Here is a 46,083-nt window from a genome sequence, read left to right as displayed (position 1 = left end):
ATCAGTCCAGGGCATCGGATCTCCGTCAGTCTTCGCAAACCGACGTGAATCACAACCCTATGATATCGCTCAACTCATTTCGGGTCCGGCTCTAAACTGCTGGCATGCTGCGGAGCATGAGTCTGTGGCAATGTGGAAAATCTACGGCTCGCCGGGGGCTGGCGTTGCGGTTGTAACCAACGGCGGCAGACTGGAGGCCGCACTTTCGTCCAACCCAGAAAGCCTTTATCTCGGCGCGATAAGATACGTGGCACCAGGAACGATCGAATTTGGAAACCCGAACAGTTTTGATACGATTTTGGTTAAGCGCGCAAGCTATGCGTATGAAAAAGAAGTGCGACTAGTTTACTGGGATACAAACAACATGCATGATTCGTTGGAGAGCGCTTCATGGAATGAAACCACAATGCGCTTCGATGGCATTGTCGAAAAAGATGATCCGCCGGTTGCCGGTCGCTCATTTGATTGCGACGTTGACGTTCTCATCAAGAGAGTAGTCGTTTCTCCGTTTGCTCCGCCGTGGTACCTTCCGATGATCGAGCGCCTCCGCGAGCAGTTGAACCTGCACTTCCCGATTACGGCTTCGCGGCTCCTTGCCGCTCCTCCGATTGCTTAGGCCGCGCCTCTAGTCGACGGGACCTCCGTTTCTGCAGCATAGACGACGCGCGGCGGCTCCCTTGTTCCACTCCTAACCCCCATCCCGCTGCAACGGCCGGATCGCCCCGCGCCGGGGCGTCCCGTCCGCCTGCGCGGGCAGGGGCATCCTCTGGCAGGTGCCGCGCGGCACCCAGATCCAGGCGTTGCCCTGGTAATCGACCGTGGAGGCCGCGGTGTCGCCGCCCATGCCGATGCCGTCGTTCTGGCCCGCGAGGGCGACGCCGAAGCATTTCTCCTCCGGAACGTCCTGCCCGCCGGTCGCCGGTTCCCCGGCCTCCTGCGCCGCCGCCGCGCCGGCGGTCAGTGCCCAGATGAGAAGGATGTGCCCGATGCGCATGCCGCGCCTCCCGTTTCACCGTTTCGCACGACTATCCGGCCGGGGGCCGCCGATGTGCAAGGGGCAGTCTCCCCGCGCGGCCCGATCGCGCCTATATCCCCGGGGCCGGATGAGGGAGGAAGGTACATGGAGATGCGGGGCTCGCGCCTGATCGGCGCCGCGCCGGAGCGGGTCTGGGCGGCGCTGATCGATCCCGAGGTGCTCCGCGCGAGCATTCCCGGCTGCGAGGCGATGGAGGGCGACGTGGAGCGCGGCTTCGAGGCGCGCGTCCACCAGCGCATCGGCCCCGTGGGCGCGAGTTTCGACGGAAGGGTCGAGCTCGAGGACGTGACGCCGGGCGAGCGCTACCGGCTGGTCTGCCACGGCAAGGGCGCGAACGCGGGGCGCGCGCGCGGCGGGGCGGATGTGACGCTGAGCGCGACGCCCGAGGGGGCGACGCTGCTCGACTACGAGGTCACCGCGCATGTCGAGGGGCGGCTCGCCCATCTCGGCGCGCGGCTGCTCGACACCTTCGCGAAGAAGATGGCGGACCGGTTCTTCGAGAATTTCCAGCGCGTCGTCGAGGGGCGGCCGGAGCCGGAGCCGCGCCGGGGCTGGCTTGGCCGGGTGCTCGGCGGCGGAGGGTGAGCCTCAGCCGCGCGGCCCGAGGAGGATCACCGCGGCGCCGATGAGGACGATCACCGCGCCCGCGAGGTCGGAGCGGTCGGGCCGGATCCCCTCGACGCGCCAAAGCCAGAGGAGCGAGGCGGTGACATAGACCCCGCCATAGGCGGCGTAGGCCCGGCCGGCGGCGGCGCTCGCGACGAGGGTCAGCGCGAAGGCGAAGAGCGCGAGCGAGGCCATTCCCGGCAGCAGCCAGAGCGCGCTCCGCCCGAGCCGCGCCCAGGCCCAGAAGGCGAAGCAGCCGCCGATCTCGGCGAGGGCGGCGAGGGAATAGATCGCGAAGCTCCGCATGCTCAAATCTCCGATGGCCGATCGTGAGACCGGCATGTCCTGAGGCCGGCATGTCTTGAGACCGGCTTGGCCCCCGGCTAGCATGCGCGCCGCAACGAGAAGCGGCGCCCCGCCCGGTGGTTGTCCGCCCCTTATCCGAGGAGAACGGTTCCTTGACACTCGCGCCTGTCACCCGCCGCGACGCGCTCGCCGCGGCGCTCGCCTCCGGCGCCTTCTTCCTGCTGCCCAGGATCGCGGCGGCGCAAGGCGTGTCGCAGCTCGCCACCGGCCCGGCCGAGCCCTTCTCCTTCGACATCCTGCGCGAGATGGCGCGCGATCTCGCGAAGCGGCCCTATGTCGCACCCGAGGTGCCCGACGCCCGGATCCTCGAATCGATCGACTACGACCTGCACCAGCAGATCGTCTACCGGCCCGAGGACACGCTCTTCGCCAATGACCCGGATGCGTCCAAGGTCCGTTTCTTCCATCCCGGCCGCTACTTCAAGGAGCCGGTCAGGATGTACGTGGTCGACGGCGGCCAGGCGCGGGAGATCCCGTTCTCGACCAAGCTCTTCGAGATGCCGGAGGACCACCCGGCGCGGCTTCTCGGCGCGGGCACCGGCTTCGCCGGCTTCCGGGTGATGGACCCGGAGCAGAAGGACGACTGGATGGCCTTCCTCGGCGCCTCCTACTGGCGCACCTCCGGCTATGTCGGCCAGTTCGGCATGTCGGTGCGCGGCCTCGCGATCGACGCGGGCGCGGCGACGCCGGAGGAATTCCCGCGCTTCTCGCGCTTCTGGCTCGAGAAGGCGCCGAACGGCGGCCTCGTCACCTACGCGCTGATGGAGAGCCCGCGGGTGACCGGCGCCTATCGCATCGTCTCCCACCGCGATCAGGGCGTGTTCCAGGACGTGGACGCGAACATCTTCCTGCGCGGCGACATCGACCGGCTCGGCATCGCGCCGCTGACCTCGATGTTCTGGTTCGGCAAGAACAACGACTATCTCGCGCCCGACTGGCGCCCGGAGGTGCATGACAGCGACGGGCTCGAGATCCTGACCGGCGCGGGCGAGCGGATCTGGCGCCCGCTCAACAACCCGCCCTATGCGATGACGAACAGCTTCGGCGCCGACGGGGTGAAGGGCTTCGGCCTCGCCCAGCGCGAGCGCGACTTCCGCCAGTACGAGGACGACGGCGTCTTCTACGAGAAGCGCGCGAGCGTCTGGGTCGAGCCCAAGGGCGACTGGGGCGCGGGCGCGGTGATGCTGGTCGAGCTCTCGACCAACGACGAGATCCACGACAACATCGGCGCCTTCTGGCGCCCGGCCCAGCCCGCGACGGCCGGGACCGAGTTCGACATCGCCTACAAGCTCAACTGGGTCGAATCGAGCCCGACGCCACCGGTCGCGCAATTCACCGCGACCCGGATCGGCGCGGGCGGCGTGCCGGGCCAGCCGCGCCCCGCGAACACGGTCAAGTTCGTCTGCGACCTCGACGGCCGGGGCTTCCAGGGCCTCGACCGGACGAGCGGGGTGGAGGCCGAGGTCCAGGCGAGCCGGGGCGTGGTCGGCCTGACCGTCGCCTATCCGATCGCGACGCGGGAGGGCTGGCGGGTGATGTTCGACCTCGACATCGGCCCGGAGGACGAGACCGACGCGCCGATCGACCTCCGGATGTACGTCCACCTCAAGGGCCAGGCGCTGAGCGAGACCTGGCTCTACCAGGTCTTCCCGAGCCAGATGCGCGAGCTCCTCGCCGCCCACGCCTGAGCGGGGCGGCGCGCGACGGCGGGTGTGCCGGCGGCGAGGGTCGCTGCCGGCCATGAGCCCATTGCGCCATTTTTCAACATTGCAACGCGACATTCGCGTGGCTGTTTCGGGAGCGGCCGCGTACCTCGTCGCTCTACAAGGCGCGCCCGAACCGGCGCGGGCCACAGCAGAGCTCTTGCGAAAAGTCGGGCGGAAGCCACGCGGTCCTACTGTGGGATATTCCAGTACCGAATGGGGTTTTGCAGGTGCTTCATGTCTGGATGAACCACCCGCTTACCGTTCGAGCCGATCAGACGCTTCCAAATCTCGGTGGGTGCCGGATGACCTTCGAATTCATACCGTCCGGTTGGGAGTGCCTTCCACCTTTCGGCGACATATGCCGCTTGCGTGATCCCCCGCCACACGGCGATGATAAAATCGGCCTGACGGGCGCGGTCCGGACTTAGGCGCCAGCTTGTGCGGACTTGATCATAGACGTTTTCCCACCCTTTGTCGCTCTCGACGGCGTTGATGTTGATGAGCAGCAATTTCAGGTCCGCGCAGTCTCCAAGTTCCGGAAGGTCGTATTTGGCTTGAATCTGACTGGCGTGCATGCTGCCACGATCGCCGCTGCTGTGGCCCCCTTGGACGTTGGAGAGGCCTGGGTAGGCATCGATCAAAGCCGCCTCGACCTCAAACGCGGTTTTCTCGTCCATCCCATGACGATGAATGACGTGGATTACCTCAAGTCCGAAACCTGCTTCGGCCTGACGACGAATATCTTTGATTCTCTTCAACTTCGCCGAGACCTCGTCCTCGCCTGTCCATTCAAGATCCTCCTTTCCGAGTGATCCCCCCGCGTGCTGAAAGACGCGGTTTCCTTTCCCCTTTCCAACGTAGAAGGTCTCTCCGTTCCGCGGGTCGATCAACCGGTAAACGTAAAAGCCGACTTTCTCGATTACCGCGGACGAGAACTGCATTGAACTCACACCATTGCCTCCTCGATCATCGTGCTGCGCGGCACCCACCCGCGTCTCTTTTCAATGCATGAGACGTTGTCCCCTACACAACAGATCGCATCAAGTTCCTTGCCCGCCGCCGCAGTCTCGAACGGCTAAAAAGCAGACCGTCTGCCGCGGCGCAGATGGCTGCGGAGCTGGCCGCGCCGCGGCGAAGGGTCGCTTCCAGTGCGAAGCAGAGATATTCGCGCCCCCGCGACCGACTCCTACCCCCGCGCCTTCGGATGCGCCCGCTCGTAGACCTCCATCAGCCGCGCCTGGTCGACGCCGGTATAGACCTGGGTCGTGGCGAGCGAGGCGTGGCCGAGCAGTTCCTGGATCGCGCGGAGATCGCCGCCCGCCTCCAGCAGATGCGTCGCGAAGGAATGGCGCAGCGCGTGCGGGCTCGCGGTCGCCGGCAGACCGAGCGCGGTGCGCGCCGTCTGCATCGCCTTCTGCACCAGACGCGGGTTGAGCGGCCCGCCCTTCGCGCCGAGAAAGAGCGGCGCCTCGGGGCCGGGGGCGTAGGGCAGGAGCGCGCGGTAGTCCTCCACCGCGCGCGCCGCGACCGGCAGCACCGGCACCAGCCGCTCGCGCCCGCCCTTGCCGGTGATCCGGAGCGTCTCGCCGAGCGGCGCGTCCGACTGGCGCAGCCCCAGCGCCTCGGAAATGCGCAACCCCGCGCCGTAGAGCAGCGTCAGCACTGCGAGATCGCGCGCCGCGATCCAGGGCTCCTCCGCCTGGGCCTCGACCGCGGCCAGCAGCGCGCGCGCGGCGTCCGGCGAGACCGGGCGGGGCAGGCGCTGCTTCGTCCGCGGTCCCCGCGTCGCGGAGACCGCCGGCGCCGGCGCGCCGCGCGCCTCGGCGAGCCAGGAATGGAAGCTCTTCACCGCCGAGAGCGCCCGGGCGAGCGAGCGCGCCGAGAGGCCGCGGGCGCGTTCCGCCGCCATCCAGGCGCGCAGGTCCGGCACCGCGACCCGCGCCAAGGCCTCCGCCCCCATCGGGCCGCCCTCGTGCAGCGCGAGAAAGCCGAGATAGCCCGAGACGTCGCGGCGATAGGCGGTGATCGTGCGCGGGCTCGCGCCGCGCACCGCGCTCAGCTGCGCGAGCCAGTCCCCGAGCAGCGCCACCGCGCCCTCCGACGGCGCGGGCCGGTCGGGGGCCTTCACCACCGGCGCGGTCACGACAGCCAGCGCCGCATCACCCGCTCGAAGACGCCGGCTAGGAAGCCCAGCAGGTCGGTGCCCTGATCGGGGTGGAACCGGTGCCCGTCCGCCGCGCCGAGCGCGAGCAGCCCGCCGAGATTGCCCTGGCCGAGATCGAGCTTCAGCAGCGCCTCGGAGCGGACCTCGCCCGCGCGCGCGCCATAGATCGCGTTCTCCTCCGGCCGGGCGTGGCGCAGCGTCACGCGCCGCGCGCCGAGACCCCGGCCCTGGCGCACATAGGCGTCCACGCCGCCACGCGGCAGCGCCACCATCACGTCGCGCAGCGGCCCCTCCGGTCCGAGGCTCGACCCCGCCGGCGCCGCCGGCGCCTCGAGCCCGAGCCGGATCACCTCGACGCCGAGGATCATCGCGACGTCGTGGGTCAGCACGCGCAGCAGCCCCTCGAAATCCGCGGGCTCCAGCAGCGCGAGACAGGCGCGATGCACCTGGTTCGTGCCCGCGACATTCTCGTAGGCCGCCGCCAGCACCTCGCGATGCGTGTCCTCGAGCCGGTCCAGCCGATCCTCCAGCCGCTCCACCAGCACGCCGCGCAGATCGACCACGTTGCGCCCCTGCGTCCGCCGGTCGGCGGCGAGCAGCGCGCGCATCACCTGGTCGTCTTCGAGCACGAGCGCGGGATCCGCGAGGATCCGGTCGCGCAGGAGGCTCGCCGCCTCCTCCGAGACCGCGCTCACCGCGCGGGCCCGGCGATCGCCGCGCGGGGCGCGGGTTGAGAAGGCTGGGCACGGCGAAGCGCCGCGCGGTCGGATGCTCCCATGGGACTGCTCTCTCGATTGCCGGCCCTTCGGCCCTTGTGATTTGCCGCGATGATAGACCAAGACTGGCCGGCGATGGAACATCTCAATCCCACTCGACCCGACCTGCCCGGCGACCCCGCCGCGCCGCCGGAATTCCCGGCGGGCACGCCCGTCGCGGTGCTGACGGCGGAGGGGCTCGACCGCTTCCTCGACTACCGCGCGCCCGGGGGCGGCGTCTCGGTGGGCGATTTCGTCGCCGCGCCGCTCGGGCCGCGCCGGGTGCTGGGCGTGGTCTGGGGGCCGGGGCGGGGCGGCTTCCCGCCGGAGAAGCTCCGCGACATCGCCCGCCGGCTCGACGTGACGCCGATGCGCGGACAGATGCGCGAATTCCTGACGCGGGCCGCCGATTACACGCTGACCCCGCTCACGCTGATGCTGCGCCTCGCGAGCCGGGCGCCCGGGCTCGGCGAGCCGCCGGCCTCGCGCCCGCTCCTGCGGCTGACCGAGGACGTGCCCGAACGGATGACGGAGGCGCGCGCGCGCGTGCTCGCGGCCTTCGCGGAATACGGCAACCTCGGCTTCGCGCCGGGCGAACTCGCGGCGCTCGCCGGGGTCTCGCATGGCGTCGTCGCCGGGCTCGAGAAGGCGGGCGTGATCCGGCGCGAGATCGTGACGCGCGACCCGCCCTTTCCCCGGCTCGATCCCGAGGCGCCGGCGCGCGCGCTCTCGCCCGCCCAGGCCGCCGCCGCCGCGACGCTGCGCGCGCGCGTCGCCTCGGGCGCCTATTCGACGACGCTGCTGAAGGGCGTGACCGGCTCGGGCAAGACCGAGGCCTATCTCGAGGCCGTCGCCGAGGCGCTCGCCGCCGGGCGCCAGGCGCTGGTGCTCCTGCCCGAGATCGCGCTCTCGGTCGAATTCCTCGACCGGGTGGAGGCGCGCTTCGGCGCGCGCCCCGTGGAGTGGCATTCCGGCGTCACCCAGGCGAACCGCCGCCGGGGCTGGACGGCGGTGGCGGAGGGGCGGGCGCAGCTCGTCGTCGGCGCGCGCTCGGCGCTGTTCCTGCCCTTCGCCGATCTCGGCCTGATCGTCGTCGACGAGGAGCACGACGGTTCCTACAAGCAGGAGGAGGGCGTGATCTACCACGCCCGCGACATGGCGGTGCTGCGCGCCTCGATCGAGAAGGCGGCGGTGGTCCTCGCCTCCGCCACGCCCTCGCTCGAGACCTGGGCGAACGCGGAGGCGGGCAAATACGCGCGCCTCGAGCTTCCCGAACGGTTCGGCGTCGCCCGGCTGCCGGAGATGGCGGCGGTCGACCTGCGCGAGGCGGCGCCCGGTCCGGGGCGCTTCATCTCCGAACCGCTGGCGCGCGCGGTCTCCGACCGCCTCGCCGCCGGCGAGCAGGTGCTCCTCTTCCTCAACCGCCGGGGCTACGCGCCGCTCACCATCTGCCGCGCCTGCGGCCATCAGGTCGGCTGCGACAATTGCGACGCGCGCATGGTCGAGCACCGCTTCCGGGGCCGCCTCGTCTGCCACCAGTGCGGCGCGACCCGGCCGATCCCGACCCGCTGCCCCGCCTGCGAGGTCGAGGGCAAGATGACCGCGCTCGGCCCCGGCGTCGAGCGCGTCGCCGAGGAGGCCGAGGCGCTCTGGCCCGGGGCGCGCCGCGCGATCCTCTCCTCCGACCTCGCGCAGGGGGCGGCGGAACTGAAGGCCCGGATCGACGAGATCGCCGCCGGCGGCGCGGATCTGGTGATCGGCACGCAGCTGGTCTCGAAGGGGCACAACTTCCCGCATCTGACGCTGGTCGGCGTGATCGACGCCGATCTCGGCCTGCAGGGCGGCGACCTGCGCGCCGCGGAGAAGACCTTCCAGCTGATCCGCCAGGTCGCCGGCCGCGCCGGGCGGGCGGAGCGGCCGGGGCTCGCGCTCATCCAGACGCATCTGCCGGATCATCCGGCGATCCGGGCGATCCTCGAGAACGACGACGAGGGCTTCTGGCGCGCCGAGGCCGAGCAGCGCCGCTTCGCCGGCGCGCCGCCCTACGGGCGGATGGCGGGCATCATCGTCACCGGAACCGACGAGACCCGCGCCTGGGAGACCGCCCGCGCGCTCGGCCGCGCCGTCGACGGGCTGCGCGCGCTCGGCGCCGAGGTCTACGGACCCGCGCCCGCGCCGATCGCCCGGATCCGCGGCCGCTGGCGCGCGCGCCTGCTCGTAAAGGCGCCGAAGGGGGTAGCGATCCAGTCCGCGATCCACGCCTGGATCGCCGCCGTCGCGGTTCCGGCCAATGTCCGCGTCACCGTCGACATCGACCCGCAGAGCTTCTTCTGATCGGGCGGCGGATACTCGCATTCGGCCGCAATTCCGCCGCCCGCACACTTGACACGTGCGCGCGCTTCGCCTGACATGCCTCCGGCGGCCGTCTCGGGATGACCGAATCCCGCCCGCGGAAGCCGGCGCCGGGACGATGCTCCCCGGCGGTTTCCCGCGTCAGCGCAGACGAGACGATCCGCGGAGCCGAGGTGACCGATCTTCGAAGAGATGCCCTGTCCCTCGTCGGGGTGACCCTCGGGATCGGGGCGATCGTCCTGCTGGTGCGCTTCCTCGGGTTCGGCCATGGCCCGGTCGCGGGCGCCACGCCGGCCGCGGGGCTCGCCCTCGCCGCCGGGCTGCGCCACGGCGGCGCGGGGGCCCTGGCGGTGGCCGCGGGCTTCCTCCTCGCGCAGACGCTGATCGGCCTGCCGCCCGCGTCCGCGCTGACCATCGCGCTCGCGCACGGGCTGGCCGCGTGGATCGCGGGCGCCGCGCTCCGGCGGGTCCGGCCGCGCCGGCCGGGCCGGTCGCATACCGGCGATCTCTTCGTCCTGCTCGGCGGCGCCGGGATCTTCGTCCTCGTCACCGGGCTGGTCATCGCCGCCTCCGCCGGGCTCGGCTTCGTCCCGCTCGACCGTCCGGCCCCCTTCCTCGCGGTCATCGGGCTCTTCCTCCCGCTCGGCATCGTCACCGCCTTCCCGGTGATCTCCCACGCGGGCGAATGGCGCGCGGTGGCGGAGGATCCCTGGCCCGCCATCCGGATGGCGCTGGTGGGGGCGCTGCTCGTCGCCGTTCTCGCCCTCGTCCTGCGCGAAACGGACCCGGGCTTCACCGCCGGGACCGCGCTCGTGCTCTCGATGCCCTTCTGCCTCTGGGTCGCGATCCAGCCGCGCACGCTCGACGGCGCGCTGGTCGGGCTGCTCGCCGCGCACGCCGTGCTCTATCTCGTGCTGCGCGACGCGGGGACCAGCGTGCTCGATCCGGCCTATCTGCTGACCACGCTCTATCTCAACCTGCTGATCGTCACCGCGCAATTCGTCCACGCGGTCAACCGCGACCGGCTCGACGCGCTCGCCGAGGTCGCGGCGCGCGGGGCCGAACTCGAGGCGCGCGTGGAACAGCGCACCGCGAAACTCGCCGAGATGACCGGACAGGCGCGCGCCGCGGACGCGGCCAAGACCCGGCTCCTCGCCACCGTCAGCCACGAGGTGCGCACGCCGCTCAACGGCGTGATCGGGATGGCGAGCGTCGTGCTCGCGGGGCCGCTCGACCCCGGCACGCGCGCCAATGTCGAGATCATCCGCCGCTCCGGCTTCCACCTGCTCGACGTGATCAACCGGATCCTCGACTATTCCCGCCTCGAGGACGCCGCGGAGGCGGAGATCGAGGATTTCGACCTGCGCGCGCTGATCGAGGAGGTGATCGAGGAGGCGCGCTTCCTGCCCTTCGCGGGCGGACTCCGGCTCGATCTCGACATGGCGGGCGCGCGGGCGCCGCGCCGGGGTCAGCGCCAGGGCCTCCGGCAGGTGCTGACCAATCTCGTCGGCAACGCGCTCAAGTTCACCGAGGACGGCGGCGTTCTCGTGCGCGTGCGCGAGACAGCCCCCGGCCATACCCGGATCGAGGTCGAGGATACCGGCCCCGGCGTCCCGGAGGATCTCCGGGAGCGGATCTTCAGACCCTACGAACAGGGCGACGCCGGCGCGGTCCGCCGCCACGGCGGCAGCGGCCTCGGCCTCGCGATCTCCTCGGAGATCGTGGCGCGGATGGGCGGGCGGATCGGGCTCGACGGCGTGGCGGGGCTCGGCTCGCGCTTCTGGATCGAACTGCCGCTGCCCCCGGCCGAGACCGCGCCGCCGGCGCCGGGCGCGCTGCGCGCCTGAGCGCCGATCGCGCTGGAAATCGGCGCCCCGGCGGGATAGGAGACGGCCAGTTTCCGCCAGAGGCCCCGTCATGTCCGAGCCCCATCCGACGATCCGTCCGCGTCCCGGCATCCTCGACATCGCGCTCTACGTGGGCGGCGAGAGCAGGATCGGCGGCCTGAGGGCGCTGAAGCTGAGCTCGAACGAGAATCCCTACGGCCCGAGCCCCGACGCGCTCGCCGCCTTCGCGGCCTCCGCCGCCGATCTCGCGCTCTATCCCGACAGCGGCCACGGCGCGCTGCGCGCCGCGATCGGCGCGGTGCACGGGCTCGATCCGGAGCGCGTCATCTGCGGCGCCGGATCGGACGAGATCCTGACCTTCCTCGCCCAGACCTACGCCGGCGAGGGCGACGAGGTGATTCATACCGAGCACGGTTTCGGCATGTACCGCATCGTCGCCCTCGCCGCCGGGGCGACGCCGGTCGTCGTCCCCGAGCGCGAGCGCCGGGTCGACGTCGACGCGATCCTCGCCGCCTGCACCGGACGCACGCGGCTGGTCTTCTTCGCCAATCCCGCCAATCCGACCGGCACGCTGGTCGGCGCGGAGGAGATCCGCCGCCTCGCCGAGGGGCTGCCGCCGGAGGCGCTCCTCGTCGTAGACGGCGCCTACGCGGAATTCGTCGGCGGGGATTTCGACGGCTCCGCGCGGCTCGTCGAGGCGCGCGACAACGTCGTGATGACCCGCACCTTCTCGAAGATCCACGGGCTCGGCGGGCTTCGCGTCGGCTGGGGCTACGGCCCGGACCACGTGATCGCGGCGCTCAACCGCGTGCGCGGGCCGTTCAACCTCTCCGGCCCGGCGCTGGTGACCGCGGAGGCGGCGATCCGCGACACCGCCCATGCCGACCGCTGCCGCGCGCTCAACGCCGGGAACCGCGCCCGGCTCGCCGCCGATCTCGCCGCCGCGGGGATCCCCTCCGACGAGAGCCACGCGAATTTCATCCTCGCGCGCTTCCGCGACGCGGCCGAGGCCGAGGCCTGCGACCGCGCGCTGCGCGAGGCCGGAATCATCGTGCGCCGCGTCGCAAGCTACGGCCTGCCCGATTGCCTCAGGATCACCATCGGCGACGCCGAGGCCTGCGCCCGCGTGGCGGAAGTGGTGCGCGCCTTCGCGGAGGCCCGCGTCTGATGGCCTACCGGCGCGTCGCCCTGATCGGCCTCGGGCTGATCGCCTCCTCGATCAGCCACGCGATCCGCCGCGCGGGGCTTCCCGTCACCGTCACCGGCCATGCCCGGACCGGGGCGACGCGGGAGGAGGCGCGGCGGCTCGGGCTCGGCGAGATCCACGACACCGCCGCCGGGGCGGTACGGGGCGCCGATCTGGTGATCCTCTGCGTGCCCGTCGGCGCGATGGCGGGGGTGATGGAAGAGATCGCCCCGGCGCTGGAACCCGGCGCCACCGTCTCCGACGTCGGCTCGGTCAAGGGCTCGGTCATCGCCGCGATCCGGCCGCTCCTGCCCGAAGGCGTGCATTTCGTGCCCGGCCACCCGCTCGCCGGGACCGAGCACAGCGGCCCGGCCGCGGGCTTCGCCGCGCTCTTCGACAACCGCTGGTGCGTGCTGACCCCGCCCGCCGACACCGATCCGCGCGCCGTCGCCGCGCTCGAGGCGTTCTGGCAGGCGCTCGGCGCCAATGTCGAGGTGATGGACGCCGAGCACCACGACCTCGTCCTCGCGGTGACGAGCCATGTGCCGCATCTGATCGCCTATACGATGGTGGGCGTCGCGGACGACCTCAGTCGCGTGACCGAGAGCGAGGTCATCAAGTATTCCGCCGCCGGCTTCCGCGACTTCACCCGCATCGCCGCCTCCGATCCGACGATGTGGCGCGACGTCTTCCTCAACAACAAGGAGGCGACGCTCGACATCCTCGGCCGCTTCACCGAGGAACTCTTCGCGCTCCAGCGTGCGATCCGGCTCGGCGACGGGGAGCATCTGCGCGCCTATTTCACCCGCACGCGGGCGATCCGGCGCGGCATCATCGACGCGGGCCAGGACACCGCCGCCCCCGATTTCGGCCGCGCCGCCCAGCCGGCCCCGGCCGGGTAGCGGCGCTCGGAGCACCGGCCGGCCGTCCCGCGCGCGTGGCCCCCGGCCGGGCCGCGCGACACGGCCGAACCCGGCCTTCCGGAGCCGGCGCCGGACTTCGCCGTTGCCCATCGCCTCCCGCCGGTGACAAGATCGAACGGCATGGCGCCGAAACCCCGCGCTTTTCCGGAGATCGCAGACGTGACCGAAACCCCGCATCTGACCGTCGTGAAGCACCCGCTGGTCCAGCACAAGCTGACCCTGATGCGCGAGCGCGAGACCTCGACCGCCGGATTCCGCCGCCTCCTGCGCGAGATCAGCCTGCTGCTCGCCTACGAGGTGACGCGCGACCTGCCGATGACGACGCGCACGATCGAGACGCCGCTGACCGAGATGGAGGCGCCGGCGCTGGCCGGCAAGAAGCTCGCGCTGATCTCGATCCTGCGCGCGGGCAACGGGCTGCTCGACGGGGTGCTGGAACTCATCCCCTCGGCCCGCGTCGGCTTCGTCGGGCTCTACCGCGACGAGGCGACGCTGAGGCCGGTGCAATACTATTCGAAGGTTCCCGCCGATCTCGAGGAGCGGGTGGTGATCGCGCTCGACCCGATGCTCGCCACCGGCAATTCCTCGGTCGCGGCCATCGACCTCCTGAAGGAGGCGGGGGCGGGGGACATCCGCTTCCTCTGCCTGCTCGCCGCGCCCGAGGGGGTGGCACGGATGCGGGAGGCGCATCCGGACGTGCCGATCGTCACCGCCGCGCTCGACCGGAAGCTCAACGAGAAGGGCTACATCATGCCCGGTCTGGGCGACGCGGGCGACCGGCTGTTCGGGACCAAGTGAGCTCCGGCCCTGCGAATATGCATGGACATATTCGCAGGGCCGGGTGTGTCGGCGGCGAATAAGCCTATGCATATTCGCCGCCCGATCCGCCTCAGGCGGTGACGGCGCCGAGCGCCTTCATCGCGGCGGCGGCGATCTCGAAGGAGCGTTTGCGCGCCGCGTGGTCGTGGATCTGGCCGGTCAGGATCACCTCGTCGGGCGCGTAGCGTTCGAGGAAGCCGCCGAGTTCGCGCTCCACCGTCGCGGGCGAGCCGACCGCCGTCACCGAAAGCGCCTCGTTCGCCATCGCGAGCGCGCCGGGCGGCACGGTGGCGGCGATATCCGCGACCGGGCGGGGCAGCGGCCCCGGCTGTCCGGTGCGGAGCCGGACGAAGGCGAGCTGCATCGATGAGCGCAGGAAGCGCGCCTCGGCGTCGGTCTCGGCGGCGAAGACGTTGATCGCGAGCATGAACCGCGGTTTCGCGAGGGTTTCCGACGGCCGGAAGGTCTCGCGATAGACGCCGAGCGCCTGGTCGAGCGCCTGGGGCGCGAAATGGGAGGCGAAGGCGTAGGGTAGGCCGTAATGCGCGGCGAGCTGCGCGCCGTAGAGGCTGGAGCCGAGGATCCAGACCGGCACACGCGTGCCTGTCCCCGGCACGGCGTGGACGAGCCGGCGCGGATCGTCGTCGCCGAGATAGTCCATGAGTTCAAGAACATCACGCGGGAAGCTCTCGCCGTTGTCGAGCCCCCGGCGCAGCGCCCGGGCGGTGTTCATGTCCGTCCCCGGCGCGCGGCCGAGGCCGAGGTCGATCCGGTCCGGATAGAGCGTCGCGAGCGTGCCGAAGGCCTCCGCGACCATGAGCGGCGCGTGGTTCGGCAGCATGATCCCGCCCGAGCCGACGCGGATCCGCGCCGTGGCCCCGGCGACGGCGCCGATCACGACGGCGGTGGCCGCGCTGGCGATGCCGGGCATGTTGTGATGCTCCGCCAGCCAGTAGCGATGGTAGCCGAGCGCCTCGGCGTGGCGGGCGAGATCGAGCGTGTTGGCGAGCGCGTCGCGGGCGGTGGCGCCCTCGGGAATGGGCGAGAGGTCGAGCAGGGAATAGGGGATCATCGGAGGCTCCGGCGGGCGGTTTCGCGCTCGATATAGCCCGTTCCGCCCGTGCTTAAAGGCTCAGGAGCCGGGGCCGAAGGCGGCGAGGAACCGGTCGCGGAACGCCGCCATCGGCCGGGGCGCGACCGCGGCCGCGGGCCTGAGCCCCGGCGTCCAGCCCCAGCCCGCCAGCCGGTCGACGAGTTCCGGCGGGCCGATCACATGGACAGGCACGTCCTGGCCGCCGATCCCGCCGGAGACGAATTCCGCCGGCTGGTGGTCGCCGAGCACGATCAGGAGCGGCGCGGTCCCGGCCCGGCGCGCGGCGAAGGAGAAGGTCGTGGCGAGCGCGTAGTCGATCGCGCGGCCGTATTGCGCGCGCACCTTCTCCGGATCGCGCCAGAGCACTTCCGGGCTCTCCCCGGTCGTGGCCCAGCGGTCGAACACCGTCCCGTCGCCGACCTCGGCCCAGGGGATGAGCGGCGGGATCGGCGTCCAGGGCGCGTGGGAGGAGATGAGCGCGATCTCCGCGATGACCGGCGGGCGCGGCGCGGGATCGAGTGCCTGGCGCTCGAAGGAGGCGAGGGTGAACTGGTCGGGCATGGTCACCCAGTTGAACGGCTCGCCGCGATAGCCGAGATCCTTCGCCACCAGCACCGTATCGTAGCCGAAATAGCGCGCCTCCGGCCAGGCCAGCGTGATCGCGGGCATCACCGCGACGCTGCGCCAGCCGGCGCGCCGGGCGAGGCGGGGGAAGGTGAGCCGCGGGCTCGCGATCAGCGCGCCGTAGCGGGCCTGCGAATCGATCCGGAGCCCGGAGAGCAGCGTGCCATGCGCGAACCAGCTCTGCCCGCCGATCATCGGCGCGGTCAGCCAGCCGGAGCGCGCGGCGAGACCGGCGCGGGCCAGTTCCCCCTCGGCGGCGGCGAGCCGCGCCTCGGTAGCGGGGCGATAGAGCGGGTTCTCGAGCGCGGTCCGGCCGTAGGATTCGACGAAGACGACGAAGATGTCGTGCCCCGCGAGCGCGGGCAGGATCGCGGCTGGCGGCGTCGCGGCGTAGGGATCGCGCGCCGCCTCGCGCCGGAAGCGGGCGAGGTCCGCGCGCGCGGCGAGCGTGTCGCGCAGGTGTTCGGCGGCGAGCCGCGTCGCGCGGGCGTCGCCGAGGGGCGCCGGCCGTCCCGCGAGGGCGAGCGCCGGGGGGACGAGCGCGAGCAGGAAGAGCGCGGCGAGACCGGCCCGGGCGCGGCCGCGCGCGGGACCGAGCCGGGCGACCCGGCCGGCGGCCCACCAGAGCGCGAGGCCGAGGCCGAGGATCGCCGCGGCGAGCGCGAGGCAGAGCAGGAGCGTCAGCGGCGTTCCGATCGTCCCGGCGCTGAGCCGCGCCGCCGCCGGGATGAGTTCGCCGTCGAGCGCGGGGTTGAACGGCCGGGCGAAGGCCGCGTAGGCGGCGATGTCGGCGCCCCGCAGCGCCGCCAGCGCGACCAGGACGGCGGCGAGCAGGAGACGCGCCGCCGTCAGCGCGCGGCCCCGGAGCAGCATGAGGCCGAGGAGCACGGGCGGCAGTTCGAGCGGAAAGACCGCGAGCGCCCCCGGCGCGATCTCCGCCGCCCGGTCGGGCAGGATCAGCCCGAGCCACAGCAGCGCGATCCCCGCCAAGGAGCCGGTCACGCGGGCTCCCGGATCAGTCGGGCATAGACGTCGCCGGAGCGGGCCGCGCGGGCGAGGAGCGCCGCGATCCCGGCGGCGTCGGTCCAGGCGTCGAGCGCGAAGCCCCGGGTCTCACCGGAGATGAAGTTGAACTCGTATCGTCCGAGCAGGCTTATCCTTTCGAGGCTCGCCGCCGCGACGCGGGGCAGGGCGGGCAGCGTCTCGAAGGCGATCCAGCCGACGGGATGCGACAGACCCGCCAGCACCGCGTCCTCGAAGCCTTCGACGTCGATCTTGACGAAGCGCGGCGCGCCGTGCGCGGCGATGAGCGCGTCGAGCGTGGTGACGCGCACCGTCTCGGCCGCGTCCCAGCGCACATGTGCGAAGCCGGGCGCCGTTCCCATCTCGGCGGCGAAGCCGGGGGCGAGCGAGGCGACGGTGGGATGGAGGCGCGGGATCGCGAGTTGTCCGGTACCCTCGCGCGCGCCCGCGGCGGCGCGGATCAGCGTGGCCCCGGGCGGCAGGTCGCGGGCGAGGAAGGCGTGGAGGAGCGGCTGCGGCTCCAGCGCGACGACGCGGGCGCCCGCCGCCAGCATCGCGCGGCTCCGGTTGCCGACATGGGCGCCGATGTCGAAGGCGAGATCGCCGGGCCGCAGGATCGTCCCGTAAAGCCTTGCGAGCGCGCGGTTCTTCCACGGCCTGGCGCGGTAGATGACGAGCGAGCGCGCAAGCCCGGCGAGATCGCGCGCGGCGGGCCGCGTCGTCATCGCCGCGCCAGCCACAGAAGGTCGCGCGCGAAGGACCAGCCGAGCAGCGCGAGGGCGCCGGCGGCGATCGCCTGCGAGAGCGGCGGAACGACGGGCGGCGCGACGAGGAGCGTGAGCGCGGCCAGCTGGACCACGCAGACCGCCTTGCGCCGCCGGGAGGGCGGCAGCGGCGCGGCGAAGGCGGGGCGGAGCCGGCCGAGGCCGAGGAAGGCGTAGCGCATCAGGCCGAGGCCGAGCACCCAGGGACCGGCCTTGCCCATCTGCCAGACGAGGAGCGCGAGCGCGAGGCCGGTCAGCGCGTCCACCTCCATGTCGAAGCGGGCGCCGAAGGGCGAGGCGAGCCCGGCGCGGCGCGCCAGCCAGCCGTCGATCCCGTCGAGCGCGAGCAGCGCGGCCGAGGCGAGCGCGACGCCCCAGGCGGCGGCGCCCGCGGGCGCGGCGCCTGCGATTCCCGCGGCGGCGATCAGCGCCGCGCCCCCGGCGCGGGCGAGCGTGACGGCGTTCGCGGCGCCGAACCGGTCGGGCGGGTGGAATCCGTCGAGCCCGCCCCGCGCCACCGCGACGACGACGGCGAAGATCGCGAGCGCGAGGCAGGCCGGCGCCGCGCCGGCGGGCGCGGCCCAGGCGGCGGCGAGGATGAGCGCGGCGAGCGGCGCCGCGGCCCCCCAGAGGCCGCGCCGGGCGCTCCGGCCGGCCGCGGGGTCGAAACCCGCCGGAACCTCGCTCACCGCGATCGCTCCGCGCTGGTCCGGGCGCGCCGCTCTGCTATGCTGGCCCCGGGCCGGCAAGGGAGGGGCGCGGGAACATGGGATACGGAACCGTCTCCCGTCTCTTTCATTGGACCACCGTGCTCATCGTGCTCGTCATGATTCCCGTTGGGCTGACGATGATCCAGGATCTGCCCCGGTCGGTGCAAGATCCACTCTTCATCCTGCACAAGGGGCTCGGCTCGGTCTTCCTCACGCTGATCCTCGCGCGGATCGTCTGGCGCCTCCGGCACCCGCCGCCGCCGCTGCCGGAGAGCATCCCGGCCGCGCAGCGCCGCGTCGCCGCGCTGTCGCACGCGCTGCTCTATCTGCTGCTGCTGACGATGGCGGTGAGCGGCTATGTGCGAGTCACGACAGGCGGCTTTCCGATCGAGCTCCTGAACGCGCTCGGGATCCCGCCGCTCTTCTCGAAGCACGAATCGGTGAGCCTGGCGGCGAAGTCCGTGCATCTGACGACCGTCATCGTGCTGATCGCGGTGATCGCGCTGCATGTGGGCGCCGCGCTCCATCACGCGCTCGTCCGGCGCGACGGGGTGCTGGCGCGGATGTGGCCGCCCGTCGCGCCGCGCTAGCGCCGCCGTTTCCTCAGCCCCTCCCGCCGGGTGGGGCGGATGAAGGCGCGCTCGATCGCGGCGAGCAGGTAGAGGCTCCAGCCGACGGCGCGCGAGAACGGGCCGAGGCGGGGCGACCAGCCGAACCATCCCTCGTCGATCCGGTCGCGCGGGCGGCGCCTGATCCGCGGCGGGGAGGATTTCGTCCGTTGGCGGCTTTCGTGCAAGATCGGTGTCCAGCGCTGCTTGCGGTGGCGCGCCCCTCGCGCGCCCGAGGGGAGTATGGCACGTTTCGGGGGGGATGTGGCAACTTCCCGCGGCGCGGTATGAAGGGCGGGAGGCCAGCGGCCGATGAGGGACTGCTAACTCCTCATCGGCCTCGCCGGACGATCCGCCAGAGGTGCGCGGATGGCGACTGAAACGTTTCTACCACTTTCCCGCCCGGCGCACAGCGTCGATCGGCGCGTCGGGAGGGCATCGGCGGGGCCTTGCTGACAGCGGATTCGCGCCGGCGCCGGAATGCTCGGAATTCCGCCGACGGCGTCTCACCTCAGGTTGTAATGGGCGCCGCCTTGATCGCATAAGCGAAATTCGGGGCGTCGAGGCAGTCGAGCAGGGCGCCCGCGACCTCGGCCTGGGGATACATGAGGAAGGCGACGCGGTGCTCCGAGCCCGGCAGGACCAGGTCATGCGCGTCGTTATAGGCCATCCAGTTGCCCTCCCAGGCGCCGAAGAGGGCCGCGCGCGCGGCGGCGACCTTCGCGCTGTCGAGCGCGTTGTCGCCCGGCGGCTCCTCGAGGGCGACCTTGCGCACGTCGGCGGGATCGACGGGCACCCAGCCCGCCCCCTCGAGCCAGACCTCGGCCCGGCAGTGCTGCGCCTTCGTCACCGTCTCGCCGCCCGCGCCGAGGCTCTTGTAGCCGAAGGCCGAGGGGGCGACGCGGATCCCGTAGACATCGCGCGCCGGCACGCCGGAGGCGCGGGCGAGCGCGACGTAGAGCGCGTTGATATCGGCGCATTTGCCGCCGAGATAGCCGCTCTCCAGCATGCTCGCCACGTCGCCGAGGCCGCAGCCCCGGACCTCGGCCACGCGGTGGGTGTTCTCGACCACCCAGTCGTAGAGCGCCGCCGCCTTCTCGCGGTCGGTCGCGGCGCCGGCGGTGACGCGCTCCGCCGTCTCCCTCACGATGCCGTCGGTCGGAAGCAGCTCGGTCGCGGCGAGATAGCGCGCGCGCGCCGGGGCGGCGAGCGGCGGCGCGTCGGTCCGGGAGAGCACCTCGCCCCGGTCGCGGGTCCGGAAGGTGCTGATCACCGTCAGCGTCGGGGCGGCGGTGCCGGCGGAATATTCCGCGCGGATCATCCGCGCGCCGGTCGCGGCGTCGGTGACGACCTCGGCGGCGTCGGCGTTGCCGCGCCACTGGTCGCCCTCCGGCGCCATCCAGTCCGCCGCCGCGATCGAGGGCAGCGGCACCCAGGCCGTGACCGGGCCCGACTCCTTCCGGATGTCGAGCGTCGTGGTGACGACGAAGGTGCGCCAGTCGCCCGGCCGGGGAGCGAACTCCGCCGCGGCGAAGGCGCCGCGCGGCAGCGCGCCCAGCGCCGCCACGCCCGCGGCGCTCGCCAGAAAGTCACGTCGGTTCATGGCCATCCTCCCTTTGCCATGGCACGGGCCCCGGTTCTCCGGTGGCCCCGGTCGATGCGTCGCTCCGCCCGCGCCTCACCGCCGCGCGGAAGCGGTTCCGCCGCCCGGGCGCGGCGTGGCGGCGAAGGCCGGCGGCGCGGCCGGCGCCCGGGTGTGCGCATTCCATCGCGCGATGTTCCGCGGCGTTTCGTCCTTTTGTCAATGCGCGCCGCTGGCTATCCTCCCGCGCGACGAAGGGGAGGCGAAGATGGCGGATGGACTGGAAAGCGCGCCCGGACCGCGGCTGACGGAACTCGCGCATGGCGGCGGCTGCGGCTGCAAGATCGCGCCGGGGGTGCTGCGCGACCTGCTCGCCGGCCAGCCGGCGCCGGGGGCCTTCCCGAACCTGCTCGTCGGGACCGAGACCTCGGACGACGCCGCCGTCTGGCAGGTGGACGAGAACGCCTGCGTCATATCGACCACGGATTTCTTCATGCCGATGGTCGACGACCCGTTCGACTTCGGCCGGATCGCCGCGACCAATGCGATCTCCGACGTCTATGCGATGGGGGGCAGGCCGGTCATGGCGCTGGCGATCCTCGGCATGCCGGTCGACAAGCTCGCCCCCGCGACGATCCGGGAGATCCTGCGGGGCGGCGCCAGCGTCTGCGGCGAGGCCGGGATCCCGGTCGCGGGCGGCCATTCGATCGACGCGCCGGAGCCGATCTACGGCCTCGCGGTCACCGGCCTCGTCCATCCCGACCGGCTGCGGCGCAACACCGGCGCCCGGCCGGGCGACGCGCTGATCCTGACCAAGGGGCTCGGCGTCGGGATCTATTCGGCGGCGATCCGGAAGGGCGCGCTCGACGCGGCGGGCTACGCCGAGATGCTCGCCTCGACGACGCTGCTCAACCGCGTCGGCGCGGACCTCGCCGCCGATCCGGAGGTGCGCGGGATCACCGACGTGACCGGCTTCGGCATCCTCGGCCACGCGCTCGAGATGGCGCGGGGCTCGGGCGCGACGCTCCGGATCGCGGCGCGGGAACTGCCCTGGCTCGAACAGGCCGAGCGGCTGGCGGAGGCCGGCTTCGCGACCGGCGCCTCGACGCGGAACTGGGCGAGCTATGGCGAGGAGATACGCCTGCCCGCGGATATGCCGGACTGGCGGCGCAGGCTCCTCACCGATCCGCAGACCTCCGGCGGTCTGCTCGTCGCCTGCGCCGAGGGGGCGGCGGACCTGCTCCTCGCCGCGATCCACTCCGCCGGCTATCCGATGGCCCGGCGCATCGGCGAGGTGCTGGCCGGCGATCCGGTCGTCGTCGTCGCGTAGGGCGGACAGCTGTCCGCCATCCGGCGCGGCGAGGAAGGCGGATAGATGTCCGCCTTGGTCCCGCGGGAAGGCGGACAGATGTCCGCCCTACGGGTCCGGCGAAGGAGAATGGGAGTCGAACCCACCCGGGACGGTCTCGCCGCCCCACCCGGATTTGAAGTCCGGACGCCCCACCGGGGACGATTCTCCTCCATCGGAGCCCGCGCGCGCGTAGAGATCGGCGCGATGCGGATTGATACGTCTGAGATCCCCGCGCCGCAAGGTCAGGCCCTGGCGGTCGAAGAAGTCGAGGATCTGGATCGCGACCTTGCGGCCGTTCTCCATCCGGTCGCGGAAGGCGGCGGCGGTGAACCAGCCCTCCGGCGCGGCGGCGGAGAGCGAGCGGACGAAATCCGCCATCTCGGCGGTGGTGGCGCGCAGGAAGAAATGGTCCTTCGCGATCTCGTCGACCCGGCCCGCGCGGGCGCAGAGCTTCATCACCCGCCGGATCTCGGCCTCGTCGAGCCCGAGTTCGCCCGCGAAGTCGCGAACCCGGGGCGGGCGGAACCGCGCCGCGCCGCCGAGGCCTCCGGCGACCCGGGCGTAGATCTCCTCGTCCGCCTCGGTCAGCCGGGCGACATGGCCGGGCAGGCGGAGGAAGGCGCCGTCGAGCACCAGCCGGCCGGCGGCGGCCTCGGCGCGCAGGTGATCGAGGAAGGGCTCCTTCGGCGGGCGGGGCGTCAGCGCGAGGCGCAGCCTCTCGCGCGGCATGCCGTGGAGTTCGGGATTGGCCTCGTGCCAGGCGGCGAGTTCCGCCCCGATGGCCGCGCGGAGCCGGGCGACGCCTCCCGGAGCGGCGAGCAGACCGCCGAACCACTCGGCCCCGGGCGCCGCGACGGCCGCGGCGAGTTCCGCGTCGCTGAGCGCGCGGTCGCGGGCGAAGGCGTCGGGGGCGACCAGTTCGCCGGTGGCGAGCAGCCCGGCGAGCGCGGCGCCGGGATCCCGCGGCGCGGCCGCGGCGAGAAGCGCGCGCCGCGCCTCGGTCCGCCGCTTCCGGGCGGGAGCACGGAGGTCGAGAAAGACGCCGCCGCCGAGCGTGCGGCGCGCGGAGACGTCGCGCAGGATGTAGCGGTCACCGACGAAGCCCGCGACCGGGCGGTCGAGCACCAGTTGCGCGAGGCCCGCGCCGCCGGGGCCGATCGGATCGCCGAGCGGCACGACGCGCGCGCCGACCTCCGCCGCGCCGGTGTGGAGCCGGGCGGGGAACCAGGTGCCGACCGGCCTCGGCTCGGAGGCGAGGACGCGCAGCGTCGCGTCGATCCGGTCGCTCGGCGCGAGGAGGGCCGGATCGAGCACCACGTCGCCGCGCGCGATCGCCTCCCTGGCGACGCCTTCGCCCGCGAGGTTCAGCGCGCAGCGCTGCCCGGCCTCGCCGCGCTCGGCGGGCGTGTTCTGCGCGTGGATCGAGCGGATGCGGGCGGTGAGGCCCGAGGGGCTGACCGCGACGCGCTCGCCGGTGGCGAAGGCGCCGGAAACCACGGTTCCGGTGACGACGGTCCCCGCGCCCCTGAGCGTGAAGCAGCGGTCCACGAGCAGCCGGGCGCGGCCCTGCCCGGGGCGGGGACGGGCCGCGCGCTCCTGCCCGGCGAGGTGGCCGCGGAGCGCGTCGATCCCCTCTCCGGTGACGGCCGAGACCGGGAAGACCGGCGCGCCGGCGAGCCCGGTTTCCGCGAGGAGCGCCGCGACCTCCGCGCCGACCTCCGCCCGGCGCGCTTCGCCCGCGAGGTCGCATTTCGTCAGCGCCACCGCGCCCAGGCTCAGCCCGAGCAGGTCGAGGATCGCCACATGCTCGCGCGTCTGCGGCATCACCCCGTCGTCCGCCGCGACGACGATCAGCGCGAAGTCGATCCCGCCCGCGCCGGCGAGCATCGTGTGCACGAACCGCTCGTGGCCGGGCACGTCGACGAAGCCGGAGATCGCGTGTTCCGGCGCGCCGGGCAGGTGGCGGTAGGCGAAGCCGAGGTCGATGGTGATGCCGCGCGCCTTCTCCTCGGCGAGCCGGTCGGCGTCCACGCCCGTGAGCGCCTTCACGAGCGCGGTCTTGCCGTGGTCGATATGGCCCGCCGTGCCGATGATCATGGCAAGGCTGCGAGGCTTTCGAGGAAGCCGGCCTCGTCCTCCAGGCAACGCAGGTCGAGGATCAGCGCGCCGCCCGCGACGCGGCCGAGGATCGGCCGGGGCAGCGCGCGGAAGGCGGCGGCGAGCTTCTCCGGCGCGGGCCCCGAGAGACGCAGGCCCGCGCTCGGCAGCGTCTCTACGGGGAGCGCGCCGGAGCCGATCTGGCTGGCGCAGCCGGTGACTTCGACCGTGACGTCGGGGAGGCAGGCGGCGACGCGGGGCGCGAGGCTTTCGGCCAGCGCGCGGATCTCGGGCTCGGGCCGGGCCATGGCGCGGGCGGTCGGCAGGCGCCCGGTCAGCCGGTCGGGGTCGCGGTAGAGGCGGAGCGTCGCCTCGAGCGCGGCGAGGCGGATCTTGTCGAGGCGGAGCGCGCGTTTCAGCGGATTGGCGTTGATCGCCGCGATCAGGTCGCGGCGGCCGACGATGATCCCGGCCTGCGGCCCGCCGAGCAGCTTGTCGCCGGAGAAGGTGACGATATCCGCGCCCTCGGCCACCGCCTCGCGCACGGTCGGTTCGCGCGCGAGTCCGAAGCGGGACAGGTCGATCAGCGTGCCGGAGCCGAGGTCGTTGAGGAGCGGCGCGCCGGCCTCGCGCGCGATGGCGGCGAGGTCAGTGCCGGGGACCTCCTTCGTGAAGCCCTCGATCCGGTAGTTCGACGGATGCACCTTCAGGATCAGCGCGGTCTCGGGGGAGAGCGCGGCGCGGTAGTCCTTCGCATGGGTGCGGTTGGTGGTGCCGACCTCGCGCAGCCTCACGCCCGCGCGCTCCATGATGTCGGGCATCCGGAAGGCGCCGCCGATCTCTATGAGCTCGCCACGCGAGACGATGGCCTCGCGGCCCTGCCCAAGCGTGTTCAGCGCGATCAGCACGGCGGCGGCGTTGTTGTTGACGACCGTCGCATCCTCGGCGCCGGTGAGCTCGGTGAGCAGGCCGCGCAGGTGGGAGTCGCGCTCGCCGCGGCGGCCGGTTCCGAGGTCGAATTCGAGCGCCGCGGCCTCGCGCATCGCGGCGGTGGCGGCCTCGACGGCCGCCTCGGCCAGCAGCGCGCGGCCGAGGTTGGTGTGCAGGATCGTGCCGGTGAGGTTGAAGAGCGGGCGCAGGTTCGAGCGTTCCGCCGCCGCGAGGCGCTCGGCCAGCGCGGCGCCCAGGTCGGGCGGCATCGAAGCGCCGGCGCGGATCTCCGCGAGAAGGGCGCGCGCCGCCTCCGTCACCGGGGCGCGGCCGTGGCGTTCGACGAGCGCGGCGTTCGCCCGGAGCAGCCGGTCGACCGAGGGCAGGTCGCGGAGCGTCTCGCGGCCGTCCATCTCAGTAGCCGATCAGGAACGGGTCGAAGCCCGCGCGGCGCCAGTCGGTGCCGCCCATCAGCGCGTCGAGCCCGAGGCTCGCCACGTCGTCGGCGATCTGCTCGAGCCCGGCGTCCTTCGTCTGGTAGAGGGTCTTCACCCAGGAATGGCAGGAGTCGCAGACCTCGGCCTTGATGACCGAGCCCTCGGCGTCGAGCGAGCGGTAGCCGATGCCCTTCGTCGAGCCGCAGGCGAGGCATTTGACCCGCACCTCGTTCCAGAGGGTCTGGCAGGTGGCGCAGGCGGCGTAGCGCACGCCCTCGACCTTCGGGAGCGCCATCACGAGCGAGACCGCGGGCCTTCCGCCGCAGCAGGGACAGGCGCCGGTGCCGACCGGGACGAGGCGCTTCGCGTCGAGCGTGGCGGCGAGGCGGGCGGCGTGGATCTGGAGCCCGGCGGCGACGTAGAGATGCACCGCCGCCTCCTCGGCCGGGACGGTGGCCGCGATCAGGTTCAGCGCCATCCGCTCCCATTCCCCCCGGCCCGCCGCGCGGGCGAGGTCGAGCGCGGCGCGGGCGGGCTCGGGCTTCGGGATCGCCCCGGCGGCGTCGAGGAAGGCGGAGATGGTGGTGGCGAGATCCCCGGACCGCGCGAGCGCGGCGCCCTCGATCGGGGGCAACCCGGCGGCGCGCGCCCGGGCGACCTGTTCCGCGGGGAGCGGGGCGGGCGCGGGAAGCGCGGCTGCGAGTTTGGCCTGCGTTCCCGCGAGTTCCGAGAGGAAGCTCAGATAGGGTCCGAGCCGGCTCGATTTCGCGAGGAAGGCGAGGCGGGTAGCCCGTCGCGCGAAGAGCGCGGCGGGATCGGGCGGGATTGCGAACGGGGGGTCGGCGATGACCCCGATCCGGGACGGGTCGGGTGCGATCTCAGCGGGCAATGCGTACCTCCGGGCCGACCGGCCACAGGTCAGGGGTTACTTCGCCGGGCCCGCCCGGTCGAGCCGGGCCAGTTCCCGCAGCCATTTGCGGTGATGCTTGAAGGCCCAGCCGCCGGTCACCGTTCCCCGAGTCATGGCGCGGATCGTGCCCCGCGTCCAGATCGCCGCGTAGACATGGACGATGAAGACGCAGATGATCAACACCGCGGCGATCGAATGGGTGATGGTCGCGATCCGGCGGGTCGGGATCGTGACCAGCCCGTCGAAATACTGCTCCCACATCATGATGCCGGAGATGATCAGCACGATGATGAGGCCGGTCATCGCCCAGAAGACGATCTTCTGGGCGCCGTTGTACTTGCCCATCTCGGGCAGTTCCTCCTCCTTCGCGGCCAGCACCTTGCCGGGTTGCGAGAGCCAGACGCCATCCTCGCGCGTGGGCAGGTTCAGCCGGACCATGCGGAGAAACAGCACGAGGAAGCTCAGGAACAGCACGACGCCGATCCAGGGATGGAGCATCCGCGCCGTCTGCCCGCCGCCGAAGAGGCCGGAGAGGAAATAGAGCGACGGGTGGAAGAAGGAGAGGCCGGAGACGAGCAGCAGGACGAGGCAGCCCGCCGTCAGCCAGTGGTTGCCCCGGGTCCATGGCCCGTAGCGGCGGACCGAGACCGGATCGACGGTTTCGATCCGGTCGCCCGACTGCGAGTAGACGCGCTTTTTCATCGCTTCGTCCCCTCCTCGGTCTCCACGAGGTCCTCGGCCTTCTCCTCGTCCTCGTGGCTGACCTTGTTCGCCCGCCCCATCAGCCCGTGCAGCGTCGTGCCGACCGCCATCGCCCCGATCGCGGCGAGGCCGAGATATTTGGTGACGCCCTTCCAGGTCTCGACCACCGGCGAGATCCGGGGCTCGGCGGGCAGGCCGGCGTAGACCTCCGGCTTGTCGGCGTGGTGGAGCACATACATCACATGCGTGCCGCCGACGCCGTCCGGGTCGTAGAGCCCGGCATTCTCGAAACCGCGCGATTTCAGTTCCGCGATCCGCTCCTCGGCCTGGGCCTTCATGTCGTCCTTGGTGCCGAAGCTGATGCATTCGGTCGGGCAGGCCTTGGCGCAGGCCGGCCCCTGGCCGACCGCGACGCGGTCGGAACAGAGCGTGCACTTGTAGGCCACGTTGGTGACCTTGGAGACGCGCGGGATGTCGAACGGGCATCCCGAGACGCAGTAGCCGCAGCCGATGCAGTTCTCGTGGATGAAATCGACGATCCCGTTGGAATACTGCACGATCGCGCCCGGCGCCGGGCAGGCCTTGAGGCAGCCCGGATCCTCGCAATGCATGCAGCCGTCCTTGCGGATCAGCCATTCGAGCTGGTTGGTCTCCGGGTTCTCCCATTCGGTGAACCGCATCAGCGTGAACATTTCCGGCGTGAGATCGTGCGGGTTCATGTAGCTGCCCGCGAAATCCTCCATTTCCGGATGGGTGTCGTTCCACTCGATACAGGCCGACTGGCAGGCCTTGCAGCCGATGCACCGGGTCACGTCGATGAGCTTCGCGACCTTCGTGAGCTCGCGTTCCGGCGCGGGCTGGTCGAGGGTCGCGGAGCGCCGGACGAGATCCTGGGGTCCGAAGTAGGACTCGAGCTGCTCGACCGGCGGGTTCGACCGCGCGGTGGTCGGAGGCGTCGCCGCGGTCATGACGTGGCTCCTTCCGTTGGCGGGGTGGTCTTCTCGATATTGACGAGGAAGGCCTTGGATTCGGGCGTCTCCACATTCGCGTCGCCGACGAAGGGCGTGAGCGAATTCGGCCCGAACCCCTTGCGCGCGGCGCCGGTGAAGCCCCAGTGCAGCGGGATGCCGACGACGTGCAGCGCCTTGCCGTCGCACATCAGCGGCTTGAGGCGCTTCGTGACATAGGCCTTCGCCTTGATAGAGCCGCGGTTCGACCAGACCCGGACCCAGTCGGCATTGCCGATCCCCTTCTCCTTGGCGAGTTCCTCCGAGATCTCCACGAAGAATTCCGGCTGAAGCACCGAATTCACCGGGTTGTGCTTCGTCCAGTAGTGGAAATGCTCGGTCAGCCGGTAGGAGGTGCCGACATGCGGGAAGTCGGCGGAGGTCGCCAGCTGCGCCGCGTCGTCCTCGAAGATCCGGGCGGCGGGGTTGCCGCGCAGATCGGGGTTGAGGAAGTTCGCGACCGGCGATTCGAACGGCTCCATGTGGATCGGGAACGGCCCGTCGCGCATCAGCCCGCGCGAGAAGAGCCGCGACACGCCCTCCGGATTCATGATGAAGGGCATCACGGTGCCTGGCTTCGCGGTCACCGCGATGTCGGGCACGTCGTAGCCGATCCATTTCTCGCCGTTCCACCAGACGAGCTTGCGCTCCGGATCCCAGGGGTTGCCGTCGAGATCGGCCGAGGCGCGGTTGTAGAGGATGCGCCGGTTGACCGGCCAGGACCAGGACCAGTTGAGATAGGCCCCGGTCCCGTCGGGATCGGAGGTATCCCGCCGCGCCATGTTGTTGCCCTGCTCGTTCCAGCAGCCGGAATAGATCCAGCAGCCCGAGGAGGTCGAGCCGTCGTCGCGCAGCTGGGTGAAGTTCTGGAGCAGCTTTCCGGGCTCGGCGAGCACCTTGGAGGTGTCGACCAGATCGGTCACCTGGCCGAGCGCCCGGCCGTTGATCTCCTTCGCCAGTTCCTCGGCCGTCGGCTCGTTCGGATCGGCGTAGTCCCAGTTGAGATTCAGGATCGGCTCGGGCACGGTCCCGCCTTCCTGGCGGTAGAGTTCGCGCACGCGCAGGAAGATCTGCGCCATGATCCAGGTGTCGTGCTTCGCCTCGCCCGGAGGCGAGCCGCCCGGCCAGTGCCATTGCAGCCAGCGCCCCGAGTTGGTGAGCGAGCCCTCCTCCTCCGCGAAGCAGGTGGTGGGAAGCTGGATCACCTCGGTCTCGATCGCCGCCGGGTCCACGTCGTTGAAGTCGCCGTGGTTCTCCCAGAAGCGCGAGGTCTCGGTCTCGAGCGGGTCCATCGTGACGAGGAGTTTCAGCTTCGAGAGCGCCGTCGTCAGCTTGGCGCGGTTCGGGAAGGCGAGGAGCGGATTGAACCCTTGGCAGAAGTAGAGATTGACCTCCCCCTTGTACATCATGTCGAACATCCGGAGGATGTCGTAGTTCGCGACGTCGAGCTTCGGCAGGTAGTCGAAGCACCAGCCGTTCTCCTTCGTCGCATGATCGCCCCACATCGCCTTGAGGTAGGAGACCATGAACTTCGGATAGTTCTGCCAGTAGCTCGTCTGGTCGGGCCGGAGCGGCTTGTATTGTCGCTTCGACAGGTAGGTGTCGAAATCGGTGTCCTTCTCCGTCGGCATGTTGAGATAGCCGGGGAGCAGGTTCGACATGAGCCCCATGTCGGTCAGGCCCTGGATGTTCGAATGCCCGCGCAGCGCGTTCATGCCGCCGCCGCGCATCCCTATGTTGCCGAGGATGAGCTGGAGCATCGCCATGCCGCGGATGTTCTGCGCGCCCTTGGAATGCTGGGTCCAGCCGAGCGCGTACATCGAGGTCATGACCTTGTCCGGCGCCGAGCACTCCCCGATCATCTCCGCGATACGCAGGAACCGGTCCTTCGGCGTGCCGCAGATCCGCTCCACCATCTCGGGCGTGTAGGGATCGACATGCGCCTTCAAGAGGTTCCAGACGCAGCGCGGATCCCGGAGCGTGGGGTCGGTGAGCGCGAAGCCGTCATCGCCGATCTGGTATTCCCAGGTCGACATGTCGTAGTTGCGCTTCTCCGGCTCGTAGCCGGTGAAGAGCCCGTCGGACCAGCCGAAGCCCTCGTTCACGAGCAGGCTCGCGTTCGTGTAGTTCCTGACGTAGTCCCACTGGACCTTGTCGTTCTCGATCATCCAGCGGATCATCCCCATCAGCCAGGCGATGTCCGAGCCGGGCCGGATCGGGGCGTAGTAATCCGCGACCGAGGCCGTGCGGGTGAAGCGCGGGTCGACGACGATCAGCCGGGCGCCGCGACGCGCCTTCGCCTCCGTCACCCATTTGAAGCCGCAGGGATGCGCCTCCGCCGCGTTGCCGCCCATCACGATGACGAGGTCGGTATTCTTGATGTCCGTCCAGGAGTTGGTCATCGCACCGCGACCGAAGCTTGGGGCCAGACTGGCCACCGTCGGTCCGTGTCAGACGCGCGCCTGGTTGTCGAATCCCGCGACGCCGAGGGCCTTGACGACCTTCGTCGTCGCCCAGGCGGTTTCGTTGGTGGTGGCCGAGGCGGCGAGGAAGCCCGTGCTCGTCCACCGGTTGACCGTGACGCCTTCCGCGTTGGTCGTGATCAGGTTCGCGTCACGATCGTCCTTGAGCGCCCGCGCGATCTTGTCGAGCGCGGCGTCCCAGGTGATCGGCTCGAACCGGTCGGCGCCCGCCTTGCGGTAGCGGGGCTCGGTGAGCCGGGTCGGCGCATGGATGAAGTCCTTGAGCGCCGCGCCCTTCGGGCAGAGCGTGCCGCGGTTGGTCGGATGGTCCGCGTCGCCCTCCACGTGGAGGATCTCGGCGCCGCCGGCCTTCACGTCGCCCTTCGAATAGAGGATGACGCCGCAGGCGACCGAGCAGTAGGGGCAGGTGTTGCGCGCCTCGGTCGTGGTCCAGAGCTTGAAGGCCCGGACATGTGCGATCTCGGCGGCCTCGGCCTCGCCGAAGCCCATCGCACCGACCGATGTCGCCGCCACGCCCGCGCCGGCGAGCTTCAGGAAGCCCCGGCGCGAGAGGTCCACGTTCATCGTCGTCCTCCTGTTGCCTATCCATGGGAAGATCGGTGCGCAGACGATAGACCCGCCGTGCCACGCGTCAAGATGTTTCAATGGCGAGGTTTTTTGCCGCGGCGCATCATTTTCCGGCGGGCCCGCCCGGCGCGCGGGAAAGCGGCGCGCGCGGCGGCGGAACCTGGCGTGGTGTTCGCGCGATGGGTGAGCGGGGGACGGAGAAGCGAGGGCGTCGGCATGCGGTCAGGCTACGAGAATTTCGGACGGGGTCGCGGAAGCGGGAGGCGCCGGTGACCGCTCCCCTCTGGGGGGCGGAGCCGGAGGCGGAGGGCTACCGCTTCCGGCTCTGGGCGCCGTCGCAGCGCGCGCTGACGCTGCGCCTCGGCGGCCGCGACCTGCCGATGCGGCCGGAGGCGGACGGCTGGTACGTGCTCGCCGCCGAGGCGCGGCCCGGGGACGCCTATGGCTTCGTGCTGGAGAACGGGCTGATGGTGCCCGATCCGGCGGCGCGGGCGCAGCGGGGCGACGTGCACGGTCCCTCGCTCCTCGTCGATCCCGGCGCCTATGCCTGGGCGACGGAGGACTGGGCCGGGCGGCCCTGGCACGAGGCGGTGATCTGTGAACTGCACGTCGGGACCTTCACGCCGGAGGGCACCTACCGCGCGGCGATCGAGAGGCTCGACCATCTGGCGGAGACCGGCTTCACGGCGATCGAACTCATGCCGCTGTCGCAGTTCGACGGCGCGCGGGGCTGGGGCTACGATGGCGTGCTGCTCCGCGCGCCGCACAACGCCTATGGCACGCCCGACGACCTGCGCGCGCTGATCGACGCCGCCCATGCCCGCGGGCTCATGGTGTTTCTCGACATCGTCTTCAACCATTTCGGCGCCTCGGGGAACTATCTTCCCGCCTACGCGCCGGATTTCTTCCGGAAGGGTGGCGAGACGCCCTGGGGCGCGGCGATCGCCTATCACCTGCCGCCGGTGCGCGCCTTCTTCGTCGAGGCGGCGCTGGGCTGGCTCGCGGAATACCGCTTCGACGGGCTCCGGCTCGACGCGATCGACTACGTGCGCGACCCGGAGTCCGATCCGGAGATCCTGATCGACATCGCACGCCAGATCCGCGCGGCCTTCCCGGACCGCGCGATCCATCTCGCGACCGAGGACAACCGCAACGTCACCCATCTGCACGAACGGGGCGAGGACGGCGGTGTGCCGCTCTATACCGCGGAATGGAACGACGACTTCCACAACGCCGCGCATGTGATCGCGACCGGCGAGACCGAGGGCTATTATATCGATTTCGCGGAGGGCCACTGGGAGGTGTTCGGCCGGATCCTCGCCGAGGGTTTCGGCTTTCAGGGCGAGCATTCGGCCTTCCAGGACCAGCGGAGAGGACAGCCCTCGGCGCATCTGCCGCCCGTGGCCTTCGTCGATTTCCTGCAGAACCACGACCAGATCGGCAACCGCGCCTATGGCGAGCGGCTGAGCGTGATCGCGAAGCCCGAGCGGCTCCGGGCGCTCACGGCGATCCTGCTGCTCTCGCCGCATATCCCGCTGATGTTCATGGGCGAGGAATGGGGCGAGACCACGCCCTTCGTCTTCTTCACCGATTTCCACGGCGAACTCGCCGAACTCGTGCGCCAGGGGCGGCGGCGCGAATTCGCCCATTTCGCGGCCTTCCGCGACGAGGCGGCGCGCGCGACCATTCCCGATCCGAACGAGCCGGGCAGCCTCGCGGCGAGCCGGATCGACTGGGGCCATCGCGAGACCGAGGCGGGCGCCGCGGCGCTCGGACGCACGCGCGACTTGCTCGCCACCCGCGCGCGCGAGATCGTGCCGCGTCTCGCCCGCGCGCCCGGGGGCGGCGGGAGGCTCGTCGCGGCGGAGGAGGGGGTGCTCGCGGTCGACTGGCGCCTCGACGGCGCGACGCTCAGGCTGCGCGCCAATCTCGACGACCGGCCGCGCGCGGTCCCGCCCGGCGCCGGCCGGGCGATCCTCGGCGGTCCCGGCGCGGAATTGCCCGCCGGCGAAGTCGTGTTCCTGATCGAGGAGGATGCCCCGTGACCGAGCAGCCCGTGACCGAGCAGCCCGCGCCGCCGCGCGCCACCTACCGGATGCAGTTCGGTCCCGGTTTCGGCTTCGCCGACGCGGCCCGGCACGCCCCCTATCTCGCGCGGCTCGGCGTCAGCCACGTCTATTGCGCCCCGATCTTCGCCGCGCGGCCGGGCAGCACGCATGGCTACGACGTCATAGACCCGACGCGGATCAACCCCGAACTCGGCGGCGAGGACGGGTTCCGCGCGATGGCGGCCGATTTCCGCGCGGCCGGGCTCGGCCTCATCCTCGACATCGTTCCGAACCACATGGGGGTGGGGACCGACAACCGGTACTGGCAGAGCGTGCTGCGCGAGGGGCCGGAGAGCCCCTATGCCGGCTGGTTCGACATCGACTGGAACCATCCGGAACTGCCCGGCAAGCTGCTGCTGCCGATCCTCGGCAGGTGCTACGGCGCGGCGCTCGCGGCGGGCGATCTGGCGGTGAAGGTGGACGCCGAAGGGCCGGCGGTCTGGGCCCATGAGACGCACCGCCTGCCGCTGCGGGCGGAGGATGTCGCCGCGCTCGACGATCCGGCCGAGGTCGCGCGGCTGAACGCGGACCGCGGCGCGCTCGACGCGCTGATCGCCCGGCAGCACTGGCGCGTGGCGAAATTCGACTACGACCGGGGCGTGATCAACTACCGCCGCTTCTTCACCGTCAGCGATCTCGCCGGGCTGCGCGTCGAACTGCCGGAGGTGTTCGAGGCGACGCACCGGCTCATTCTCGATCTCGTGGCCGAAGGGCTGGTCGACGGGCTCAGGGTCGATCACGTCGACGGGCTCTACGATCCGGGCGACTATTGCCGGCGGCTCCGCTCGGCGGTGTCCCGGCCGGTCCGGATCTGGGTCGAGAAGATTCTCGGCGCCGACGAGCCCCTGCCGGCCGACTGGGGAACCGACGGGACCACCGGCTATGAATTCGCCAATCTGGTCGACGGGCTTCTGGTGGTGCCCGGGGCGCTCGGCGCGCTCGACGACGCCTATTCCGGCTTCGTCGGCCGCGTCCCGGACGTGGCGGGGATGGTGCGCGCCGCCAAGATCGAGATCATGACCGGCCGGATGGCGGGAGAGCTCGACGCGCTGCTCGCCCGGATCGTCGATCTCGCCCGCGCCGATCCGGAGGCGCGCGACATCGCGCCGCAGATCCTGCGCGCGGCGCTGGTCGAGACGGTCGCGGCGCTCGACGTCTACCGCACCTACGCCGACGCGGCCGGGCTCTCGCCCGCGGACCACGCGCGGATCGACGCGGCGCTCGGCCGGGCGCGGGCGCGGGCGCCGGAACTGGGGCCGGAGGTCTTCGACTTCCTCGCCGCGCTGCTGACGCTCGCCCGGCCCGAGGGCATGCCGGTCCTGCGCCGGCTGCAGCAGCTGACCGGGCCGGTGACGGCGAAGGGCGTGGAGGACACGCTGCTCTACCGCCACGCCCGGCTGATCGCGCTGAACGAGGTCGGCTGCGAGCCCGGGCGCTACGCGGGGACGGTGGCGGAGTTCCACGCGGCGAACGCGGCGCGGGCGCGGGAACTGCCCGCCTGCCTCTTGACCGGATCGACGCATGACACCAAGCGCGGCGAGGACGCGCGCGCCCGGATCGCCGCGATCACGCAGGATCCGCCGGCCTTCGCCCGCGCCGCCTCGGCCTGGCTCGGGATGCTCGAGGATCCCGCGCGCCCGATCGACCGTAACGAGGCCTGGTTCTTCTTCCAGCTCCTGCTCGGCGCCTGGCCGATGGAATGGCGGCCGGACCGGCATCCGGGCGTGGAGGAACTGGGCGCCTTCCGCGAGCGCGTGCGCGAGGCGATGCTGAAATCCGCGCGCGAGGCGGCGGTCAACACGCGCTGGGTGCATGGCGATCCCGATTACGAGGCCGCGCTCGCGGCCTTCGTCGACCGCGCGCTCGACGCCGGCCCCGAGAACCGCTTCCTCGCCGCCTTCCGCGAGACCGAGGCGGCGCTCTTCCCGGCCGGGCTCGGCAACGCGCTGATCCAGACGGCGCTGCGCCTGACGGCGCCGGGCGTCCCCGACATCTACCGCGGCGCGGAACTCTGGGAGCAGAGCCTGGTCGATCCGGACAACCGGCGCCCGGTCGATTTCTCCACGCGGGAAGGAATGCTCGACGCGCTCGACCAGGGCGTCGGGGCGCCGCTTCTGGGCGGGATCGAGGGCGGGGGGCCGAAGCTCGCGCTGATCGCGGCGCTGCTCGCGCATCGCGCAAGCGCGCCCGATCTCTACGCGCGGGGGGAATATGTCCCGGTCGCGGCCGCCGATCCCCGGCTGCTCGCCTTCGCGCGGCGCTGGAACGGGACGACGCTGGTGACCGTCGCCCGCCTGCCTGGCACGGCGGTGGAGCCCGATCTCGCCGCGCTCGGTCTCGTCGGCGGCTGGCGCGATCTGGTGGCCCCGGCGATCAGCGGCGACCCCTCCACCGCCCCCTTCGCCTCCGCCCCGGTCGCGGTGCTGGTCCGGCCGTGAGGCGCGCCGCGCCGGGCCGGGCGGGGCTCAGAAGCTGAACCCGCCGCCCCCGCCGAAGCCGCCGCCACCGCCGCCGAACCCGCCGCCATTGCCGTTGCCGTTCCCGTTGCCGTTCCCGGTGTTGCCGTTGCCGTTGCCATTCCCGTTGCCGCCGCCCCCGCGGGAGGAGCCGCCGGAGCTTCGGGATCCGTTGCCGTTCCCGCTGGAGCTGTTGTTGTTGCCCTGATTGCTGGCGGTGTTGTTGTTGCCGTTGTTGTTGCCGGAATTGTGGTTGCCGTTGTTGTTGCCGACGTTGTTGTTGCCGTTGTTGTTGCCCCGGCCGCCCGAGGCGCCGCCAGTCCCGCCGCTGGTCGTGGTTCCGCCGCCGCCCGCGGTGGAGCCGCCGGTCGAACCGTTGCCGTTGCCGCTCGTGCTGTTGTTGTTGCCGTTGCCGCTTCCGGTGTTGTCGTTTCCGTTATTGTTTCCGGTATTGTTGTTTCCGTTGTTGCTACCGGTGTTGTTGTTGCCGTTGTTGTTTCCCTGACCGCCGCTTCCTCCGCCGGAGGAAGTTTTCGAGCCGCCGCCGGTCGTGGTGGATCCCCCGGAAGCGCCGGAGCCGCCGGAGGTCGTGGAAGTTCCGGTCGTGTCGCCTCCCGACGAATAGCCCGAACCGCCGGAACCGCCCGGCGCCGGCGTCGCGCCGTCGACGCGCGTGGCGGTCGTCGTGTTCGCCGCGGTCCCGGGGTCGCCGGTATAGGCCGCGCCGCCGCGCAGGTTGGTGGAGATCGCGGAATCCGACGTGTTCCTGGTCGAAGGCGATGGCGAGATGGCGGCTGAGCAGCCGACCAGCACGCCAAGGGATGCTATGACGAAGCGCATGGGCCTGAAGCCTCTAAAGCTCTGGCGACCTCCGGACGGACAGCCGGGTCCGCGGCGCGAAGCGTCGCACCTGATCAAGATCTGCGGGCGGGCGAAACCGGATCAGCCGCCGCCCGCGCCCCGCCGGCGCGGGAAGGTGGGAGGCGAAATCCGGTCACGGGTTTCCGTTGAAATTCCCGTTCCCGCTCCCGATGTTCCGATTTCCGTTACGGCTGCCGCCGTTGTAATTACCGTTCCAGGAACCGATATTCTTGTTCCCGTTATTATCACCGGAATTGAAACTGCCGTTGTGATTTCCGATATTCTGATTTCCGTTGTTCCTTCCGGTGCTCCCGTAGCCGTTCACGCTGCCGACGTTGTTTTGTCCGCCGTTCTTGTTGCCGACGTTCTTGTTGCCCGAGTTTCCGCTTCCCACGTTCCCGTTTCCGGAATTGTTGAATCCCACGTTGTTCCGTCCGGTGTTGCCGGCACCCACATTGCCGTTCTTGTCAACGACCGTGCCGACTCTGGCCTGGGTGCGGCTCTCGATCGTCGCGCGGGTGCGCCCCCAATCCGCGGCGCCGGCGGGCGCGGCGAGCGCCATGCCGGAGAGCAGGGCCGTCGCGATCAGGATTGTCTTCATTGTCTCGGTCCCCCGTTGCGTTTTCGCATCCACCGCCCCGGATCCGGGGCGGTGGACTGGTCTCGCGACTCAGCGCCGGTGGTGCCGGCCGCCGCTGTTGCCGTTGCCGTTCACGTTGCCGTTGCCGCTGCCGTAGTTGACGTTGCCGTTCAGGTTGCCGTTGTTGCGACCGTGGTTGCCGTTGCCGTTGATGTTGCCGTTGACGTCGCCGCGGTTGCCGTTGCCGTTCAGGTTGCCGTTGAAGGCCCCGTGGTTGAAGTTGCCGTTGGCATTCCCGTTCAGGTTGCCCCTGTTGTAGTTGCCGTTGGAATTGCCGTTGTAGGAACCGTGGTTGACGTTGCCGTTCAGGTTGCCGTTGCCGCTGCCGTAGTTGCCGTTCCCGTTGTCGTTCCCGTTGTAGGAACCGTGGTTGAAGTTGCCGTTTCCGTTGCCGTTGAGGTTGCCAACGTTCCCGTTCCCGTTGCCATTCCCGTTGCCGCTCGCGGCCATGGCGAGGGACGCGGAGAACACAACAGCGGTGAAAGTCGCGATGGCGGCTTTGGTGATGGTCATTAGGCTCACTCCCTAGAAAGTTTTCCCAGATGGACGCAATTCCATTCTGGAGGTTTCCACCCTGATTACCTTCAGCGTCCGTAATTTTGGTTCGAAGGCGAGAATCATTTAGCACGATAATTACGAGTCGTCAAACTTTAGTCTAATAAATAATCACAATACTATGATAAGACAACAGAAATCCGGGCGACAAAAGTCGCCTTTCCGAAAAAGATTGAGATGTAATCTTTGCTATGATTCCGTAATTGGACTCATCCCCCGTGCTTCGCATCATAACATGTCGCGCCGATCTTGGCCAATGCTCCAGGATGAAAAGTAAGGGAGAGAATTACGTAAACGTATTTCTCGTTCCGAAACGCGGCGGAACGCGGCGAATACGCCGCCGGGGGCACGCGGGATCGTTTCCGGCGCGGAAACGTCCGGGGAGGATGGAACTCGCGGGGGTGGTGGCTTCGCGCCGCCACCGGCCGGCGTGGCGGCCGCGGCCGGTCCGCACATGTAAGCCGCGCCCGCGGGTCGGACGCGCGGCCTGGCCTGAACGATCTTCCGCCAGGAACGGCCGGGCCCGCGCCCCCGCGGGCTTCCGGTCAGAGGATCAGATCGTCCGCCGCGTAATCCTCCGCCCGGACCGCCGCGCCATCGAGCAGCGCGACGACGAGCGTGGCCCGCCCGGTATCGGCGCGCAGCTGGCTCGCCGCGCCGTCCGGATCCTCGACGAACCAGACGCGCCCGGTGCCGTGCCAGTCGTCGGGCCCGGCGAAGCGCCAGTCCTGCGACCCGCTCCGGTAGACGTTCGCGTCGATGGCGGAGATGTCGAACCTGTCCTCGCCGACGTGGAAATCGGCGACCCGGTCGCGCTCCGCGAGGCTGGCCTCGGGCGACTTGAAGACGAACTGGTCGGCGCCGTCGCCGCCGCGCAGCGTGTCGGCCCCCGCGCCGCCGATCAGCCGGTCGGCGCCGCTCCCGCCGCTCAGCGTGTCGTCGCCCGCCTGTCCGAACAGCCGGTCGTCGCCCCCGCCGCCCTCGGCCCTGTCGGCGCCGCGCCCGGCATGAAGCGTGTCGTTCCCGCCGAAGAGCCGGAACACCTCATCCATCTGCAGGCCGGCCATCGCATCCCCGCCGCCGGTGCCGCGGAAGATCCCGTCGGCCGGGGGCGTCACGTCGCGCACGATGTCGCGCCAGTGGTCGAAGCCGACCGCCTCGTCCGCGTCGATCCCGCGCGGCAGCATCGCCTCCGGATCGCCGCCGGCCGCCTTCAGCAGGGCGCCGACGAAGGCGTTCGAATTCTCCTCGGCGACGTTGTAGTCATAATGCGCCGCGTCGAGCGCGCGGGCGTATTTCACCATCAGCGACCAGGCGGCGTCGTCGCTGATCCCCTGGAAGTCGAGATCCGTCGCGTGCCGCCGCGCCGGCGTCTCGCCGTCGCGGTCGTCCGCGGACTGGTCGATCGGCACGTTGATCTCGATCCGCATCGGCGAGCCCACGAGCTGCCATTCGCCGCGCGGCCCGGCCCGCAGCACGTATTCCGCGCCGGTTCCGAGATCCTCGAACACCAGATAGAGATGCGGCACGCCGATCGGCACCCCGAAGGAGGCTACGTCGCTCGCCTCGATGGTCAGCCGCCCGGTCACGCCGCCGCCCTCCACCGTTTCCCGGGACGCATCATGCGCTCACGCGCGCGCGATTGGAACGGTTTTCGGGCGGAAGGGCTTTCCGCGAAAGAGGGGGGTCATGGTACCAGCGCCCCGGCTTGAACGGGGGACCTCCTGATCCACAACGAAGTCAGCATCACCTAGAATTGTTCCAGATATGGAAGCAACATGCTGACAAGTAAAGAATAAATCTTCCCATTATCGGGACCGTCACAATCCTCTTGTCCCCGGGGATTCGGCACGTGTATTGATATTCCTCACAGTTTTTCTGGCTGAAGGATGTCCCCATTTTGTCCCCGCTTCGTGAACCGCCCAAGGACCGCGTCAACCTGACCCAGCGTATCGTTGACCGGGAGAGCACCGGCAAGCCCCGGGACAAGGAGCTATGGCTGATGGACGCCGCCGTCCGAGGCCTGGGTGTCCGCATCCGCACCAACGGCCGGGCGAGCTACTACCTCAGGACCACCGACAGCCGTAGCAAGAACGTCAAGCTCCTGCTCGGGGAGACCTCCAACATCCGCTTGGAGGAGGTCCGCAAGCTCGCTGGCATCAAGCTGAAGGAGTTGCGAGAGAGCACCGAGGGGACCCGTGAGGCAACCCGCAAGGCCCAGAGCATGACCTTCGGGAAGCTGGCGGAGGAGTATCTCCTCGGTATCGAGGACCGGGGGAGAACCGCCACATACCTGACGGACACCCGCAGGATGCTGGAGATCTACGCCCTCCCGAAGCTGGGGAGCATGCCGCTCCTCGACATCGACGGCCCAGCCCTGGAGCGCGTCGTGAGGGACCTCCGCAGGACCGGGAAGATCTACCAAGCGAACCGCCTCAGGCAAGCCCTCATAGGCTGTTGGAGGCTCGCCACGCGGCGGGGATACCTCCTGTCCTCCGCCATAGCCGAGAATATCGAGAGGTCCACCGAGCAGCCCCGCAAGCGGGTCCTGAGCGAGGCCGAGGTTGAACGCCTGTGGTATGTGATCGAGAACAGCCCGACCCCGGGACACCAAGCCGCCCGGCTCATCCTGCTGACCACCAGCCGCCGGAGCGAGGTCCTCGGCGCCCGTATCGAGGACTTCGACCTTGACCGAGGTGTCTGGATCAAGACGAGGACCAAGACGGGCAGGGTGGCCGAGGTTGCCCTGAGCAGGGAGGCCCGGGAGTTGGTGGAGAAGGTCGCCAAGGGGAGGACCGAAGGCTGGCTGTTCCCGAGCACCGGGAAGACCGGCCACCTTGTCGAGATCAAGAAGGCATGGAACACCGCCCTCAAGCTCGCTGAAGTCCCGAGCGCGACCCTTCACGACCTCCGAAGGACAGCCGCAACGAGGATGCTGGAGCGGGGCGCCAGCGTCGCCGCCGTCATGCAGGCCGGGAACTGGTCGAGCCCTAGCGTCTTGCTGAGGAACTATGCTCACGTGAGTGTGGAGGTGCAGCGGGAAGCGGCTGAGAACATTGTCCCGAAGCGAACCCCGAAGGTGGCGGAAGGGTGACCCACATGCGTGACCTCAAGGCGACCCTCCGGTATGTGGAGGAGACGATTGCGCTGGAACTCGCGCGCCCTGCGCCGAAGGAAGCCGATCTGAAGATGTTGCGTGAGCTGCGTGAGGCCCTCCTTCAGGCTGTGGCCGAGCGGGAGCGGGCGAGGAGTGACGATGCCTGACAAGCTAGAGGTTACCATCCTGTTCGACAGGAAGACCGGGGAGGTAAGTGTTCGCCTAGACGGGAAGACCATCCGGTTGCCGGAGCCGTTCAAGAAGACTGAGAAGGCGCTGACCGCCGCCGCGAAGTATGCGGCAAAGCTTGTGGACAGGGCAGGCTGATCTACGCCGGGAGCCCGAATATTCCGAGGAAAAATCTGAGGCCCCGAGATTAATATAGCAGCACGCGCGTACCCCCCGTGCCCCCCGCAGCGCCCCTAGGGAGCCCGTAGGAGGGCCTCCTTCCTGCCCGCTGGGGGGAAAACCCATGGCGGCCCGAGAGCGCCGTCCTGAGCCGAAGCCTGTCACGCCCTGAGGGCATGGGGTGTTCGAGATGGGGGGGGTATGGTCGGACTGTCCTGCTCACCTCCTATGCCATCAAACGTTCGTTTAGTGACACCTCCATATGTCATCTTCAGGTATGCCGTCAACACCAGCTTGACATAGTTGTTGCCACGTGATTGATGGCCTGGACAACTGACACCCCGGAGCCGAGGTTCCTCGCCATGATCACCGCCGTCTATGCCCGCGTCTCCACCGCCGACCAGACCACCGAGAACCAGCTTCGGGAGATGGAGGCCAAGGGCATCGTCCCCAACATGACCTTCACAGAGACCGTCAGCGGCTCCGTAGCGGCCATGGAACGGCCAGCCTTCCGGGACACCGTGGCGGCGCTGAAGGCCGTGAGCGGCCCGCGTAGGCTCGTTGTGACCAAGCTTGATCGCCTCGGGAGGAACACCTCCGACATCCTCGGGACCCTCGACATCCTCGGGAAGATGGGATGCGGCGTCGTGGTGCTTCAGCTTGGAGACCTCGACCTGACAAGCACGGCGGGCAAGCTCATGGTGACGATGCTGGCCGCAGTCGCCACGATGGAGCGGGACCTTCTGATCGAGCGGACCCACGCGGGACTTGCCCGGGCTCGTTCGGAGGGCAAGAAGGGTGGACGCCCAGAGGCCCTGAGCGAGGAGCGGAAGGAGATCGCTAGGGGGATGCTGGCGAGTGGCTTGAGTGTGAAGGCGGTTGCCGGGGAGCTTGGGGTGGCGAGGGCCACGGTGGCGAAGCTGAAGGCTGTGGCTTGATAGGCACAGTGTTGCAATTATATCACTATGTCTGTAGTGGTATCTGTGGCGTTTCCGGTCCATCGTGGCGGCAGGACGCGATAAGCTCCGGGAGGTAAGCATGCCGTTCATCTTGAGTTGGACCGGACAGCGTGGCGGGGAGAGCCTAACCGTCGCAACAGCTACTGAAGCACTCAAGGAGGCAGAGCGTCGCGTCCTTCGGGTTCCGAAACTGATTATCCGGGATGACCGAGGAGAGCGGCTGTCAACCGACGACCTGCACCAGATCGTCTATCCTGATGATGACTTTGGGGTGAGGTAGGCTCAACAACACCCTCTCGGGCATCTCGAACATCCTCGGCCAGGGTGGCGCCTCGGTCCACGTGTTCGAGGGCCACAACATCCGCGTCGTGGAGATCGACGGGTCGCCGTGGTTCGTGGCGGTGGACGTGTGCAAGGCGCTCGGCATCAAGAAGGCGAGCTTCGCCTATGCCCGTGTAATCGCTGACAAAAAGCGCATGGCTGATCGGACCAGCCTTGGTCTGGCGCCCGGCCGTGCGATGACGGTGGTCTCCGAGAGCGGCCTCTACGACCTCGTTCTGGACAGCGGCAAGCCTGCCGCCAAGGCGTTCCGCGCGTGGATTGTCGAGACGGTCCTCCCGGCCATCCCCGCTTCGCGGTCTCCGCCTCTGGCGGGCAAGGACGGCGGCTACGTCCTCGGGGAGGAGAAGGTCCTGACCGGTGAGGCCACCATCGAGGAGCTGGCGCGAAGCGCATTCCCCTGCGGGGGAGGCCTCCGCGTTTACCCGTAGCGGCGTTACGGGCAAACCCAGCGAACCCCTGCAAAGCGGGAATTCGGCTACCACCTCCGCAGCACCTCCGCACCACCTGCGCGTTCTCCATGATTTCAATTTAGGGAGAAGCCGCAGACAGTGATTCAGAATCTCCGTCTTCCGGGAGCACCTCCGCACCACCTTCGGGTTCACCGCCGGAAAAACTGGCGGTGACCTCCGCACCACCTCCGCCCACGCACCGGCTCTCTCACCCCCACATCTTGTGTCCACCTCCAGCTCCACCACAAGTACCCCTCAACGCGCCCCGTACAGGCCCGTCTTCCCTCCCCGCCGTTCCACCCCTCGACACCCCCGAGATCGCCGTGTGCGAGCCTCTCCGCGCCTCAAGAAACTTCGCCACCTGCTCACAATCCCCCTTGACATACTCGCAAGAGCCCTTCGAGGGCTGATTCGCATGCCCTTGATGGCAAGGATGAAGTTGTGCATATAAGACTCTGTAGTTGAAGGATTATTCGATCTGGCGGTGGAATTACCCCTCACCTTCGACCCCCCCCGGTTCCACCTTATCAATTACCCTAGGGTAGGCGCTAGGGTGTGACCCTCGATCATCATCTCCAAGGAGGACCAACCCGAGGGTGATACCTTGAAGGTGAACCTTCACGAGTGCCTCCGGAGGAGGAGGGTGTGAAGGCGCTCCTTCACCGTTCACTGATCGGGGGATGACCTCCTCGGAGGAGACCGAGGAGACCGAGCACCCCCAGACACCTGTCCCCACCTGAAGGACATCTTCCCGTGTCCTCTCCCTCCGAGAGGGTAGCGGAAGGCGCCCTTCACCACCCTGACAGCATCAGCACCGACAGCATAAGGACCAGAATGTCCGTCTACCAAGCAAGGCCCGGGAGGTGGGCGGCCATCGCCTCCATCGCTGACACCTCCTTCTATGTCGGGACCTACGACAGCCGGGAGGAAGCCAAGGAGGCCGAGGCCGAATGGAGGGCCACCCATGAGCAGGAGACCCGAGCCCGCATTCATCATGAGCGGTATGGACCGAAGGACGAGGTTGATCACAGCCGGGCAATCGCTGCCCTCCACCTGCTAGAGGCACCCGAGGAAGATGTGTCCGCCACCCCGAAGGTGCTCCCTCGGGTTCCCTCCCTGCAAAGCAGGAATGCGGCTACCGCCGCCAGCGAGCCCCGGAGGGTCCGCGTCCTCCGCGTTCCTCGTCCTGGCTGACCTACGGAGATCACCCCTCACCTTCGACCTCCCCCAAGCAATGCGAGGAATGCCCGGGGGACAGGTCGCCTCCGCCGCCTCGTGAGACGCCGCGCAAGAACAAGACCCGGGATAACCGGGCACCCATGATGCCATCACCGTGACGGTTGACAGGCCCGGCACAGCCGGAACGCTGCTTCCGCAGCCAACGAGAACGAGACCGGAACCAACCGGTCCGCCCCCTCCGCCTCCCCTCACGACACCCTGAGCACGCCCTGAACGAGCCCCTAGCGGGCCGTGAAGCCGTGTCCGCCATCAAGGCATCATCTCACCATGAACAACCTCCCCGCCGCGCCCAGCGCCTCCCCATCCTTCCCGCTCCCGGCTGACCTCGGCAACGGCGCCGTCCGCGCCATCATGATCGACGGCAAGCCGTGGTTCATCGTCCGCGACATCTGCATCGCCATCGGCCTCGACCTTGCGAAGGGCACGACCCCGCATCTCCGCCGCATCCCCAACAGGCACAAGCGGCTCGTCCTCCGTTCCGAAATTCCTAACCTGATTTTGGATGGGGGTTCGGCCTTCCCGAACCGTGGCTTGGTCGCGGTCTCCGAGGCCGGGCTCTACCGGCTCATCATGCGGTCGGACAAAGAGGCCGCGCTCGACTTCCAAGACTGGATTGCCGAGACCGTCCTCCCCTCCATCCGCCAGCACGGTGGCTACATCCTCGGACAGGAACACCTCGCGGAGGAGAAGCTGGCCGAAGTCACCGGGGCCATCCGCGTCATCGCCGGTATCGTCCGAGAGGAGGAGATCGAGGCGAGGGATTCCGCCTTCCGGCTCTTGAGCAAGGGCCGCCGCCGTCGCCCCTCCCGCTGGACCTGAAGCGCCCCTGAGCGAGCCCCTCGCGGGGGCTCCTCGTCCTCCTCCTCCAGACCCACCACCCTGCAACCCCGGCGGCTATCGCCCCGGAGAAAGCACCCCCCATGCCTTCGCGCCATCGTTCCGTCCGCCCGAGCTACAAGCCGTGGCCGACCCTGACGCCCGCCGAATGCCGCCTCATGGTCGCCCAGGCCGACGCCGCCGTGATCGCCGCCCGCGCCTCCGGTCCCTCCCGTGACGCCTGCCCCCGCATTGATCGCCCGGGCGTGGCCTACGTCTTCACCCACCGGGAAGACCCGAAGCGCGTCCGCTCCCACCTCGTCACCATGGACGGCCTGCGCGGCCTCGTCCCCGCAGCCGAGCGCACCGCCGGGAGCCGTGGCGTCCTGCCCCTCTGGCAGAAGACGGGGATGGCCTGAGCATGTCCTTCGCTCCGAACATCCCCGATCACAAGCCGACCCCGGCGCCCGTTATCGAGAAGGTCGCCCCGGCCCAATTCGAGACCCCCGGCGACAGCCAGTCCGCCCGAAGGACCTCCGCGACGGGACGCAACGCCCTCCGCGTTGACCGGACCAAAGGCGGCCTCAACGTCCCCGGCGCCTCCGCAGGCACCGGCCTCAGCATTCCCCGCCTCTGACATGCTCATCGAGATCACCGGCACAGAGAGCCTGTGCAAGCGTGCACGTCGCCTCATCCGCGAGGGTGCCGACCCGAACGAGCATGTGGAGTGGGTCCGCAACGGCATCCCGGTATTCAAGCGGACGTGTTCGCTCTCCGAGTGGGCGGGACACCGCATCATGGAGAACGACCACACGTCCGCCCGGTTCGTCCGCTACACCCCGAACACACTCCCGGCGGCTAACACGTAGCCCTCAGGACGGCCGTCTCCGTCTCGGCCGATACCTGACACCCCCTGATCAAGATGCCCGTCCTACGGGCTCACCCCACACCCTCCTACCGCGTTGCCTATCGGCTCGCAGAAAGCGCCCCCGTGGCCTACAACTTCAACTCCGCCAAGCTCCACCTTCAGACCCTCATGCAGAGGAACCCGAAGGGACAGGAGACCGCCGACCATCTCCGCAACCTCCGCTCCCGGCTCAACGCCGAGGCCGACCGCATCATGACCGAAGCCAAGGCCGCGATGGCCGAGGCCAAGGCGAAGGCCGCCGCCCTGAAGAAGGACGCGGACAATCTCCCCCCGGACTTCGAGGGCGAGAAGCCGACCACGGTTGCCGACTTCACCAACTACGGGTCCCCCTCGGGGTTCACTCCGACGCCCGCCCACATGCGCCCGAGGAAGCAGACCCCGGAGGAGCTTGACCGACAGTTCCGCCGCGCCACCAACCTCGACCAGAAGGGCCTCTGAGATGACCGACCTCGTGAAGGGCTCCGCCGAATACGACGCCGCGATGGTCGCCAAGGCCCAGGCCGTCCGCGAACGCTTCCCCGATCGGGCCGCCGAAGCTGACTTCCGGGGCCAGCCCCAGCCCCAGCCCCAGCGGTCCTATTCCGACTACCTCCAAGCCGAGCGGTCCGCCACCGTGGCGCCTCACTCCGCCATGACC

The 46,083-nt window shown here is 70.2% G+C and carries 43 protein-coding genes, 1 tRNA gene and 1 pseudogene; 22 read left to right on the top strand and 23 right to left on the bottom strand.

Annotated elements, in window-relative coordinates; genetic code table 11:
• Positions 1-616 (top strand): DUF2971 domain-containing protein (locus tag FJM51_RS19820; protein ID WP_210240358.1); only part of this gene is annotated, 616 nt, incomplete at its 5' end.
• A 72-nt stretch (positions 617-688) separates the two neighbouring features.
• Here FJM51_RS19820 and FJM51_RS19815 read toward each other — a convergent pair.
• Complete coding sequence (locus FJM51_RS19815; protein ID WP_140455869.1) at positions 689-994, bottom strand: BufA1 family periplasmic bufferin-type metallophore; 306 nt, start codon at positions 992-994, stop codon at positions 689-691.
• 126 nt (positions 995-1,120) lie between these two features.
• Between FJM51_RS19815 and FJM51_RS19810 the strand changes: the two genes are divergently transcribed.
• A complete protein-coding gene (locus FJM51_RS19810) occupies positions 1,121-1,621 on the top strand; it encodes an SRPBCC family protein (RefSeq protein WP_140455868.1) in 501 nt (166 codons plus the stop codon).
• A 3-nt stretch (positions 1,622-1,624) separates the two neighbouring features.
• Here the strand turns inward: FJM51_RS19810 and FJM51_RS19805 are convergent, their stop codons facing one another.
• Positions 1,625-1,948 carry a YnfA family protein gene (locus tag FJM51_RS19805; protein WP_140455867.1) on the bottom strand — a complete coding sequence of 108 codons (324 nt, stop codon included), beginning with the start codon at positions 1,946-1,948 and terminating at the stop codon, positions 1,625-1,627.
• Positions 1,949-2,100: 152 nt separating this feature from the next.
• Between FJM51_RS19805 and FJM51_RS19800 the strand changes: the two genes are divergently transcribed.
• Positions 2,101-3,696 (top strand): OpgD/OpgG family glucan biosynthesis protein, encoded by a 1,596-nt coding sequence (locus FJM51_RS19800; RefSeq protein ID WP_140455866.1) that lies wholly within the window; start codon positions 2,101-2,103, stop codon positions 3,694-3,696.
• Positions 3,697-3,902: 206 nt separating this feature from the next.
• On the opposite strand, the gene FJM51_RS19795 is transcribed toward FJM51_RS19800, so the two are convergent.
• The 3 genes from FJM51_RS19795 to FJM51_RS19785 form a co-directional block, all read right to left on the bottom strand.
• Complete coding sequence (locus FJM51_RS19795) at positions 3,903-4,703, bottom strand: LEM-3-like GIY-YIG domain-containing protein (protein ID WP_233713197.1); 801 nt, start codon at positions 4,701-4,703, stop codon at positions 3,903-3,905.
• A 197-nt stretch (positions 4,704-4,900) separates the two neighbouring features.
• Positions 4,901-5,842: a tyrosine recombinase XerC gene (locus FJM51_RS19790; protein ID WP_438502769.1), complete on the bottom strand. Its 942-nt coding sequence runs from the start codon at positions 5,840-5,842 to the stop codon at positions 4,901-4,903.
• Positions 5,843-5,853: 11 nt separating this feature from the next.
• Entirely contained in the window at positions 5,854-6,573 is a 720-nt protein-coding gene (locus FJM51_RS19785; RefSeq protein ID WP_233713196.1) for a DUF484 family protein, read from the bottom strand.
• Positions 6,574-6,729: 156 nt separating this feature from the next.
• On the opposite strand from FJM51_RS19785, the gene FJM51_RS19780 reads away from it, so the two are divergent.
• The 5 genes from FJM51_RS19780 to upp all read left to right on the top strand — a co-directional run bounded on the left by FJM51_RS19780 (position 6,730) and on the right by upp (position 13,739).
• Positions 6,730-8,967 (top strand): primosomal protein N', encoded by a 2,238-nt coding sequence (locus tag FJM51_RS19780; protein WP_140455864.1) that lies wholly within the window; start codon positions 6,730-6,732, stop codon positions 8,965-8,967.
• 191 nt (positions 8,968-9,158) lie between these two features.
• On the top strand, positions 9,159-10,832 hold the full coding sequence (locus tag FJM51_RS19775; protein WP_140455863.1) for a sensor histidine kinase: 1,674 nt from the start codon (positions 9,159-9,161) through the stop codon (positions 10,830-10,832).
• A 70-nt stretch (positions 10,833-10,902) separates the two neighbouring features.
• Positions 10,903-12,000, top strand: a complete 1,098-nt coding sequence (gene hisC, locus FJM51_RS19770) for a histidinol-phosphate transaminase (protein ID WP_140455862.1) — start codon at positions 10,903-10,905, stop codon at positions 11,998-12,000.
• Complete coding sequence (locus FJM51_RS19765; protein ID WP_181164654.1) at positions 12,000-12,920, top strand: prephenate/arogenate dehydrogenase family protein; 921 nt, start codon at positions 12,000-12,002, stop codon at positions 12,918-12,920. Before hisC ends, FJM51_RS19765 begins: the two co-directional genes overlap by 1 nt.
• A 180-nt stretch (positions 12,921-13,100) precedes the next feature.
• A complete protein-coding gene (gene upp, locus FJM51_RS19760; protein WP_267901467.1) occupies positions 13,101-13,739 on the top strand; it encodes a uracil phosphoribosyltransferase in 639 nt (212 codons plus the stop codon).
• 91 nt (positions 13,740-13,830) lie between these two features.
• Here the strand turns inward: upp and FJM51_RS19755 are convergent, their stop codons facing one another.
• From FJM51_RS19755 to FJM51_RS19740, 4 genes are read right to left on the bottom strand one after another with little or no spacing between them, the layout of a single operon-like run.
• Positions 13,831-14,832 carry an LLM class flavin-dependent oxidoreductase gene (locus FJM51_RS19755; RefSeq protein WP_140455860.1) on the bottom strand — a complete coding sequence of 334 codons (1,002 nt, stop codon included), beginning with the start codon at positions 14,830-14,832 and terminating at the stop codon, positions 13,831-13,833.
• Positions 14,833-14,892: 60 nt separating this feature from the next.
• A complete protein-coding gene (locus tag FJM51_RS19750; RefSeq protein WP_140455859.1) occupies positions 14,893-16,479 on the bottom strand; it encodes an LTA synthase family protein in 1,587 nt (528 codons plus the stop codon).
• Positions 16,476-17,225 carry an FkbM family methyltransferase gene (locus FJM51_RS19745; protein ID WP_140455858.1) on the bottom strand — a complete coding sequence of 250 codons (750 nt, stop codon included), beginning with the start codon at positions 17,223-17,225 and terminating at the stop codon, positions 16,476-16,478. The genes FJM51_RS19750 and FJM51_RS19745 overlap by 4 nt, the downstream gene beginning before the upstream one ends.
• Positions 17,222-17,953, bottom strand: a complete 732-nt coding sequence (locus tag FJM51_RS19740; protein WP_210240357.1) for a CDP-alcohol phosphatidyltransferase family protein — start codon at positions 17,951-17,953, stop codon at positions 17,222-17,224. Before FJM51_RS19740 ends, FJM51_RS19745 begins: the two co-directional genes overlap by 4 nt.
• 77 nt (positions 17,954-18,030) lie before the next feature.
• On the opposite strand from FJM51_RS19740, the gene FJM51_RS19735 reads away from it, so the two are divergent.
• Positions 18,031-18,564 carry a cytochrome b gene (locus FJM51_RS19735; RefSeq protein ID WP_140455857.1) on the top strand — a complete coding sequence of 178 codons (534 nt, stop codon included), beginning with the start codon at positions 18,031-18,033 and terminating at the stop codon, positions 18,562-18,564.
• Here FJM51_RS19735 and FJM51_RS19730 read toward each other — a convergent pair.
• Complete coding sequence (locus FJM51_RS19730) at positions 18,561-18,770, bottom strand: hypothetical protein (protein ID WP_140455856.1); 210 nt, start codon at positions 18,768-18,770, stop codon at positions 18,561-18,563. The genes FJM51_RS19735 and FJM51_RS19730 overlap by 4 nt on opposite strands.
• A 323-nt stretch (positions 18,771-19,093) precedes the next feature.
• Positions 19,094-20,185, bottom strand: coding sequence for a transglutaminase-like domain-containing protein (locus FJM51_RS19725; protein ID WP_140455855.1), 1,092 nt, complete (start codon positions 20,183-20,185; stop codon positions 19,094-19,096).
• Positions 20,186-20,432: 247 nt separating this feature from the next.
• Here FJM51_RS19725 and selD point away from each other — a divergent pair, with 247 nt between their 5' ends.
• The gene (gene selD / locus FJM51_RS19720) at positions 20,433-21,494 is read left to right on the top strand and encodes a selenide, water dikinase SelD (protein ID WP_140455854.1); all 1,062 of its coding nucleotides are present in this window, start codon (positions 20,433-20,435) and stop codon (positions 21,492-21,494) included.
• A gap of 99 nt (positions 21,495-21,593) precedes the next feature.
• Here the strand turns inward: selD and FJM51_RS23910 are convergent.
• From FJM51_RS23910 to FJM51_RS26465, 8 genes and pseudogenes are all read right to left on the bottom strand, one after another.
• Positions 21,594-21,686, bottom strand: a tRNA-Sec gene (locus FJM51_RS23910).
• 102 nt (positions 21,687-21,788) lie between these two features.
• Positions 21,789-23,612: pseudogene (gene selB / locus FJM51_RS19715) on the bottom strand (selenocysteine-specific translation elongation factor); the annotation flags it as partial.
• Positions 23,609-24,955 carry an L-seryl-tRNA(Sec) selenium transferase gene (gene selA, locus FJM51_RS19710; protein ID WP_140455852.1) on the bottom strand — a complete coding sequence of 449 codons (1,347 nt, stop codon included), beginning with the start codon at positions 24,953-24,955 and terminating at the stop codon, positions 23,609-23,611. The pseudogene selB and the gene selA, both read right to left, overlap by 4 nt.
• Before the next feature lies 1 nt (position 24,956).
• Positions 24,957-25,868, bottom strand: a complete 912-nt coding sequence (gene fdhE, locus FJM51_RS19705) for a formate dehydrogenase accessory protein FdhE (protein ID WP_140455851.1) — start codon at positions 25,866-25,868, stop codon at positions 24,957-24,959.
• Between the two features lie 36 nt (positions 25,869-25,904).
• A complete protein-coding gene (locus FJM51_RS19700; protein WP_140455850.1) occupies positions 25,905-26,591 on the bottom strand; it encodes a formate dehydrogenase subunit gamma in 687 nt (228 codons plus the stop codon).
• The gene (gene fdxH / locus FJM51_RS19695; RefSeq protein ID WP_140455849.1) at positions 26,588-27,559 is read right to left on the bottom strand and encodes a formate dehydrogenase subunit beta; all 972 of its coding nucleotides are present in this window, start codon (positions 27,557-27,559) and stop codon (positions 26,588-26,590) included. Before fdxH ends, FJM51_RS19700 begins: the two co-directional genes overlap by 4 nt.
• Positions 27,556-30,036 (bottom strand): formate dehydrogenase-N subunit alpha, encoded by a 2,481-nt coding sequence (fdnG, locus tag FJM51_RS19690; RefSeq protein ID WP_210240356.1) that lies wholly within the window; start codon positions 30,034-30,036, stop codon positions 27,556-27,558. The genes fdxH and fdnG overlap by 4 nt, the downstream gene beginning before the upstream one ends.
• A gap of 12 nt (positions 30,037-30,048) precedes the next feature.
• Positions 30,049-30,645 carry a twin-arginine translocation signal domain-containing protein gene (locus FJM51_RS26465; RefSeq protein ID WP_210240355.1) on the bottom strand — a complete coding sequence of 199 codons (597 nt, stop codon included), beginning with the start codon at positions 30,643-30,645 and terminating at the stop codon, positions 30,049-30,051.
• Between the two features lie 272 nt (positions 30,646-30,917).
• Between FJM51_RS26465 and treZ the strand changes: the two genes are divergently transcribed.
• Together treZ and treY are read left to right on the top strand one after the other, a co-directional pair.
• Positions 30,918-32,693, top strand: coding sequence for a malto-oligosyltrehalose trehalohydrolase (treZ, locus tag FJM51_RS19685; RefSeq protein WP_233713193.1), 1,776 nt, complete (start codon positions 30,918-30,920; stop codon positions 32,691-32,693).
• Complete coding sequence (gene treY / locus FJM51_RS19680) at positions 32,690-35,194, top strand: malto-oligosyltrehalose synthase (protein ID WP_233713192.1); 2,505 nt, start codon at positions 32,690-32,692, stop codon at positions 35,192-35,194. The genes treZ and treY overlap by 4 nt, the downstream gene beginning before the upstream one ends.
• 27 nt (positions 35,195-35,221) lie before the next feature.
• Here treY and FJM51_RS23905 read toward each other — a convergent pair whose 3' ends face one another.
• The 4 genes from FJM51_RS23905 to FJM51_RS24760 all read right to left on the bottom strand — a co-directional run bounded on the left by FJM51_RS23905 (position 35,222) and on the right by FJM51_RS24760 (position 38,857).
• Positions 35,222-36,025 carry a hypothetical protein gene (locus tag FJM51_RS23905; RefSeq protein WP_181164653.1) on the bottom strand — a complete coding sequence of 268 codons (804 nt, stop codon included), beginning with the start codon at positions 36,023-36,025 and terminating at the stop codon, positions 35,222-35,224.
• Positions 36,026-36,206: 181 nt separating this feature from the next.
• Positions 36,207-36,674 (bottom strand): pentapeptide repeat-containing protein, encoded by a 468-nt coding sequence (locus FJM51_RS19670; RefSeq protein ID WP_140455846.1) that lies wholly within the window; start codon positions 36,672-36,674, stop codon positions 36,207-36,209.
• Positions 36,675-36,743: 69 nt separating this feature from the next.
• On the bottom strand, positions 36,744-37,226 hold the full coding sequence (locus tag FJM51_RS23900) for a hypothetical protein (protein WP_181164652.1): 483 nt from the start codon (positions 37,224-37,226) through the stop codon (positions 36,744-36,746).
• Between the two features lie 587 nt (positions 37,227-37,813).
• Positions 37,814-38,857, bottom strand: a complete 1,044-nt coding sequence (locus tag FJM51_RS24760; protein ID WP_140455845.1) for a calcium-binding protein — start codon at positions 38,855-38,857, stop codon at positions 37,814-37,816.
• Between the two features lie 311 nt (positions 38,858-39,168).
• Between FJM51_RS24760 and FJM51_RS19660 the strand changes: the two genes are divergently transcribed.
• The 10 genes from FJM51_RS19660 to FJM51_RS19620 all read left to right on the top strand — a co-directional run.
• Positions 39,169-40,362 (top strand): tyrosine-type recombinase/integrase, encoded by a 1,194-nt coding sequence (locus FJM51_RS19660; RefSeq protein ID WP_140455844.1) that lies wholly within the window; start codon positions 39,169-39,171, stop codon positions 40,360-40,362.
• A 5-nt stretch (positions 40,363-40,367) separates the two neighbouring features.
• Positions 40,368-40,532 carry a hypothetical protein gene (locus FJM51_RS23895; RefSeq protein ID WP_181164651.1) on the top strand — a complete coding sequence of 55 codons (165 nt, stop codon included), beginning with the start codon at positions 40,368-40,370 and terminating at the stop codon, positions 40,530-40,532.
• Positions 40,525-40,692: a hypothetical protein gene (locus FJM51_RS23890; protein WP_181164650.1), complete on the top strand. Its 168-nt coding sequence runs from the start codon at positions 40,525-40,527 to the stop codon at positions 40,690-40,692. Before FJM51_RS23895 ends, FJM51_RS23890 begins: the two co-directional genes overlap by 8 nt.
• 383 nt (positions 40,693-41,075) lie before the next feature.
• Positions 41,076-41,651, top strand: coding sequence for a recombinase family protein (locus FJM51_RS19655; protein WP_181164649.1), 576 nt, complete (start codon positions 41,076-41,078; stop codon positions 41,649-41,651).
• 362 nt (positions 41,652-42,013) lie between these two features.
• Entirely contained in the window at positions 42,014-42,442 is a 429-nt protein-coding gene (locus tag FJM51_RS19650; RefSeq protein WP_181164648.1) for a BRO-N domain-containing protein, read from the top strand.
• 1,527 nt (positions 42,443-43,969) lie between these two features.
• Positions 43,970-44,521, top strand: coding sequence for a BRO-N domain-containing protein (locus FJM51_RS19640; protein WP_140455840.1), 552 nt, complete (start codon positions 43,970-43,972; stop codon positions 44,519-44,521).
• Positions 44,522-44,622: 101 nt separating this feature from the next.
• Positions 44,623-44,937, top strand: coding sequence for a hypothetical protein (locus FJM51_RS19635; protein WP_140455839.1), 315 nt, complete (start codon positions 44,623-44,625; stop codon positions 44,935-44,937).
• 219 nt (positions 44,938-45,156) lie between these two features.
• The gene (locus FJM51_RS19630; RefSeq protein ID WP_140455838.1) at positions 45,157-45,387 is read left to right on the top strand and encodes a hypothetical protein; all 231 of its coding nucleotides are present in this window, start codon (positions 45,157-45,159) and stop codon (positions 45,385-45,387) included.
• Between the two features lie 122 nt (positions 45,388-45,509).
• Complete coding sequence (locus tag FJM51_RS19625) at positions 45,510-45,884, top strand: hypothetical protein (RefSeq protein WP_140455837.1); 375 nt, start codon at positions 45,510-45,512, stop codon at positions 45,882-45,884.
• Position 45,885: 1 nt separating this feature from the next.
• The coding region (locus FJM51_RS19620) for a hypothetical protein (protein ID WP_140455836.1) at positions 45,886-46,083 on the top strand (198 nt) is incomplete at its 3' end.

The organism is Amaricoccus solimangrovi (genome assembly GCF_006385685.1).
Classification (GTDB): Bacteria; Pseudomonadota; Alphaproteobacteria; order Rhodobacterales; family Rhodobacteraceae; genus Amaricoccus; species Amaricoccus solimangrovi.
Note: the sequence above shows the minus strand (reverse complement) of the source record. Positions and strands in the feature narration are given on the sequence as shown.

Bases quoted from the DNA above. Each gene is read 5' to 3' on its own strand.
- FJM51_RS19815 (WP_140455869.1), bottom strand. From the start codon at position 994: ATGCGCATCGGGCACATCCTTCTCATCTGGGCACTGACCGCCGGCGCG.
- FJM51_RS19810 (WP_140455868.1), top strand. From the start codon at position 1,121: ATGGAGATGCGGGGCTCGCGCCTGATCGGCGCCGCGCCGGAGCGGGTC.
- FJM51_RS19805 (WP_140455867.1), bottom strand. From the start codon at position 1,948: ATGCGGAGCTTCGCGATCTATTCCCTCGCCGCCCTCGCCGAGATCGGC.
- FJM51_RS19780 (WP_140455864.1), top strand. From the start codon at position 6,730: ATGGAACATCTCAATCCCACTCGACCCGACCTGCCCGGCGACCCCGCC.
- hisC (WP_140455862.1), top strand. From the start codon at position 10,903: ATGTCCGAGCCCCATCCGACGATCCGTCCGCGTCCCGGCATCCTCGAC.
- FJM51_RS19765 (WP_181164654.1), top strand. From the start codon at position 12,000: ATGGCCTACCGGCGCGTCGCCCTGATCGGCCTCGGGCTGATCGCCTCC.
- FJM51_RS19755 (WP_140455860.1), bottom strand. From the start codon at position 14,832: ATGATCCCCTATTCCCTGCTCGACCTCTCGCCCATTCCCGAGGGCGCC.
- FJM51_RS19745 (WP_140455858.1), bottom strand. From the start codon at position 17,225: ATGACGACGCGGCCCGCCGCGCGCGATCTCGCCGGGCTTGCGCGCTCG.
- FJM51_RS19735 (WP_140455857.1), top strand. From the start codon at position 18,031: ATGGGATACGGAACCGTCTCCCGTCTCTTTCATTGGACCACCGTGCTC.
- FJM51_RS19725 (WP_140455855.1), bottom strand. From the start codon at position 20,185: ATGAACCGACGTGACTTTCTGGCGAGCGCCGCGGGCGTGGCGGCGCTG.
- selD (WP_140455854.1), top strand. From the start codon at position 20,433: ATGGCGGATGGACTGGAAAGCGCGCCCGGACCGCGGCTGACGGAACTC.
- selA (WP_140455852.1), bottom strand. From the start codon at position 24,955: ATGGACGGCCGCGAGACGCTCCGCGACCTGCCCTCGGTCGACCGGCTG.
- FJM51_RS19700 (WP_140455850.1), bottom strand. From the start codon at position 26,591: ATGAAAAAGCGCGTCTACTCGCAGTCGGGCGACCGGATCGAAACCGTC.
- fdxH (WP_140455849.1), bottom strand. From the start codon at position 27,559: ATGACCGCGGCGACGCCTCCGACCACCGCGCGGTCGAACCCGCCGGTC.
- FJM51_RS26465 (WP_210240355.1), bottom strand. From the start codon at position 30,645: ATGAACGTGGACCTCTCGCGCCGGGGCTTCCTGAAGCTCGCCGGCGCG.
- FJM51_RS19670 (WP_140455846.1), bottom strand. From the start codon at position 36,674: ATGAAGACAATCCTGATCGCGACGGCCCTGCTCTCCGGCATGGCGCTC.
- FJM51_RS23900 (WP_181164652.1), bottom strand. From the start codon at position 37,226: ATGACCATCACCAAAGCCGCCATCGCGACTTTCACCGCTGTTGTGTTC.
- FJM51_RS23895 (WP_181164651.1), top strand. From the start codon at position 40,368: ATGCGTGACCTCAAGGCGACCCTCCGGTATGTGGAGGAGACGATTGCG.
- FJM51_RS23890 (WP_181164650.1), top strand. From the start codon at position 40,525: ATGCCTGACAAGCTAGAGGTTACCATCCTGTTCGACAGGAAGACCGGG.
- FJM51_RS19655 (WP_181164649.1), top strand. From the start codon at position 41,076: ATGATCACCGCCGTCTATGCCCGCGTCTCCACCGCCGACCAGACCACC.
- FJM51_RS19640 (WP_140455840.1), top strand. From the start codon at position 43,970: ATGAACAACCTCCCCGCCGCGCCCAGCGCCTCCCCATCCTTCCCGCTC.
- FJM51_RS19635 (WP_140455839.1), top strand. From the start codon at position 44,623: ATGCCTTCGCGCCATCGTTCCGTCCGCCCGAGCTACAAGCCGTGGCCG.
- FJM51_RS19630 (WP_140455838.1), top strand. From the start codon at position 45,157: ATGCTCATCGAGATCACCGGCACAGAGAGCCTGTGCAAGCGTGCACGT.